The sequence below is a fragment of the Spirochaetota bacterium genome, assembly GCA_035477215.1.
In the GTDB taxonomy this organism is placed as follows: domain Bacteria; phylum Spirochaetota; class UBA4802; order UBA4802; family UBA5368; genus MVZN01.
In genome coordinates this window covers 1-49,515 of sequence record DATIKU010000040.1, presented here as the reverse complement: position 1 = coordinate 49,515, position 49,515 = coordinate 1, and the positions used below count along the sequence as shown (strand labels likewise).

The following is a 49,515-nucleotide window of genomic DNA, read 5'->3' as shown; positions in this document are numbered from 1 at the left end:
CTCAACCGATATTTCCCTTCTCTTGTAGCGCTCTATTACCGCAGATTCGAAGGGCAGCTTCCTCAACTTAGGAACCTTTAGATTCACTTCTCCCGCCACCGTATGTAATTTTCGCCCATAATGGCCCGCCCTGGTGTCCTGTCGGCCGCCCTTTTCGCACAGACCGAAACGGGATCGACAAAAGAAGAAAGCCTCGCCTCGCTGCCCGATTTCCAATTGATGATCGGTGGTAACGTGGGCTATGTTACCGGCAATTCAGACATCGAGAATGCTCTTAAAGACAGCGCGCGGTGGTTTGCCGATGAGTATAACGCTGATGCCGGTTATCCGCTTCAGGGGTTTAGGGTCGACAAAACCAGCACACCATCTATCGCTTACGGTTTCGAACTGGGAATAAGAAAGTATTTCGGCGAATGGGGTTTCGGTATAGACGGAGGAATGAACGGGATAACCTACGAATCGGAAATTACGAGCCCGAATTATCCGGATAAATTCGAGTACTCGCTGAGTCTTATCTCGCTCCAGGGCCTGCTGACGGTCTATTACCGGAAGAAAGCGACTGAAAAGAGCTTTTTCGCCCTCGGCGTTGGTGCGGGGCTTTATTATTCGCAGGTAAACGATACATTCGAATCGAACATGCCACTCCCGTCTTCACTGGAGTATATGGAGGAGGAGACATGGGAAGACCTCGCCATAGGCTATCATATAAAAGCGGACTACACCTACGTCCTCGGTCCCGTCGGGCTGACGGCGGGGGTGATGGCTCGCTACGTGGTGTTCGACAGCTATAACGATTTCGATTACGACAGCATTAAAACGGATGACGAAGCGAGCTTCACGGGCGTGTTCCTCTACCTCGCCGCGGGGCTGGCGCTGTAGAGTTTATTCTTTGTCATTTCTCTTTTTCCGCGTCCGGTTTCCCGGCGTACCCAAGGGCCGGATCGAACTCCACCTTCACCTTCTTCCCGAGGAACTCCACCGGGTAGCGGTGCCCCACAAATTTTCCGGCGAGCTTTTTTCGGTATGGGCTGTCCGGATAGAAGTAGTACAACCGCGCGTATAGGTACCAGGCCTGGGAGCGCTCCCCGATGAGTTCGCAGGCGCGCGCGAGCTTCCATAAAAGCGCGTCGGCCGCCGGGTCGGTGGTCCCCATGGAGAGGGCCGCGCGGAGCATGAGCACTCCCTCGCGCGCCGTCCAATGCGACGAGATGAGGCGCGTACCCTCCTTCACAAGCCGCGCGTAATCGCCCTTTTCGACGAGCACGTTAAACGATGCCAGAAACACGGGGCTTCTCTGCGCGCGCGCGTTTTCGAAGAAAAAGCGCAGGGCGTGACTTCCTGGGTGGAGGCTCGGGCCGTACTCGACACGGAAGATATTCTTCGTAATGGGGACGATTTTTACCGGCAGGCCGTCGAGCGTCGCGCGGAATGACTTCGCGTCGACGTCCACGCCGTAAGCCCCGCTGTCGGCGAAAACGTAGATGCCGGGCGAACGGTCGACGATCAGGTTTTGCTGATATCCTGAATTGTCGACCTTCGAGGATATCTTCACCGTCGCGGAGGGAAGTCCGCGTTTGAAGTATTCGGCCACGGCGAGGAAGTATGCTTCGGCCTCCTCGCGGTTGTAGAGCCGCTCCGAAAGGTGCCGCGCGTGCGCCTCGTCCGAGAAGAATCCGGCCTCGCCGATGACGCCCGGGCATAGGTAGCGCGTCTCGCGGAGGATGTGCGCTCCGGTTTCGGGAAACACCGCGAAATCGGAAAGCACCGCGCCTCTTCCATCCATGATGCCGTGCAGGCGCTCGAGGAGCATCCGCGCGAAGTCGAAGCTCGCGGGGTTCACCTCGTCGCTTCCCCAGGCGAGCACGCACGGATAGTTCACGCCGTCGCTCCGCCGTACCGAGCCATTATGATGAATGGAGATCAACAAATCGGGCCCGAAATCTTCGGCCATCTCCACGCGCTTTTTGAGCGGAATGTCGGCGTCGCGTGTGCGGGCGAGTTTGATCTCGACGCCCGCATCGCGGAGCATGGAGGCGAGGATGAGCGCGACGCGGAGGTTGACCTCCTCCTCGGTGATGCCGCCGGGCCCGATGCGGAAGAGGTCTTTTTTGCCAAGGCCGCCGTGGCCGGGGTCGATGAAAATGCGTTTGCCGGCGAGCCACGGGTACTCTATAAGCCTGAGGTCTCCGTCGTATTTTTTACTCATGATGCCGCAGCCAAACGTCCACGGCCCGGCCTGCGCGATACGCGCCGCTATGCCATGCACGAATTCCCTGACGCCAGCATGCGTTTTTTCTACGGCCGGGACGCCGCAGCCCGCGGCGAGCCCGCACACGCACAGAAACGGAATAATGACGCTACGTAACCCGTGGTCCATTGGCCCTCCCTTCGATGAACTGCGTTATAAACGGGTCCTCCGCGGCCCTGAGCTCGTCCACGGTGCCCAAAAAGGCGATGCGCCCGTCGAGGAGCATGGCGATACGGTCGGCGATGTGCCAGGCTGATTTCATATCGTGAGTCACGACGACGCTGGTAACGCCGAGGGTGTCGCGCATTTTAAGGATGAGGCGGTCGACGGCCCCGGCGGTGATGGGGTCCACGCCGGTTGTGGGCTCGTCGTAGAGCACGATCTGCGGTTTGAGCGCAACGGCCCGGGCAAGGCCCACGCGCTTCTGCATCCCCCCAGAAATTTCCGAGGGCATGCGCTCGTTGATGCCGCGAAGCCCAACGAGCGAGAGCATCTCGGGCACTGTTCGGGAAATCTCATCCTCGGGTATGCCGCGCCTGCGAAGGCCGAAGGCGACGTTGTCGAATATGTTCATGGAATCGAAGAGCGCCGCCCACTGAAAGAGCACGCCGATTTTCGCAAGGGCCGCATGTCGCTCGCGTTCGTTTGCGCCGGTGAACTCGAGGCCGTCGATATGGATGGTGCCCGAGTCGGGCGCGAGCAGGCCGATGAGGTGCTTGAGGATGACCGACTTTCCCGAGCCGCTGCGGCCGATAACGCACAGTACCTCGCCTTCGCGCACGGAGAGGTCGACCCCCGCGAGCACGACCTTATCGGCGAAGCTTTTCCGGAGATCCTCGATCTGTATTTTTTCTCTCACGGGGCGAACCTATACCGGCGGCATGGATTGTACTGTACGCGCGTTTCGGCGCAGGGAATTGTCGCATCCGCCGTCCGGCATTTCAACAAGAAAATGTGGTGATGCTTCCCGCTTCCGTGCGAGGGCGGCGAGGGAGGATCGTTGAATTGCCGGCGAGGATGTGCGCTGGATTACCGGTTGAGGAGGTGATGGGTATGAGGGGAAAGTGTACTGCCGGTTATTCATGGTTGACAAAAACTAATGTGATAGTATACTCAATAATCATGAAACGAATCGTTCATATCGCTAAAAGCTTTAAGGAAGCTTCAACGTGGGAAGTCGAGCAGGAAATTTCCATGAGCGTTGAGGAGCGGCAAAAAGCCGCGCGCGCCTTGAAACGGAAATATTTCGGGGAGAAATGTCCTGATGTCAGGTCAGCCTCTCCCAAAAAATGAAATCATCCCATTTCTCTCCGGACACGCTGGAGTTCATGCATCTTCTGCATGAATTCAAGGTGCGGTACCTGATAGTCGGCGGCGAAGCGTCATTTACCATGGACACGCGCGGCTGACGGGGGATGTGGATTTTTTTTATGAGCGGGAAGAGGCAAACGTCGGGAACATGTACAAGGCAATCAATGCGTTCTGGGATGGTGCGATACCGGGAGATATAAAGATATGGTAGATAAGACAGCTATACCCCCTTCACAACGCCGACTCGATCCAGCCGCCACCGAGGACATCGCCTGATTCATCGTAGAAGACAGCGGCCTGCCCTGGTGTGATGCCAGCCTGCGGCCCCGTAAAGCGGGCTTCGATACCGTCGCCACGGGCGGAAAGTGCGGCCGCGAACGGCTGCTGTGTGGAGCGCGTCTTGACGAAGGCGCGAACTTTGTCGAGCGATTCGCTTTTCATAAGCGTGATTTCGCGCGCGTAGAGGCCGTGTTTGAAGAGGTCCTCGCGAAAGCCCGCGACGACGACGTTTCGCGCCGCGTCAATCTCCACGACATACAGCGGCCGCTCGGCGGCGATGCCCAGGCCCCGGCGCTGGCCGATCGTGTATCGGTGTATGCCCCTGTGCCGCCCGAGAATCTTCCCGTCAGTGGAGACGATCTCGCCCGGCGGCGGGATGCAACCGGTGCGCCGCTCGATGTAGCGCGGGTAGTCGTTGTCCTGGACGAAGCATATCTCCTGGCTTTCGGGCCGGTCCGCCACCGCGAGGCCGAGGTCGGAGGCCATCACGCGAATCTCCTCTTTTCGCCGATCGCCCAGGGGGAAGATGGTGCTGCGCAGGATGTCCTGGCCCAGCATGAAAAGGAAGTAGGACTGGTCCTTGTCGCCGTCGACGCCCGCGGAAACGTAATGACGGCCCGATTCCGTGACGCCGAGGCGGGCGTAGTGCCCGGTGGCGAGTTTTTCGCAGCCGATGGAGGCGGCGAATTCGATAAGTTTCCTGAACTTGACCCGCGCGTTGCAGTGGATACAGGGGCTGGGGGTGCGCCCGGCCAGGTACTCGCGGCAGAAGGGGTCTATGATCTCGCGCGAGAAGTCCTCCTCGACGTCGACGAGCACGTGGGGGAACGAGAACGAGCGGGCGATCTCGCGCGCGGCGTTCATGGACTCGGGCGAACAGCAGACATCGTAGCGCCTTTCGCATCCGTCCATGTCGGCGCACAGGAGGATCTTGGCCGTGATCCCCACCACATCGTGGCCCATGTTCTTTAAAAAGATGGCGGCGACGGATGAATCCACCCCGCCGCTCATTGCGACCGCGATTTTCACGCTCTCATCTCCAACGGATTTTTCACGATGTTCCGATGGGTGAGAATTAAATGTCGGGGAATGGTCTGTCATTGCGAGCCCCGGCCTTATCGGGGCGTGGCAATCTCTTTTAATGCCAGGCTATTTAGATACACTTCCCGCCTTTTTTAGATCGCCGCGTCTCCGCACTCCCCGCGATGACATCCCCCCGAAACTCGATTCTCCCCCATTTCCGCTTCCATTAAAATAATAATTGTAAATTTAACAATAAGTATTTTCATATCCTCTGAATCGGCGTTTAATCGGAAAGGGAGTGCCGGGCGATTTGTGATCGTCCCCTTGCGGAATGAGGAACATGCCATGCTGAAAGAGTATTCCATAAGCACCTCCAGGGTCGCTCCCTGTGAACCGGGGCAAGGGTCGGTTCTTGTATACGTCAATCCCACCGAGGACGAAAAACGCTTTCTCGTGAGCGACCTTCTCCTCGACGAACACACCCTGAACTCCGCGCTCGACCCCGACGAGCTCTCGCGGCTGGAGTTCGAGCCGGAGCATCTGGCCGTCATTTTCAAGAAGCCGAAAAACTATTCGACCGAGGACGAGTTCCTGTTCAAGGTGAACTCCATGGGGCTCTTCCTTTTCAAGGAGCGCCTGGTTATCGTGATTCCGGACGACATCCAGCTTTTCAGCGGGAAGGTGTTCAACAATGTGAGATCGCTCCACGACGTGTTGCTCAAGATCCTGTACCGCACGATCTTCCATTACCTGGACCACCTCAAGGCGATCAACATGGTTTCCGAGTCGCTCGAGCAGAAAATCAACGCCTCGCTCGAGAACAAGTACCTCCTCAACCTCTTCAGCCTCGAAAAGAGCCTTGTGTACTATCTTAATGCCATCAACTCGAACGCGGTCGTCATCGACCGCATACGCAATCACGCGGAAAAGCTCACACTCAGCACCGAAAACCGCGAACTCCTCGACGACATCGGCATCGAGAACACCCAGTGCTACCGGCAGGCGGAGATATACTCCAATATTCTCGCCAGCATGATGGACGCGCGCGTTTCGATCGTGAGCAACAACCTCAACGTGCTCATGAATACCCTGAACATCATCACCATAGCCATCATGGTGCCGACTTTCGTGGTGAGCGCGTTCTCCATGAACGTGCGCATACCCATGTCGGGCCTTCATGACGCCTTTTATCTGGTGATAGGACTTGCGCTCCTCTCGATGATCGTGGTCTATTCTTTCTGGAAGTGGAAGAAATGGTGATGACGGTCGAAAAAACCGAAACGCTTGCCGCTGAAATACGCAGGCTCGCCGGCGAGAAAAACGCGCTCATCCTCGCGCACAACTACCAGCGCGCGGAGGTGCAGGCGGTGGCGGACCACACCGGCGATTCGCTGGAGCTCGCGCGCATCGCGGCCGACAACGCGGCGGAGATAATCGTGTTCTGCGGCGTGCACTTCATGGCCGAGTCCGCGGCGATACTCTCTCCCGAAAAGAAGGTGCTGATCCCCGACCCGACCGCGGGCTGCCCCATGGCCGACATGGCTGGCCCGGAAGACCTCGTCGCCATGCGCGAGCGCCACCCGGACGCGATGGTGGTGACCTACATCAACTCTTCCGCCGAGGTAAAGGCCCTCTCGGACGTCTGCTGCACGTCGGCGAACGCGGTGAAGATCGTACAGCGCGTCGACGCACGGCGCGTCATCTTCGTTCCCGACCGCAACCTGGGCCGATGGGTGCAGCGCTTCACCGACAAGGAGATAATCCAGTGGAATGGTTTCTGTCCCATCCACGAGCGATTCAGCGCCGAAGACCTCGCCGAAGCGAAGCGCGCGCACCCCGACGCGCTCGTCATGGTGCACCCGGAGTGCAGGCCGGAAGTGATCGACATGGCCGACGAGGTGTTCTCCACGGGTCAGATGGTGAAGTTCGTGAGGGAAACCGACCGCGCGAAGATCATCGTCGGCACCGAGGAGGGGATGATCCACAAGCTGCGAAGCGTCGCGCCGGAGAGGGAATACATACTCGCCTCGGAGGCGCTTGTCTGCCCCAACATGAAAAAGACCACGCTGGAGAAGGTCCGCGCGGCCCTCGCGAACGAGAGCCCGGTGGTGACCGTGAGTGCCGATGTGCGCGAAAAGTCGCTCGGATGCCTGCGGCGCATGTTCGAGCTTTCGCGATAGGAACGAAAAAGCCGCGACCGGGCGCGGCCTTACGCTATTTTTTTACGGTAGCCTTGAGGGCGAGTTCCTTGTAGCCCTTGCCGAACGTGAATTTGGGAACCTTCGTCGCCTTCTTCGCGGCGATCCTGATCTCCTCGCCCGTGATGGGGTTCCTTCCCATTCGCGACTTGGTGGCCGGACGGACCTTTACGTACATTTTCCCGATCTTCCCGACCGGTACCCGCTCTCCCTTCATCACGCCGGCGTTGATAACGTCGAATACGTCCTCGACGACCTCTTTCGCGCGCGCGCGGGGGATGTCGTGCTTTTCCGATATGTAGTTTACGATTGCCTGCGCGGTGTACTTCTCGGGGTATTTAACCTTTGCCTTGATCGCGTCCTTCTTCACCGTCTTGCTGCCGTTTTCCCTTGCCATACTCTCTCCCTTTTATTGCATGGTGTGTTGGTGATGCCAATCGGGGATCGCGCGTTTACAGCACGGATGCGACGGCAGGAGCTTTCAGGCTCTACCGGCATTAAAGCGACGAAATCCCATGTGATTGAATATCTCGGTAATTCTACGAATTATGTATCAACAAAATCGATTGTGGCGCCGCGTCAAGCATTTTACCGTTAATCGGTCGCGGATCAAAGGGATGCGTGCGAATTAAATAAAAATAATGCTCGACGATGCACCCGCACCATGCGAGAGCGGGCGATGGATGTACGGATCGAAGATCTGTATGGTGAGCTTGCCGGAGGGGTGACCCGCGAGCTGCTGAAAGAGCTCAGCGTGGACATCATCGACAGATACAAGCGTAAAGACCTGGACGGGTTGCGCAGGTATGCCGCGCTCATCAATATCGGGGATGGAGGTCTGGATGCCGGAAGGCTTTTTGCCGCCGTGATTCAGCGGTATCATCCAGACAAGATCGCCATGGTGCGGCGCGAGATGGAATCGCTGCGCGCCGCGGGGAATCTCGACGGACTTGTCCTGATGCGTGAGATTTACCTGTCGGAAGTCCGTCCGGCACGTATCGATCGTTTCGACGATTTCGAGTACGAGGAGGAGTTTTCCTTCGAGAGCGACGACTTCGGGTATACCGAGAAGTCGGAATGCGACGAGGATGCGCCGGCCGGTTACGAGTACGAGGAAGAACTCGATGAGGCGGAGAACTCCGAGGGCTACGGTTTCATCGACGCGGTGAACGGGCTTTTGTTCGGGAACCTCGACTTCAGGGTGGACGGCAACGACCTCGCCGGACTCGAGGGCGAACTCGACCTCTCCGATTTCGAGATAGCCGACCTCGCCGGTATCGAATACTGCGTGAATATCAGCGTGCTGAATCTCTCGGGAAACAACCTGCGGGGAATCGGACCGCTCGCGCTCCTTCGCCGCCTCTCGTCCCTCTTCCTCTCCGACAATGAGATCGAGAATATCGAGTGCCTGGCCGAGCTCGCGAACCTGCGCGAGCTCGATATCTCCTTCAACCGGATCGAGGACATCTCCGTCCTCGAGAAGATGGAGGGACTGGTTTACGTTAACGTTCTGGGGAATCCCCTTGCCGACATGCGCACGGTGGAGAACCTCATGAAAAGGGGCGTAATCGTCATCTATTGACCGCGCGCCATTGCCGGCATCCCGGGCCTGTTGGCGGCGGGTGGATACGCTCCCGTCGGCAATTTTACCGAATTGCTCCAAGCGCCGCGACGAATTCCGCTCGCACCGGTCCGTCCTCCGCCGGGTGCAGACGTTCGAGCGCGGCGCGCGCTTCGCCGCCGCCGATTCTGCCGAGCGCCCAGGCGATCATTCCCCGCACGCGCAAGTCGCCGGTTTCGCCGAAGGCCCGCGCCAGTTCCGTCGTGTAGCGCGTGTCGCCGCTGTTTCCCATGACGCGCGCGACGTTCATCTTCCACCGCCAGAGATCGTCGGCGGACATGTAAAACATGTGCGGCCATATCCGCCGTTCGAAGTGCGCGCGGTCCATGTGCAGCAGCGCGACGAGGTCGAAGTCCTTCGATTTCGCCGCCACGCGCGGGTTGGGCGGAAGCTCCTGTGCGGACCAGGCGGCATTCCGCGGGCAGACGTTCTGACAGCGGTCGCAGCCGTAGATGTACATCCCCATGGGTTCCCGAAGTTCGACGGGCGTGATGCCGTCCCCGAAGTAGCTGAGGTAGGAGATACAGCGTCGCGGGTCGATGGTGCCGTCGCCCTTGAGCGCGCGGGTGGGACAGGCGGCGATGCACGCGTTCCTGCACCAGGAGGGGCAGTCGATGCCGACAGTGGGCCTGTCAGGGGAGAACTCGCGATCGACCAGGAAGGCAAGCGGGAGTATCCACGAACTTCCGCGCACGGCTTTGTTCGAGTAGAGCAGGCAGTTTTTTCCGAACGTGCCGGTCCCCGCGCGCGCGGCGGCCATGCGGTGCGGTATATCGAAGGGCGCTTTGGAGGCCACGCCGTTCTCTTTCAGAAACGAGCGAAAGGCCTTCATGCGCACGGTGAGGCCGTCCCTGGTGACGCGGTCGTCGTCGAGATAACAGCGTCCGAAATGGCCCTCGAGCGAGGATGGAAACGACTCGCGATAATAGGCCTCAATGAGAACAATAATGCTTTTCGCCTCCGGCATTCCCGTGCGCGGATCGGTGCCTTTGAAAAGATCCAGTCCGAGCTTCGGCGCCCATTCGTAGGCCTCGCGGTTTTTCTCGAGGCATTCGAGATGGCTGTCGAAGGGTTCGGCGGTCGTAAATCCGATGTCGACGAATCCGAGGCGATGCGCTTCTTCAATGATGTGTTCTCTGGTCAACATATGCACCCTCATTAGGATACAAGATTCTTCGCTCGGATATTCTCGAACTCTTCGGCCATTCTGTCGTCGAGGCCTTCCCCGCCGGCGTCGATCATCCTGAATAGCCGGATTGCGATATTGAACGCGGCGTCGAGCGGTACGGTGAGCGCGTCGCCTTTATTGGATTTTACACCGGATGAAAATACGGCGCGAACGTACTTGTTGAGCCGGATAAAGATGTCGTCGGGCTCAACGCGTTTCTGCCCTATGGCGCGTTCGAACTCGCCAAGGGTCGCCTCGAGATCGCGCAGTGACTGGAACATGGCGGACGGTCCTCCTGTTTGTGGGTTCGTTCAATCGGCCCGGCCCTTCATGCGCAGGTACTGCGGCACCAGCACTTTGATCGGAGGCGCGAGCCTGTACGTGCGACAGATGGAATACATCATCGGTCTGTTCGACTCGGCATTATTTCTTCGCGGCCTTAACTTCGCGCTCGTACTGCTCTTCCATCTCCTCCAGGCGCGTGTAGTAGTCGGGTATTTCCTCGAGGTGGTCGGTCGCGATCTCGAGCGCCTTAAGCTTCTCCGAGGTGTGTTCCATCTCGATTTTTATGCCCAGGAGGAGCTGGTCGAGATCGTACTTCGTGATGTCCTGCCCGTCGGCGAGCCCGCCGGGAAGCTGGTCCCTGAAGTTATCGATATCGACGGCATGCTTCTCGAGTATGGCCGTACGATATGCGCCCCACTTTTCGCCTTTCGGCGGTGCGGGCTTCCCGCCGCAGGCTGCGACGGCAATTGTGAAAAAGCACAGGAAGATAACAGGCAATGTTCTCATGTTGATCCCTCCCTCGAGATACTGTCGGTGATGGTGACAGGGCGCACGAGGCGTACGCCGGTGCCGGGAATAAATATCAGGGGGCGGAGTGGAAGAATCAATCAGGAATTGATTTAACGATACCACACGTGTTCAATGACCGGGGGGTAATCCCGGCCGTGCCGTTACTGCCGGTCTCGAACGCCGCTACAGCCGCAACTGTCGTTTCCTCCACAGCAGATACACCGCCGGATAGACGAGCAGTTCAAGCAGAAACGACGTGGCGAGTCCCCCCACCATCGGCGCGGCGATGCGCTTCATCACGTCGGAGCCGGTGCCCATGGACCACATGATCGGCATGAGGCCCACCATGGCCGAGCCGACAGTCATGATCTTCGGGCGGATGCGCTTGACCGCGCCGTGGATGATCGCCTCCTCGAGTTCGGCGCGCGTGCGAAGCCTCCCGGCCTGTTTCGCGTCTTTGTACGAGAGATCCAGGAAAAGCAGCATGAAGACGCCGGTCTCGGCGTCGAGCCCCATGAGCGCGATAATGCCCACCCATGCGGCGATGGAGATATTATAGCCGAGAAAGTACATCAGCCACACGGCACCGATTACAGAAAACGGGACGGCGAGCATGACGAGGCCGGTCTTCACCATCGAGCGCGTGTTGAGGTAGAGGAGCAGTAATATGAGAAAGAGCGTGATGGGGATGATGACCATAAGCCGTTCGCGAACCCGCTGCATGTTTTCGTACTGCCCGCTCCACGCCAGCGAGTAGCCGGTGGGAAGTTTCACCGAGTCTGATACGATTTTCCTGGCCTCGTCCACGTACGAGCCGATATCGCGCCCGGCCACGTCCACGTACACGTAACCGGCGAGCATGCCGTTTTCGTTGCGTATCATCGACGGGCCGTAGCTCAGCCTGAGCTCGGCGAGCTCCCGAAGCGGCACGTGCACGCCCCCTTTCGTCGTTACGAGAACGCGGCCCATGCCCTCGAGGTCGCTCCTGAGCTCGCGCGGGTAGCGCAGGTTGATGGAATAGCGCTCGCGCCCCTCGATCGCGACCGAAATGGTGTCGCCGCCGATTCCGTTCATCACCACGTCCTGAACGTCGGCGATTGAGAGGCCGTAGCGCGCGAGCGCCTCGCGTTTCGGTTCGATGTCGAGGTAATAGCCGCCTCCCACACGCTCGGCAAAGACGCTGCGTGTGCCGCGCAGGTTGAGCAGTCGGTTCTCGATCGCCTCGCCGATCCGCTGGATTTCGTTGAGATCGGGCCCGAACACCTTTACGCCGATGGGCGTGCGAACGCCCGTGGTGAGCATGTCGATGCGTCCCTTGATGGGCATGGTCCAGGCGTTGGAGACTCCCGGTATGCGGAGCGTCGTGTCCATCTCGGCGATGAGCTCCTCGTACGAGATGCGGTCGTGCCAGACCGGCCTGAGCAGGGCCTTGAGCGGCGCGGGCGCCCACGACGAATACCAGCGTTTTTTCTCGCGCCACTGGTCCCGCGGCTTCAGCACCACGGTCGTCTCCATCATCGAGAAGGGTGCCGGGTCGGTCGAGGTCTCGGCGCGTCCGGCCTTGCCGTATACGCTTTGCACCTCGGGGAAGGCGGCCAGCAGCCGGTCCTGCGTTACGAGCAGGCGGTAGGTCTCGGTGACCGAGATGCCGGGAAGCGTGGTGGGCATGTAAAGGATCGTGCCCTCGTTGAGCGGGGGCATGAACTCCGATCCGAGTTTAAAATAGACCGGAATGGAAACGGCCAGCATCAGGAAGGCCGCGCCGATGGTCTTCAGCGGATGTGCGAGCACCCAGCGGCAGGGCCCTTCGTAGAGGCGGAAAAGTATTTTGCTGACGGGATGTTTTTCTTCGGGATAATAGGTCCCGACGAATACGGCGTTCACCGCCCCGGAGAGGCGGCGCGAGCGGAATTTGAACGGGTCAACGCGCGAGAAGAGCATGCGCACCGCCGGGTCGAGCGTCACCACCAGGAGCGCCGCGAGCGCTATGGTAAGCGTCTTGGTCCAGGCGAGCGGCGTGAAGAGCCTTCCCTCCTGGTCGACCAGGGTGAATATGGGAAGAAACGAAACCGCTATCACCAGGAGCGAGAAAAACACCGAGGGCCCGACCTCCATGAGCGCCTCGAGGCGCACTTCGTGGAAGTCGCCTTTCCGCCCGTTTTCGATCCACAGCTCGATCTTCTTGTACGCGTTCTCGACCTCGATGATCGCGCCGTCGACGAGCACCCCGATGGAGATGGCGATGCCCGAGAGGCTCATGATGTTCGAAGTGATGTTCGCGTGATACATGGGAATGAAGGCGAGCACCACCGCCACGGGTATCGTGATGATGGGCACCAGCGCCGACGGTATGTGCCAGAGAAAAAGGAGGATGGCCAGCGACACGATGATCATCATCAGAATGAGTTCATGTTTGAGCGTGTCGATCGAGCGCAGGATTAGCTCCGAACGGTCGTACACGGTGACAAGCTCCAAGCCTTCGGGGAAGGAGGGTTTCGTCTCCTCGATCTTTTTTTTGACGCGCTCGATGACGTTGAGCGCGTTTTCTTTATGGCGGATAACGACGATGCCGCCGACAGTGTCGCCCATGCCGTTGAAGTCGGCCACCCCGCGACGCAGCTGCGGCCCGGTCGTCACCGTGGCCACGCTACCCAGAAGCACCGGAGTGGCGCCAGGCCCCGTCTTCACGGCGACGCGCGAGAGCTCGTCCGTACTCTTTATGTAGCCCCGGGCGCGCACCATGAACTCGCGCCCGCTGAACTCGACGAGCCGCCCGCCCGCCTCGTTGTTGTTGTTCCTGATGGCCTCCATCACGTCCATGAGCGAGACGCCGAAGCTCTGCAGCCGGTTGGGGTCGACGATCACCTGGTACTGCTTCTCGAAGCCGCCGATCGTGGCGACCTCGGCGACGCCCTGCACGCTCTGCAGCGCCGGGCGCAGGTACCAGTCCTGATAGGCGCGGATCTTCGAGAGGTCGTGGGCGCCGGTTTTATCCACAAGCGCGTACTGGTACACCCACCCGACTCCGGTGGCGTCGGGGCCCATCTCGGTCTTTACGCCCGGCGGGAGCGAACCCTGTATCTTCGAGAGGTACTCGATGACGCGGCTTCGCGCCCAGTAGAGGTCGGTGCCGTCCTCGAAGATGACGTAGACGTACGAGAAGCCGAAGTCCGAAAAGCCGCGGATGGTCTTGACCTCCGGCGCACCCAGGAGCGAGGAGATGATTGGGTAGGTCACCTGGTCTTCGATGATGTCGGGGCTGCGGTCCCAGCGCGAGTAGATGATCACCTGCGTGTCGCTGAGGTCCGGGATGGCGTCGAGCGGAATGTTCTTCATGGCGTAGACCGAATAGACGATCGCCGCGGCAACGACGAAGATGACGAGCAGCCGGTTGTGCGCCGAGAAATGTATGAGCTTTTTGATCAATGTGCGTGCTCACCGGGAAGCTTGTCTTTTGGGCCGCCCTTATCCTGCACTGACTGGAAGGCCGCCCGCAGCGACGACTCCGAATCGACCAGGAAGTTCGCCGAGGTCACCACGCGCTCACCGCCCGAAAGCCCCCGTACAATTTCGTAATAGCCGTCACTGCCGTGAATGCCGAGCGACACCTCGCGCGGGACGATCCGGTCGTTGCCGGCGTCGACGAAAACGTAATCGCGCACGCCGGTGCGCATCACCGCGCCCCCGGGCACGGCAAGTCGCCTGCCGGGGCTGTAGAGCATGCGCGCGTCGGCGTACATGCCGGTTTTGAGCACCAGGCCGGGGTTGGCGATGTCCATGCGCACCTTCAGCGTGCGCGTCTCCTCGGAGAGCGACGGATAGATGAAGCCGACGCGGCCGCGAAAGACCTTGCCCGGCCAGTACGGGAGCCCGATCTCGACCGGCATCCCCATCTTTATATAAGGCAGGTCGGACTCGAATACCTCGGCCTCGCCCCACACCGTGGTGAGATCGGCGATGGTCATGAGCGGTTCGTTCATCATGATTTTCTGTCCCGGAAGCACCGCTTTGTCGACTACGAAGCCGGTGGCGGGAGAGTGGAGAACGATGGTGCGCTCGTATTTTCGCTCATTCTCGAGACGGGATATCTGCGCTTCGGTGAAATCGAGCAGGCGCAAGCGATCGCGTGAGGAGTTTTTGACCTCCTCGATGCTCGATTTGAAGTTTTCATTCTCCATCGACCGGCTCCGCTCGACGGCCCGCAGGGTGGAAAGGTACTCCTGCTGGGCGGCGAGGATCTCCGGGCTGTAAATTGAAAGCAGCGGATCGCCGCGCCGCACAAACTGGCCCGTCTGGTTGACGTTGAGCTTCTCGACCCAGCCGCTCACCTTGACGGTCACCCGGTGGAGGCGCGTTTCGTCGGGGACAATGCGCGCCGAGGCGCGGATTTCCCTGCGTATGGCGCGGCGCTCGGCCTTGCCGAACGTGAGCCCCAGCGTTTCGCGTGACGCTGAAGAAAGCGTGATGGGCGCAAGGCCGGGGACGTCGCCGGTATCGTGTCCGGCGTGAGCGCCCTTTTCCGGCGTGGCGGTTTTATCCTCTTTCTTCAGGGGCACCAGCTTCATGCCGCAGATGGGACAGTCGCCGGGCCGGTCGCTGACGATCTGCGGGTGCATGGGGCAGGTGTACTGTGTCGGGTCCGCCGGAGCATGGTTGTGGAAGAGGTGCGTGCCGAAATACAGGTAACCGAAGACGCCCGCGGCGATGAGGACCGTCGTGAGTATGAGTATGCGCGACCGTTTCATTGGGCGACCTCCTCTCCGGTGAGCGCTTTGAGCTCGGCGAGCTCGGTGAGGTATTCCTTCTTGGCCATAAACGCCTCCCTGCGGTAGCGAAGCAGCATGCGTAGGGTGTCGACCAGGGGCATGAACTCCACCGCGCCGGTGCGGTAGCGCGCAAGCGCCGCCTCGAAGGCCAGGGCGCTCTGCGGTATGATCTGCGTGGTGTAGAGCCGATGAAGCGCTTCCCATCGTGCGAGCGAGTCGACGAGGGTGAGCGCCTTCGACGTCGTTTCGTTTCGCCGGTCATCGTACAGGCGCTGAACGGTCTCACGGCGGAGCTTTGCTTCGTCGATCATCGGGACGTTCTTCGATGCGAAATACAGGGGCAGGTTGAACGAAGCCATGCCGGAAACCATGTCGTCGCGCTTTCCCATTGGCCCGCTGTCGCGCTGCATATACGAGAGGCCGAGCTCCAGGTCGGGAACAAGTCCCCGTTCGCTAAGGCGCACCTCGTCGGTAGCCCTGGCATGCTCGAGGCGCAGGATTGCCAGATCGTGGTTCGACGCGAGAATTTCCGCTTCCACCGCCTCACGATCCAGGCGCGCAAAGCCTTCCGACAGCAATCCTGTGGTGTCGGGCAGCACCTTGCCGCCGGCGAGGTAGCGGATTGTATGCACGATTTCCGCCTCTTTTTGTGCGAGCGTAATGATATCCTCCTCGATCATCGAGTGTTCGAGGTTCGCCTTTATGACGCCGGTGAGGCTTCCGGTGCCCGCCTTGCTCGCGGCGATTTCGCCGTCGATGACCAGCCTGATCTGCGTTTTAATGTCGTTCGCGATCGCGACCGATTCCCGGACGAAGGCGAGCTCGTACGAGGCCGCCCGGATGGCGGTGATAAGCCCGATCTTTTCCCCGCGAAGCCGTTCGCGCGCCTGTCGGTATTCGCTCAGGGCGATGGCCTCGCGCGCGGAAAGCTTTCCTCCGAGCTGAACCATCTGCGATACGCCGATCTCTTTTGTTGTCATGTCCGAGTCGCGGAAATTCGGGTCCGAGGCCGGAAGGTTGTTCGCGCCGAATTTCAGGCGCGGGTCGTCAAACGCGCCGGAGGGCTTAAGACGCTTCTGCGCCATGGCGACCTCGCCCTCCATGGCCTTTATGCGCGGGCTGTTTGCGATCGCGAAGGCTTCAAGCGCGGCGAGGCTCATGGCGCGGGTGGTGTGCGCTGAAAAAAGAGTGACCGCCAGCGCGACCATGCCCCCCGCAATCGGAACGAAGCGCCCGCTTATTGGATGTCCCGTATCTCCGCTCATCGGATTCAGTGTGCGCCACGGGCTCTAATGGTTATGCCCTCTGTGGTCCTGCCGCTTCGGCGCTTTCGCGCCGCCGGGGGAGTTCCCCGGGACGACACCCTCCTTCCTCATCTTGTTCATATACTTCTCGGGATTCTTGTTGAACTCTTCGACGCAGCTTGTGCAGCAGAAATAGACGCGTTTGCCCTTGTAGTCGACGAAAACGTTTTTATCGACCTCGCCGCCCATTACCGGGCACATCGTCTGCTGTTTCTCGGCTGATTTGCCTTTGGGCGCCCCCTTCTGGGCATAGAGCGATCCTGCCAGTGCGACGCTCATGATGAGTATCGATGCGGTGATGGTTTTCTTCATGGGGTTCCTCCCGTGTTGGAATATAATGTGCATTAAGTTGGGTACCCGGTTTCGCCTGACGGGACCGATCAGAAAATATTCGGAAATGCCAGGTTTAGGACGCGGGGGCCCCGATTCGGCAGCCTCAATTGCCTTCGGCGACGTTTTTATAGAATACACTGCATTCATGATTTAATCAACTTTATTCACGGGTTATGGTCTATGTCCTACTCCTGCTGTTCGAAGGAATACCGGCGACATCCGACACAACCAGTCCCGCAAGCGTGAATCCGAACACCGCCGTAACCTGAACGAGCGAGCCGTTGATTCGCTTCCTTCGTCCTGCGTCGTTCTCGCAGAGGGTGGCTTTTTTATCCGGGTGCTGCGCCTCCGCCACTGGTTCGTCGCTGTAGACGCAGATGAAGTCCGCAAAGACGCCGGCATGTTTGAGCCGACGCCTGACCGTGCGCGCAAGCGGGCATCCGTGCGTTTTGCCGAGCCTTGCCGTACGTACGCGCGTGGGATCGGTCCGCGCGGCGGCTCCCATCGACGAGAAGATGGTTTTCCGCGCGCCGATGGCCGTTTCGATGAGCACGATCTTGTCATCGACGCTGTCGATGGCGTCGATGATGTAATCGTATGAGCCGATGCCGAATTCGCCGGCGCTCTCCGCGGTGAATCGTTCCGCCCGCGCGTTGACGCGCGCATGCGGGTTGATTTCGGCCAGACGCGCGCCGAGCGCCCCGGCCTTTGGTTTTCCGATCGTGCGCGAGGTCGCCTGCGCCTGGCGGTTGATGTTGCCCGCGCAGATGACATCGTGGTCGACGATCGTCAGGTGGCCGATACCGGTGCGCACCAGCGCCTCGGCGCACCAGCTTCCGACCCCGCCCAGCCCGAAGACGATGACACTCGTTTCCCCGAAGCGCCTGACGGCGTCGCCGCCCAAGACGAGCGCCGTACGGTCGGTCATCGCGGCGCGGTACTCCCGTGGATCGTCAGCAGGCATCGCACGCCTTTACGAGCGCCTGGTTGAGGTCGTCGAGTATGTCGTCGATGGTCTCGATCCCGATTGAAAGACGGATGAGATCGGGCGTGATGCCCCCCTTCAGCCGGTCGTCCTCGGAGAGCTGGCTGTGCGTGGTCGTCGCCGAGTGGATCGCCAGGCTCTTCGCGTCGCCGACGTTGGCGAGGTGAGAAAACAGCCCGAGGTTCTCGATGAAGCGCTGCCCCTCCGGCTTGCCGCCCCGGATGCCGAAGACCACCATCCCGCCAAATCCGTTTTTAAGATAGTTGGCCGCGACCGCATGCGTGGGATCGTCGGGAAGCCCGGGGTAGCGCACCCAGGTTACCTTGGGGTGCTGTTTCAGGTATTCGGCGACCGCCATGGCGTTCTGCGAGTGGCGTTCCATGCGCAGGGCGAGTGTCTCCAGCCCCTGTATGAACATCCAGGCGTTGTCGGGCGAGATGGCGGCGCCGAGGTTCCTGAGCGGCACCGTGCGCAGGCGAAGCGCGAAGGCCACCGGGTTGAGCGGCCCGAGGTCGTGCGCGTAGCGGAGGCCGTGGTAGCTCGCCTCGGGCTCGTTGAAGAGCCTGAATTTGGGGTCGGTCCAGTCGAACCCGCCGGAATCGACCACGATGCCGCCGATAGCCGTGCCGTGGCCGCCGATCCACTTGGTGAGCGAATGCACCACGATATCGACACCGTGCTCGATCGGCCGGAGCATCGACGGCGGCGTGAAGGTGGAGTCGACGATGAGCGGCAGGTGGTGCTTTCGAGCGACGGCGGCGATCCCGCCGATGTCGGCGAAGTCCAGTGCGGGATTGCCGATGGTCTCGACAAAAAGGGCCCTGGTCTTTTTGGTGATGGCCTTTTCGAAATTCTTCGGCTCGCGCGGATCGACGAAGTTCACGTTTATTTTAAACTGCGGGAGGATGTCGTGGAACATGGTGAAGGTTCCGCCGTAGAGATTGTTGGCCGAGACGATCTCGTCGCCGGTCTCGGCGATGTTGATGATGGAGTAGTAAATGGCCGCCGTTCCCGAGGCGACGGCCACGGCCGCGGCGCCGCCCTCCAGAGAGGCCATGCGCTTCTCGAGCACGTCGTGCGTGGGGTTCATGAGGCGCGTATAGATGTTTCCCAGCTCCTTAAGCCCGAAGAGGTTGGCGGCGTGCTCGGTGCTTTTAAACAGGTACGAGCTCGTCCGGTGTATGGGGACCGCGCGCGACATCGTTTCGTCGACGATCTGGCCGGCGTGCAGGGCCCTGGTTTCGAATCCGGCGTTTTTAAGAGTTGTTTCGTTCATCGTTTTCTCCTTTCGGATGGTTTTTCAAAATTGCATCGCGGCGGCGCGCCGGCGGACGTCAGATCGCGTATGAAGGGGCGCCGGACTCCTTCTCGCGCCATTCCTGCATGTCGGCCAGTGTGATGCCCGAGAGGGTTTCGGTGATCCGATCGTTCAGCATCGACCAGACGCGCCGCGTACTGCACTCGTCGGCGCGGTCGCACTGTCTCGATTCCACGCATTCCACCGGGCAGAGTGAACCCTCGAGCACCGTGAGAGCGTCCATCACGGTGATCTGCGACGGGTGCCGCGTGAGAAAGTAACCTCCCCGCGCCCCCCGGACCGAACCCACCAGTCCCGATGAGCGGATATGGATGATGATCTGCCCCAGGTATTTCTCGGAGATGTCCTCCCTCTCGGAGATATCCGAAAGCTGGACGGGGCCCCGGCCGTAGCGCAGAGCGAGCTGGAAAAGGAGCCTGAGGCCGTATCGAGAGCGGGTGGAGAGCTTCATGGTTCGAGCACCTCGTTAAGACTTCCCATGCGGTAGCCCTGTATGTCGAGCGCGACGTATCTGAAACCTATCTCCCTGAATCTCGACGCGATCAGCCCGGCCGCTCTTTCCTCGAGTACGAGCGGCATTTCCTCCCTGAGCGTCTCGATTCGCGCGATCTCCCCGTGGTAGCGGACGCGGAACTGCGAAAGGCCCATCCCGGCAAGCACCCGCTCGGCGCGCCCCACCAGTTCAAGGCGCTCTGCCGTTATGCGCGTCCCATATGGGAAGCGCGAGGCAAGGCAGGCCTGGGCGGGCTTGTCCCAGTTGGAAAGCCCCATCGCGCGCGCGAGTTCGCGAATCTCGGCCTTGGTAAGTCCGGCTTCGCGTAGCGGGCTTCGCACGCCGAGCTCGCGGACGGCACGCTCACCCGGCCGGTAGTCGCCTTTGTCATCGAGGTTCGATCCCTCGATGACAAAGGCGAGCCCGCGTTCGGCCGCCAGCGCGATCAGCCTTTTTAAAAGCGCGCGCTTGCACCAGTAGCAGCGCTCGGGCGGATTCGCCGCGTAGCGCTCGTCTTCGAGCTCGTCGGTGTCGACGACCAGATGTTCCACGCCGAGCGATCCGGCGATCGACCGGGCTTCTTCCAGTTCCCGTGCCGGGTAGGTCTTCGAACGGGCGGTGACGGCCAGAATTCGCGGATGGAGCGCGTCGTGCGCTACTTTCAGGAGGAACGCGCTGTCCGTACCGCCCGAGTAGGCGACGAGAGCGCTTTCCATCTCTTCCAGTATCGCCCGCAGGTGTCTCAGTTTTTCATTCATGACGAATGGACATCTCCTGTGAATCCGGATGGAATTCGGCTAACTGCGTGGCCTGTGCCGGCCGGTTGAATGCGTCGGTATGTGCCGTCATCACTGGCTTTCCTGAAAGAGCCAGGTTGAAAGGTAGCGCTCGCCTGTATCGCATCCGATGGTGACGATCAGCTTCCCCGCGTTTTCGGTCCTCTTGGCCACCTGTATCGCCGCCCACACGTTCGCACCGGCGGATATGCCGACGAGGATTCCCTCTTCGCGGGCCAGCCTGCGCGCCGTTTCGCCGGCGTCCTCTTCCGTGACCGTCATGATCTCGTCGATAATCTCCCGGTTCAGCACGCCCGGGATGAATCCCGCACCGATGCCCTGGATTTTATGCGGACCCGGCTTGCCGCCCGAGATGACCGGTGATTTCTCCGGTTCGACGGCGATCGCTTTCAATCCGGGTTTCTTTTTCTTCAGGGCTTCGGATACTCCGGTGATGGTTCCGCCGGTCCCGACGGCCGCGACCACAATATCCACGGCGCCGTCGGTGTCGCGCCATATCTCCTCGGCGGTCGTTGTGCGGTGTATTTCCGGGTTGGCCGGATTGTTGAACTGCTGGGGCATGAAGGAGCCCGCTGTCGCGGCCAGGAGCTCCTCGGCCTTCCTGATGGCGCCCTTCATGCCCTCCGGCCCGGGCGTGAGAACAAGCTCCGCGCCGAGGATCTTCAATAGCTGTCTGCGTTCAACGCTCATGGTCTCCGGCATTGTGAGGATGAGCCGGTATCCCTTCGCGGCGGCGACAAACGCCAGCGCGATGCCGGTGTTGCCGCTGGTCGGCTCGATGATGGTGGCATCCTTTTTCAGCAAGCCCCGCTTTTCGGCATCCTCTATCATCGCCGCGCCGATGCGGTCCTTTACGCTGGAGAGGGGGTTGAATGATTCCAGCTTGATGGCAACCGTCGCCGGTGCTCCGTCGATTACCCTGTTAAGGACGACGAGCGGAGTATTGCCGATGGTTTCGGTGATGTTGTTGAGCAGCCGGGCCATGATGGTCCTCCTCGATGAAGTATGGAACGCCCGCACGATGACGAGCGAAGCAGAGTGAAACGCCTATATACTACTATAGTTATAGTAATAGTAGCATATTGCCGTGAGGGCTATTCTGTCAACATAAAATCGGTTTTTTTCAAAAAATCCGGTTTGTCTGGCTGTATATGCGTTTCCCCTGGCAAAAAGCCGATCGAGCACGCGGCTTTTTCGCGGGAGGATTCCCGCTTGGTGAATGGTGTATAAGGCCGTGGAAACTGCGCCGGCCTATGCCAGCACCTTGTATACCGCCCTGGTCCAGTTTTCCATGTCGCTCATATACCAGCGCGAGAAACGCCGGTCGGAGCTTCCTCCGGCGATGTTCGTATGCAGCGCCTTCTCGGCGAGGTCGGCGATCATGCGATACGACGGACTGAAGGTGGTGACTCGTCCGGAGCTTTTGAATATCTGCCCCTGGGACACGGTCGCCCTCCCGCCGGGAAGCGATATGGGGCCGTAATCGAAGCCGAGAAAGCGCGGAAGCTTGCCGCCGAAGAGGAGGTGCGAAAGCGTCACCATGCGCGTTTTTCCATATTGCTTCGGTGTGACCGACAGGCCTTCTTTAATGGCTTTCTTGAAAAGCTCCTCGCGCGGCCGGCCGTCGAACCACGCCGAGCGCGGGTCCATGAGTATTTCGTCGAAATTGCCGTAATAATCGTTGAAAAGGCCCGTTTCGCTCATGGCGTAGTCGACGATTTCGCGCCCCATGCCGTTGTCGCCGAACACGGTCCGAAGCAGGGAGCGGTACACCGACTCGAACAACGTCGCGCCGCGCGAGTCGGCGCTGTAGGTGCACTCCCATTCGCGGAGTATGCGCCCGTTGTCGGAATCCGGGAGCAGGGGCCGCAGTACCTTCAGGAAACGCTCGGCCTGGAGCGAATAGAGGTCGAAGTGAATGCGCTTCATGTCCTCGACCGTAAGCTTTTTTTTCTTTTTTAAAAGCTGCGTAATGCGGTCGGCGCGATAGGAGGCCATGGGGAGGTTGATGGGCTTCGCCTTTCCGAGGCGGTTGAGGTCCTGGTTGGCGGTGACGATGATTCCCTCGGGCGGGTTATATGCGGCGGGAAGCAGGGATGCGCTCACGAAACCGCGCGGGGTGTACTTCTTCTCCCAGCCCGGAAGCGGGACGAGGCCGCTCACTCCCTTGGGCCGCCTGTACAGCCGACCGCTCATCTGGTAGGCGATGTTTCCGAGCGAGTCGGCCATTACCCAGTTAAACGACAGCGCCTCGAGCTTTCTGAAGCAGGCCATCGCCTCGCGCGCGTTTTTGGCATGAGGGAGCGTCAAAAGTCCGTTGAACTCGCCGGCGCCGCATCCGCGGGCGGCCGACCAGCACAGTACAAGGTAATGTCCTTCGATGAACGGATCGCCCTCCAAAACGCCGAGCTCGTTTTCGTAGACTTTTTCGATGACGGGCTCGCCCTTTTTCACCGCGATGAGCTCTTCCCGCACCTTAAACGGCTTCCACTGTTTTCCGCGCCGGTAGCGCCCGCCCCGGCATTCCTCGATACGGTAATCGACCATGTCCATGAAGGAGTAGGTCGCCCCCCATGCGAGGTTCCTGGTCCGGCCTATGGCGATGCCGGGTACGCCCGGCAGGCTCGCCCCCATGATGACGTCGTCCGGCAGCCGCAGCACGATCTCCTGCCATATGGCGGGGATGCGGTTAACCTCCAGGTGTGGATCGCTGCAATAGATGGGCTTGCCCGAGGCCGTCAGCTTGCCGGACACGGCCCAGTTGTTGCTCGCCGTCATCTTCGGGAGTTTCGACAGCCACTTGAGCGCCGCCGGAATGAGCGGCGGTGCAAGGCTGAGCTTCTTCATCATATCGTAGTCGATCTTTTCGGTGAGATAGGGAAACAACTCCCGGAGCTTTCTCTCGCCGAGGTCATGCCGGATCATCTGGGTCAGGAATTTTTCCATGGCGCCCTGCGCGTCGGCGAGGCCCAGGAAGGCCATGATCTTCCCGAGGATGAGCGAGTCCTTTATCTCCCAGGGCTCCGGCCTGTATCCCAGAAGGCGGAACTCGAACACGGCGCCGTGCGTTTGGAGGTAGTGGTTGAAACCCTGCGCGTAAAACTCGAGGTAGCGGCGGACAGCGGGTTCCAGCTTTTTAATCTCACTCTCCGGATCGGGGAGAAACTGCATGCGACGCATGTAACGGTCTATTTCGATGAGAGCGGGCTCCCCGGCGAGCTTTTCGGCCGCGCGCCCCTGCAGAAGGAGCCGCGTGAGCAGGGCCTGAAGCTGGCGGTCGTGGGCGTGCACCCAACCCATGCCGTAGTAAACGTCCTCATGTCTTCTGCCGCTTATTTCGGGAACTCCGTGATCGTTTCTGATTATTGAAACTTTTCCGCCTCTGGTTTCAAGGATGATTGGGCTGCCTGTCAGTTTCATGGCGCATCTCCGTGGAGTGAATTGATCATTGATCAATTGCATAAAAAGATGAAAATGTCAATCTTAAATGCGGTCGGTGTCGTATTTCAACACGGGGATACATGATGTAACCCCCTGGGAAAGGAGCGGGTAAGCGCAACCCCTTATTCCTTTATGGGATTCGTCGAGGAACGGGAGTTCCGTATATTTTAATTGACACGAGTGTCGAATACGTACGCTTATGGAATGGCGGAGCGCGGTCCCGCGATCGATGAACACGTGAAAAATGCGATACTGAAAGACCATTTTCTCCACCCCCGCCGCATGGGGGAGGTCGATGAACCGACGGGAAGGGCGCTGGTGAAGAGCGATACCTGCAGCGACCTGGTGCGCATGACTGTGCGTATCGACGGCGGCGGTATCGTGACAGACATCAAGACCCGGGTCTACGGCTGCGGCTATGCGATCGCCGGAGCATCGTACTTCAACGAGTTTGCGCACGGGAAGCGCGCTTCGGAGGTGGCGGGGACGACGATCGATGCCCTCGTCGAATCGCTCGGAGAGGTTCCCCCGGGGAGCCGGGGATGCGTGGCCCTCGCGCCTGCCGCTTTTAAAAAGATATTCCGCGCCGTGGATGGAGGCGCATGATATGGCGCTACCGCAGTACGTCACGGTAGGGGCCTACCGGTGCACGGGGTCGGCTATCGCGCCGATAGACATTCCGGTGAGCGCCGAGTACGCGTTTACGCTTTCCGTAAACGGCAATCCTTTCGTCTCCATCGTATGCTCGGGAAGCGACCTCGATAAGCTGGCGCTGGGGCATCTCGCCGCCGAGGGCGTCATCCGATCGGCGGACGAGGTGCACTCAGTCGAGATCGACGAACAGGCCTTCACCATAAACATCGATACCGCGGAGAACGACGATCTGCTCGAGCGCCTGTTCCGCATCCGCTCGATCGCTTCCGGCTGTGGGCAGTCCGGCTCCCAGCCCGCGGACGCGATCCCGCGGACGCGAGGGGAGGTCCCCCGTGTCAGGGCGTCGGTCGTTACGGCCGGCATGAGAGAATTTCTGCATGCCTCCGAGATCCACAAACTAACGCACGGCGTGCACAGCGCCGCGCTCTACTCGGTAGAGGGGCGGCGGCAGTGCTTCTTCGACGAGATTGGGCGGCACAATGCCATCGACAAAATACTGGGGTATGCGCTGAAAAGCGGCCTGTCGCTCGAGCGCTCGATGATCCTCTCCACCGGGAGGCTCGCGAGCGAGATCGTAATGAAGGCAATAGCCGTCTCGGCGCCGGTGCTCGTCTCGCGCGCCGCGCCGACCGCGCGCAGCATCGAGCTCGCCCGGCAAGCGGGCATGCTCATGATCGGCGGCGTGCGCCCTTCGGGATTCTATATTTTCAGCGGGGAAGGCTTTGTCGAATGCTGATTTTACAGGAGAGGAGGCTCTCGGAGGAGGGAGAGTGCCCCTATCTCCCCGGGCGCACCTCGAGGTTTGAGTATTTCTTCGCGCACGACCTCGACGGCAACGATCTCGAGAGGCTTCTTTCGACGGGATGGAGAAAGTTCGGATGGTATTTTTTCAGGCCCGACTGCCCCGGATGTAAAAGCTGCGTTCCCCTCAGGGTCCCCGTGGCCGGTTTCAGGCCGTCGAAGAGCCAGCGTCGAGTAATCAATAAAAACATGAAGACCGAGGTGCGTTTCGGGGCGCTCCATCACTCCCACGAGATCTTTTCCATATACGAAGAACACAGCAGGGATCGTTTCGGCCGGGATCCGGCGTTCGAGGATTTTCTCTTCAACTTTTATCAGGTGTCCTGCCCGGGTGTGCAGTCGGAATACTATCGGGACGAAAGGCTCCTGGCGGTCGGCTTTCTCGACCGGTCGAGCAGGGGGCTCTCGAGCGTCTATTTCATCTTTCGATCGGAATTCGCGCACCACAGCCCCGGTATCTATAGCGTCCTTAAAGAAATTGAGCTTGCCGGAAGCCTGGCTCTTGCGTATTATTATCTCGGGTATCATGTAAAGGGCTGCCCTCGCATGGAGTACAAGTCCGGTTTTAATCCGCACCAGCGGTACTCGTGGGATGAATCCCGCTGGGTGGATGCGGAACGGTGAATTACGCCCCGGACGCCCGTTCCAGTTACGTGATGTGTAGGTAACAGGCTTGTTGCGAAACTGATAAAATTGTAATCGCGAGGAGCGCAGCGACGTGGCGATCCCAAAAGGCGGGAAGCAGCCGGTATAAAAAGGGATTGCCGCGCCCCGATAAGGCCGGGGCCCGCAATGACACCGGGTTAAGCAACAAGCCTGATAATTTTCTGATAATCAAGGACGAAGCCGTATGCCGAATAATCCCGACAGGGACGGCGTCTTCGACGGCGGCCTGAAAGTCGACCGCGAGACGGAGGTCCGGGAGCCGAAGATGTACCGGGTCATCCTTCACAACGACCACTACACCACGATGGATTTCGTGGTTGAGGTGCTTGTTTCGGTATTTCGCAAGCCGGCCGCCGAGGCGACGAAAATCATGATGGATGTGCACCGCCGGGGCAGGGGGATGTGCGGGGTGTTTACCTATGACATCGCCGCGACGAAGGTGACGCAGGTGCACTCCATGGCGCGGGCGCGGGAGTTCCCGCTTAAATGCAGCATGGAAGACGCGTGAGGACAGAGCGATGCAGATAAACGACGAACTGAACCAGATCATCATGGCGGCGTTCAACGAGGCGAAGACCCGCCGGCACGAATACTTCACGCCGGAACATCTGCTCTACGCCGCGCTCTTCTTCAACGAGGGGCGCGAGATCGTGGAGGGCTGCGGCGGCGACGTGGAGCGGTTGAAGAACAGCCTGAAATCCCATCTGGAGGAGAAGGTCCCCGGTATCGAGCCGGGCGTCGACGGCGCCGAGCCCATGCAGTCGCTGGGTTTTCAGAACGTTTTGGAGCGGGCCATCTGGCACACCGCCTCGGCGCAGAAGGAAGTGCTGGATCTCGGCGACGTGCTGGTGTCGCTCTTCGACGAAAAGGAATCCTTCGCCGCGTTTTACCTGGGCAGGGAGGGGGTGACGCGCTACGACCTGGTCAATTATATATCGCACGGCGGGTACCGCGATCCCGGCGAAAAGGACGATGGCGAAGCGCCCGGCGAAGAGGCCGATGCCGATGCCGATACGAAGACGAAAGAAAAGGACAAAGACAAGGTCTTGCGCGCCTTCACCGTCGAGCTCACCGAGCGCGCGAGGAAGGGGGAGCTCGAGCCGCTCATCGGGCGCGAGGACATCCTCGAGCGCACCGTGCAGGTACTCTGCCGGCGCTTCAAAAACAATCCCATTCACGTGGGCGACCCCGGCGTGGGGAAGACGGCGATTACCGAGGGGCTTGCCCAGCTCATTGCGGAAGGCAAGGTGCCCAAGGCGCTCCGCGAGGCCCGCATCTACTCCCTCGACATGGGAGCGATCCTGGCGGGCACCCGTTACCGGGGCGATTTCGAGGAGCGCATGAAACGCGTGCTCGCCGAGCTCGAAAAGCGGAAGAACGTCATACTCTTTATCGACGAGATCCACACCATCGTCGGGGCCGGGGCCGTGTCCGGCGGGTCCATGGACGCGTCGAACATACTGAAGCCGGCGCTCGCCACGGGGAAACTTCGCTGTGTCGGCTCGACCACGTACGATGAATACCGCAAATATTTCGAAAAGGACGGGGCGCTCTCGCGGCGCTTCCAGAAGATAGAGGTGAGCGAACCGACCGTCGAGGACACTGTGCTCATCATCAAAGGGCTCAAGTCGCGGTATGAGGAATACCACGGGGTCGAGTATTCCGAGGAGGCGCTTTGCGCGGCCGCCGAGCTCTCGGCGAAATACATCAACGACCGCCACCTTCCCGACAAGGCGATCGATGTCATCGACGAGGCGGGGGCCTTCGCGCGCATGAAAGTCTCCGACGACGCGTCGATCCTCATCGGGACCGCCGATGTCGAGCGCGTCGTGGCGAAGATGGCGAAGGTCCCCGAGAAGAACGTGTCCTCGACCGAGGTCGAGAAGCTGCACAACCTCGAGACCGAACTCAGGGCGCGGATTTTCGGGCAGGACGAGGCAATAGCGATGATCGTGGAGGCGATCAAGCGCGCGCGTGCGGGCTTTCGCGAGCCGAACAAGCCGGTGGCCTCCTTCCTTTTCGTGGGGCCCACGGGCGTCGGCAAGACCGAGCTCTCGCGCCAGCTTGCCTCGGTGATGGGCGTTTCGCTTCACCGCTTCGATATGAGCGAGTACCAGGAGAAGCATACGGTCGCCCGGCTTATCGGCGCGCCCCCCGGGTATGTCGGGTACGAGGAGGGAGGGCTCCTCACCGGGGCCATCCGCAAGAACCCCTACGCGGTGCTGCTCCTGGACGAGATCGAGAAGGCGCACCCCGATATTTTCAACACGCTTTTACAGATGATGGATTACGCCACGCTCACCGACAACAGCGGGCGCAAGGCCGATTTCCGGAACGTCGTCATCATCATGACCTCGAACGCCGGCGCGCGCGAGCTGGCGAAATCAAAGATCGGCTTCGGGGACGAGACGGGCAACCCCGGCGCGGTGCAGAGCGCGGTCGAGCGCATCTTCGCCCCTGAGTTTCGCAACCGCCTGGACGCCGTCATCACCTTCTCCGGCCTCACCGAGGAGATCGTGCAGAGCATCGTGAAGAAGACGGTCGATGAATTCGCCCTTCAGCTTGCGGAAAAGAGCGTCGAGCTCGCCATTACCGACGAATGCGTGCGCTGGCTCGCGCACAGTGGCTATTCGCCCGAGTTCGGCGCGCGCGAGATCGCGCGGCTGGTGCAGGACAAAATCAAGCGCTTCTTCGTCGACGAGGTGCTTTTCGGTCGGCTTGCCGGCGGCGGAAAGGCCGAGGCGATGATCGAAAACGACGAGGTGGTGATACGCGTCGTCGAGGGCAAAGCTCCCGCAGCCTGAGAGGGCCACCATGCCGGTCTACCGCCTGTGCGAGGACATCGTCTTTCCCCCGCCCGAGCTCGCCGCCGAGGGCGGGGTCCTCGCGGTCGGCGGTGACCTTTCTCCCCGACGCCTCGTGGAAGCCTATCGTAACGGCATCTTCCCCTGGTATTCGGACGACGACCCGATCATCTGGTGGTCGCCCGACCCGCGATACGTCCTGTTTCCCGATGAGCTGAAAGTCTCGCGCAGCATGCGCCGGATCATGAAACGCAGTATTTTCACCATCACCTTCGACCGCGACTTCCGCGGCGTAATCGAGGCCTGCCGCTCCCGGCGGCGCCGTCACGAGAAGGGCACCTGGATCACCGACGACATGCTCGAGGCCTATACCGAACTGCACCAACTGGGCCTGGCCCACTCGGCCGAGGCATGGAGGGACGATGATCTCGCCGGCGGGCTCTACGGTGTTTCGCTGGGAGGCTGCTTTTTCGGCGAGTCGATGTTCGCGGCGGTGTCCAACGCGTCGAAGGCGGCGTTCATCGCGCTTGTGGAGGAGCTTCACTCCCGGGGATTTACGCTGATCGACTGCCAGGTGCATACGGCGCACCTGGAGAGCCTGGGGGCGCGCGGGATACCGCGCTCGGAATTCATGGGGCTTCTGTCCGAGGCGCTGAAGATGCCGACACTCCGAGGACACTGGGGCGCGATCATGAGCGAGCCTTAGCCGCCGCCCCGAAAAGGCCGGCCGTCAGCGCGCCATGGATTCGAAGACGGCGTCGAGATGGGGCTTGAACGCCGTGTAGCGGTCGCGCGGCGCGGTGCCCGACACCACAAGCGCGCCCTCGCCCTCGCCCAGCACATAGACCTCCATAACGTTCCTCCCGGGGCTTCGGGCCAGCGTCCAGAAGTAGTCGAGATTCTCCTTTTTCCCCCATCGCTGTCTGACGATTCCGGCGCCGCGTTCCTTCGCCCAGCGCGCGCTGATCTCGCTGAGCATTCTGCCACCGGCCTGGACTCGCGCGATGGTGATGCTCGCCGATTTGTCGGCGCTGGTGTAACGCCTGATGATCCCATCGCCCGCCTCGTCCGCGGCCGGTTCGCTTGCGAACCATCCCGCGGGGATGAGCGGCGAGAGGAGGTGCCCGTCGGTTGAGGCGGTCGGCGGCGCGCCGGCGACATCGGTTTCGGGCGGCCGCTTCGTCCGCCAGATAAGACGGTGGTACATCCCGGTGAGCCGGTGCGCCGCCTTGCGGTCGACCTCCTCAAAGTTAAGGCCGTTCATCGTCCACGACGCGACCGTGACGGACGGGGACACGTCAAGCGCCTTGCGGCGCTCGGCGAGTTGTTCGGCCGAGGGCCCGCGGTGTATTTCAATCTTCCGTTGACGGTAGTAATTGACCAGTGTGGCGAGGCGTGAAATCTCCGTGGCTATTTCCCCGCGCAGGTATCCGGCCGTCGCCCGTTCGGCACGGATGGCGACGGTATCGAAATGCTCGACCATACCCAGCAGGGATTTTTTGGAAATGACCTCGTCGAGCCGGACGGGTTTTTCACCGCGGGAAAGCCGGGCTTCCATTTCGCCGTACAGCTTCGCGTAGCGGCCGAGCGCCCTGCCCGTGTAGTCCAGCCGGGCGTACAGCGCCGAGTATTCGTCGAGCCTCTTAAGCATCTGTTCCATTTCAAAATCCGCCGTCGCGCCCTGGAAGGCTTCGGCGAGTCCCGCTTCCTTTTTCGCCGATGCGGCGACGTTTTTCGAAAAAGCGGCAAGGCGCGCCGCGTTTGCCATCCGGGCCGCTTTAAGCTCGTCGCTGAAAACCGAGCGCAGGGAGCGAACCTCGGCCTGCTGCGCGGCGCTCTGAAAACGCGCGGCATTCTTATCCAGGCTCATGGAATTTCCCGCGGCGCGGTAAAGGCCCTCGATATTTCGCGCGGCGAGCGCGTAGCGCCGGTGCAGGACGGGGTGCCGGAGCATGGCGATCGCTTCCCCTTCGACCGCGAGCCTTTCCGCGAATGACAGGTATTCCCTGTTCGCGGCGGCGCGCGTCCTGAGCGATGCGACGATCACCTCGCCGTCGAGCTTTCGCCCCGCGGATAGCCATTTGAGATAGCGCATGGACCTGAAAACGTACCCCTGAACGAGCGCCATCCTGTCGACGAAAACGGCCTTCGCCTGCATAAATTCCTTTTCGTTCGCGATCCCGCCGACCGGGTCGTCGTTCTTTATTCTCCGCAGGCGCTCCTCCCCGGCGAAAAAACCCGTGCGTGTCTCGGCGGTGTACCTGTCGACAATGGACGCGAAATTCTTTTCGGTTGCGGTGAAAAGCTCCGGGGCATCCCCGCCGCGTATCGAGGACACCGCGGCGCGGCGCGCTTCGTCAAGGTCGCGAAAGACCATGGTGCCGTCCGGATTTTTCGGTATCCGGATAAACGTCCCGGTCCCCGACGGTTCCCCGCCCGCGGCCGTGTCAATGTTGCGGCGGTCGAAGTAGCGCAGGGCGGCCCTGGAGAAGACAAGGCGCTCGGTGTCGGGCGCCTTGTCGAGCAGTTCCCGGAGCTTTACCGGGGCGATAAATTCGCCGCCGGTATCGGCCATCTCCCTGAGCTCTTTCATGAGCGAAAGACGATGGCCGATCCTCGAGCGCACCGACTGCCAGGAGGGCGCAGAGGCCAGGTCGTCAGGTGTAATGGCGATGGTCGAGGGATTCATGAGCGCGGCGCATTCGGCGAGCGACTTTTCCACAACGAGCCTGCGCACCTCGGCGGGCGACAGGGCCGACTCCCCGGGCGCAACGCTTTCGCCGGCGGATGAGATGACGCGCGTGCGAAGGTCTCCGCTCGCGCGTTTCGCCGCGGAAAGGAACGCCTCAAGCGCGCAGTACTGCCATTCCACCTTCGAAACGTCCCCGGAGACGATCGTGTCGAGAAGCTCGTCGTCGGCCGCGCCAAGGGAGGTTTTCATCATCCGGCGGACCTCATTTCCGGCGGCGTCCTTCACCGCCCGGTAATTATCTCGATGCCCGGCCGAGGTCGTGATGTATTCGAGAAGGCAGATTGAAAATACGGGAGCGGCGATCTGTCCGGCGAGCGCCAGTATCGCGTCGGTCGACCATGTTTTGTTTTCATGGCCAATCGCCTCGCCGCCGCGCTCCCGTTCGAATGCCCGTATGACCGTTCCGGCCCGTTCGATATCGTTTCTAACCAGCTCCCGTACCGCCGGATCGATCAGGACGTTCTTTTCGAGGGACGCGCTTTCTACGCGCAGGTTTCGGAGCCTGATCTTCCACCATTCGTGGCGCCGGCCGGTGTAGGCCCCGAGTTCGGGAACCATGAAAAAAATGATCAACACGAGAGGAATAAGGTGCCTGCTCATTGCGTGCGCTCCGGTACGGACGGATTTTCAGCCTTCAGGTAATTATCGTGAAAAATCGCGAATTAGATTAGGACGGTCGTGGTGTGAGGGAGGGATCGAGGAGTGAACGGCGGCGCGCCGCGATAAAAACGGCGCGCCGCGGCCGGGCCTCACTCGCCGGTGAAGACCGGAGGCCGCTTCTGCATGAAGGCGGTCAGCCCCTCGGCGGTGTCCTTCGAGCCGAAGAGCTTCGCGAGCGACTCGCGCTCTACTTTAAGGTGCTGCTCGGGCGGGATGCCGGGGCTCGCCGAGAGGAGCTTCAGGACGGCGCTAACGGCAAGCGGCGGGCGCGCGGCGAGCTTTTTGGCGAATTCAATCGCCTCGGCAAGCACTTTGTCCCTGGGGAATACGTAGTTCACCAGTCCGACGGCCAACGCCTCGGCCGCGTCGATCTGCTTGGCGAAGCAGATGTACTCGAGCGCCTTCGCCCTGCCCACCAGGCGCGGCATCCGCAGCGAGCCGCCGTAGCCGGGCATGATGCCGATATTGGTCTCGGTGAGGCCGATACGCCCCTCCTCGCTCAGGAAACGGAAATGACAGGCCATGGCGATCTCGCAGCCGCCGCCGAAGGCGTGGCCGTTGAGCGCGGCGATGACCGGCCGCGGGAAGTCCTCGATCTTGTTGCAGAGGTCCTGGCCGCGCTTCAGAAAGTCCACTGGGCCGTAATCGCCGAAGCCGGCCGAGAGGTCCGCGCCCGCGCTGAATATCTTGTCGCCCGAACCGGTCACGACGATCGCGCGCAGTCCGCTGTCGGCCTCGCAGGCGTCGAGCGCCTTGCGGAACTCCTCGAATACCTCGCCCGAAAGCTGGTTGGCCTTGGGCCTGTTGATGGTGATGATGCCGATGTTCTCCCTTTTCTCGTACAGAATGACGTCTGACATGATGAACGCTCCTTTGAAAGATGATTGAACAAATGATTGAAGTTCGCGAAAAAAGCCGATTCCCCGCAGTACACCGCCAAGTCAAAATACACAATTACTTTTTATCGTCGCATTTCGCGGATTTGGACCATGGCGCCCGTTTTTCCGGGCGTGATGTGAAGGCCCGCCGCGGGCCCGTTCTCAAACCTTCATGGACTTTTCGCGCGATTCGATAAGGAGCGGAATGAAGCGCGTGAGGTCCTCGACGACCCCGATGTGCGCCACGTTGAAGATGGGCGCGCCGGGGTCGGTGTTGATGGCCACGATGGTCTGCGCGTTCTTCATGCCCGCCGTGTGCTGGGCCGTGCCGGAGATGCCGCAGGCGACGTAGAGGCGCGGTGAAACGGTCTTTCCGGTAACGCCGACCTGCCGCGCGTACTCCAGCCAGCCCGCGTCGCATACGGCGCGCGAGCCGGCGAGGGCCGAGCGGGGGAAGAGCGCGGCGAGCGCGCGGATTAGCTCCAGGTTCTCCTTTTTGCCAATGCCTCTTCCGGCGGCGACGATCACCTCGGCTTCATTCAGCGACGCCGTTTCGGCTTCGGAGGCCGTGCGCCCCAGCGCGCGGGAGCGCGCGTCGCGCGCTTCGTCTGGCCGGATGGTGACCGTGCCCGGCGCGGCGGCGAAGGCCGGTTCGACCGGAAAAGAGCCCGGCTGCACGGTGAGTACGGTGCGTCCTGCCGGCGGAGCGATGTCCATGAGCGCCTTCCCGCCGAACGCGGAGCGGGTGAGCACGATCGCGCCGTCGTCCTTCCGCAGGGCCTCGACCGCGGTGACGCAGCCGGCGCCCAGGCGTACGGCGAGGCCCGGCGCGAAGTCGTAGCCGCGCGCCGTGTGCGGCACCACGACGAAGCGCGCCTCGAGCGGCGCGACCGCCGCGGCGAGCGACTCCTTCCAGAGCCCGGCGGTGTAGTCGTCCGCGTGTTCGTTTTCGAGCGCGATAACGTCGATGCCGGTCCTCGCGGCAAGATTGCCGGCAATTTCGCGTACCGCGTGACCGAGCGTGACGATCGTGAGATGTCCGGGTTCGAGCCGCGCAAGGGCGCGCGCGAAGGCGACGGCCTCGAGGCTCGCAGGATGGACCGAGCCGCTGTCGAGTTCGGCGATGATGACGATCGGTCTCATGCGGCGTCCTATATTAGCGATTTCGCGGAGAGGATCGCGAGGAGTTTTTCGGACTTTTCCGCGGGGCTTCCCTCGAGCATTTCGCAGGCGCCCGATCGTTCGGGGACGTAAAGACGTGCAAGGCGCTCGGGCATTAGTGCGCGGGCCGCGGCGTTCGGTTCTTCCGCCGGTACCGGCTGGTTCTTAGCGCGGAGCACGTTCGAGAGCGAGGGGTAGCGGGGACGATTGATGCCGGGTTGTACGGAGACGAGCGCGGGAAGCGAGAGCTCGATCGCCTCTCGCACGCCGCCCTCGATCTCGCGCTCGACCCTGATCGCGGATGCGTCCCCTGAGACGGTTGCCGCGATCACCGATGTCGAAGACGGAAGATTGAGCATCTCGGCCACAAGCGGCCCAACCTGCGCCTGCATGTCGTCCTCGGCCATGGCGCCGCAGAGTATGAGGTCGTAGCCTTCCTCGCGCGCATGCGCGGCGATGAGGGCGGCGACGGTCATGGGGCTTGTGTAGCCGCGCGTTTCCAGCGCAACGCGAACGCCGCGGTCCGCTCCCATCTCCATGGCGCGCCGCACGGTGCTTTCGGCGCGCTCCGGCCCCGCGGAGATCGCCGTCACCGCCGAGCCGGGGAATGCGTCGCGTATGACGAGCGATTCCTCGACGGCGTACTCGTCGAAGCGGTTCATTCGGAAGACGAGTCCCTCCTCCTCGATCCACGAGCCGGAGGGATCGATCGTGATCACCGACTCCGAGTCGGCGACCTGCTTCACGCAGACCAGTATCTTCATGGCGCGAAGGGCCGGAGCATTCGGGCCGCGGCGGGGTTACCCATCACCCCTTTATTTTAAAGATGCTTCGCACCGAGTCGATGAGGTCGGCCGGAAGAATGACCATCTTGCTGTTCTGCGACTCCCCGAGCCTCACCAGGCCCTTTACATATTCCTGCCCGAGAAGATATATAAGCGGATCGCCGCCGGTGGACTTCAGCGCCCCCGCCACGGAGGTGATGGCGTTCGCCTCGGCCTGGGCCAGCCGTTCGCGCGCCTCGGCGTCGCGGAGCGCGGACTCCTTCCTCGCCTCGGCCTCGAGTATCTGGGCGCGCTTGAACCCTTCCGCCTTCTTTTCCTGGGCCTCCTTCTGCGCCTCGGCTTCGAGCACGGTGGCGCGGCGTTCGCGCTCGGCCTTCATCTGCAGGGTCATGGCCTGCTGGAGGTCCTGGGGGGGCATGATGTCCTTGATCTCGACCCGCGTGATCTTGGTGCCCCACGAGTCGGTCGCCTCGTCAAGGATTTTGAGGAGCTCGGCGTTGATCTTTTCGCGAAGCGAAAGAGAGGCGTCGAGCGTCATGCGGCCCATTATGGAGCGCAGCGAGGTGAGCGCCAGGTTGGATATGGCGAACTCGAGGTGCTCGATGCCGTAAAAGGCCTTGTACGGGTCGAGAATCTTATAGAAGAGCACGCCGTCGACCTTCACCGCGGCGTTGTCCTCGGTGATGATGCCCTGCGGCTGAAGGTCGAGCACCTGTTCGCGAATGTCGATCTTCGCGGACACGCGCGAGAATACGGGATTGATGAGGTTGAGCCCGGGCGAGAGCGTGGCGGCGTATTTGCCGAAGCGCTCGACCAGCCAGTTCTGGGCCTGGGGCACGATGCGGACGCCCTTGAAGGTGAGAAACAATGCGAGTACGGCCACGGCGATAATGAGTCCGGTCATGATGGTTCCTCCTTTTATCGTACTTTGGAAACGACGAGCTTGATGCCCTTTGCGTCGTTTACGGTCACCTCATCTCCGTTCTCGATCGTTTCCGGTGATTCTGCCCGCCATATCCGCAGTCCGTGGAAACTCTCGAAGAGCTCGACCTCCCCGGGGACCGCCGGCGTGATGCGGCGCGTACATCTTCCGCGCAGGCCCGTGATGGTCGGGTCGCGCAGGCCCGTGGATTCATCCGGACGGAAACGTTTTTTCAGCACCCCGAACCAGAGTCCCACCAGCGAGACCGATGACACAAAGAAGAAGAGCCACTGCGCCTCGGCGGATTCCAGGATTCCCAGTCGGACCAGCAGTGCGGTAAGAACGCTCCCGATGCCGAACCAGAAGACGACGAAACCGGGCGCCAGCATCTCGAGCGCCGCGAGTATGAGGCCGATTGAAAGCCACGTGAGCGGGGAAAGCTCCATGTCGATGCTCCTATCGCACAATGAACGTCCGTGCGATGCTACACGGGGACGACGACGGAGTCAATACAAATCGGCGGCGAGCGCGGGGCCGCCCTTTCTCCGGCGCGAGCCGCGGTGAGCGACGAGTGGCGTTACGTCTTCATTCCGCACCGCGCGTGAACAGGAGCGACCCGTGGCCCCCTCCCCGATATTCGAAAAGCCCTCCGTCCGAAACCACCTCCACGATGCGGCGCTTGCGCATGAAGTACGACGCGACGGAAAGCGTTCCGCCCGGCGCGAGCGCGCGGTGCATCTCGCAAAGCACCGTTTCCGGGCGCTCGAGGAGGTGGATGGTGTCGTAGAAGAGAATCACGTCCACGCTTTTTTCTTCCAGGCCGGTTGCGCCGTCCGAAACGATCGTGTTGATGTTCGAGAGTCCTTCGCGCGCGGCGACCTCCTCCACGCGCCGCGCGGCGAGCGGATGGATGTCGAGCGCGTACACCCGCCCGGCCGGCCCGGCAACGCGCGCGGCCTCGATGGAGTAGGTGCCGGGGCCGCAGCCGAAATCGAGTACTCGCGAGCCCTCCCGCACCCCGGCCGCGACGAGGCGCCGGCGCGGGCTGATGAAGAGGTCGCGTAGCGCGAGCATGAATTCCATGAAGCGGAACATCCAGGCGGGCATGGGGCCCTTCATCGTCACCTCCCGGTTTATGGCGCGGAATATCATGCGAGCGTGCGCCGGTGTATCGTATGTCCGCCGGCCGTTCAAGAATAAAACGGTGCCGTCGATGAACGCAAAAACGAAATGCCGATTCCCTGAACGGCCGTGAATCGGCATTTCGTCACCGGCGCGGGACGTTGAATATGCCGCAGCCTAAAGGTTCACCACGCCTCTGGCCGCGGGGTAGGTGTCGACCATGTAGTAGACGCGAAGCTTACCCTTGACCGATCCGCCCGGGAAACGCACGCCGATCTTCCTGACGACTCCCCTGTCATCCGATTCGACCGTCGTATGCTTCGTGTAATAAAGCGCGAGCGGGTTCCCCGTCGCGTCATCGACGAGCATGAGACTGAACACGTGCTCGTCTTTTTTAAGCGTGCCGCCCTTTATATCCGCCTGGACCGTGTTCCCGTTCACGCCGAACGCCACCATCCCCACCCCCGCGGGCATGGCCGCGTAGCCGCGGCCGTGCAGGCCCAGGTTCATGCCGCCGAACACCGCCATATGGCCGGTGTCGAACTCGGACATGCCCATGAGCTTGAGGAACCTTCCATAATACTCGATCTCGTCGCAGAGCGCGATGGCGCTGAAGGCGCCCGTGTCGCGAAGCGCGCCCGTGGCCGGGTCGGCCTTCGAGGAGACGCGGTACGAGCCGAAGGGCATGTCCCACGAGCCCACGAAGTTGATCTTGAAGCCGTCGTAATTGCGGAAGGTGAGAAGGCCCCCGTCGTACTCGAGCACCAGCGGAAAGCGCGCCTCGAGCGCCGGGTTCACCAACGTTTTCCCGTTGTGGAGCTTTCCTCCCACCGTCCAGACGAGCATGCGTTTTCCGTCGCCTTCCACCACGCCGCAGAGATAGTGCAGTGAATCGAAGCCGATCTGGTTCCACGAGGGGAGCATGGTCGGATTGGGCGCGGCGAGGCGGCTGAGTTCGAACACGGTGGAGGCATCGCCCGGTCGTTTCGGCACGCGGTAGGGCGAGCCGGCAGTGCCGCGCGGCGCGACATGGAACACGTGGCGGTACTCGAATTTTCCGCCCCCCGAGCCGCCGAAGAACTTCAGTCCGAAACGGCGAAGGCCCGTGAGATACGAGCCCTTTATGCCGACGGTGAGTTCGCCCCCGGCCGGCGCGGTCCAGGTTTCGCGCGGGGTGACGACCAGGAACTGCCGGTTGGCCGAAACGTCAACGCGCATCGGCGGGCTCCCACTCACCTCCACTACGACGCTGTCGCGGTCGATGGCCGACTTCAGCGTGTCGCCCTTATCGCGCACCAAAAGCGTATAGGCGAGCGGCTGGTTGGCGTCGATGCGCTCCGGCGTTTCGGTGCGGAGCTTCCCGAAGTGCGTGGTGAAGACGAGGTGGCTGCCCTCCGCCGGGAGGTCCTCGCCAGGGCCGCGCGCGCAGCGCGCGTCGCGCATGCCGGCGGGCGAGAGCGGGTAGTCGTACGGGACAAAGAAAACGCCGCCGTTCTCTCCGCCTATGTACACGCCCGTACGGCCCAGGCCCGGCGAGCCGTTGAGGTCGTTGCGGTCCTCGTCGATGCAGCGGTACGCCCAGCGCAGCGTGCCGTCGGGATTGATGCAGAAGAGGCGTCCCTCTCCGGAACCCACATATATCCTGTCATGCGCGTCGACCGCGGGCGAGGAGCGTATGGGTTCGAGCGTGTCGAAAGACCACCGGATATCCCCGGTTGACGGTTCGAGCGCGTAGACGGTCCCGTCGGCCGAGGGCTGGATGATGGCGCCGTCGGAGAGCTGCGCGGGGCTTGCGTAGATGTGGTCGCGAAGCCCCCGTTTCCAGAGCTGTTTGCCGCTGTCCTGCGCGTAGGCGCGCACGTAGCCGTCGAAGCCGCCGAGCACCACCGCGCCGTTATGCGCGTCCGAGGTGAGCACCGGCGAGGCGGCGTTCGAGCCCAGGCCGCCGTTCGCCCAGCGCTTTTTTCCCGTGGCGGTGTCGTAACAGTATACGTTCTCGAGCGCCATGTACTGGGAGCCGAAGAAGATGCGCCCGGTCTTCGCGTTCACCGCCGGGAGCGACCACATGAGCTCGTTGCCGACATACTGGGTCTTTCGCGCGCCGGTGTCGCGGTCGATGGCGTACACCAGGTAGTTGTCGTTCGGCGCGATGAGTGTGCCGTCGGCGAGCATGCCGATGTTACCCTCGAACCAGTCAAGGTTGTAGGTCTTGAGGCCGAATTCCTTTTCGACTTCCCGTACGGTATGGGCCTTCATTTTCCAGACGGGCCTTCCGTCAGACCGCTCAAGGCAATAGACATGTGCGTCCCCCGAACCGACGTAGACGCGCCCGCGGTCGTCGAGCAGCGCCGAGGAATCGATAATCTCTCCGGTTTTAAATTTCCATTTAAGGCTGCCGTCGGCGCCGAGGGCGTAAAACCAGTGGTCGGCCGAGCCGATATAGGCCGTTCCCTCGGCGTCGATTACCGGAGAGCTGAAGATTCCCTTGCCGGTTTTATACATCCAGGGACGCAGTGACGGATCGGTGACAGGGACTACGCGCCCCCGGCCGCTCTGCAACGCGTCCGCGCGGAACTTGGGCCACGGGCTTTCGGGATCGAGCGGCACGGCGTGCTTTTCGCCGGGTACGGGGGTATACGCGTATGTCCCGAATGGAATCGACGTGAAAATGAAATAAATGATGAGGATAAGAACGAACGCCGGAGCGACATGCCATTTCCTGAAGCGATACGTGCTCAAAAAGCTCATTGGAAACCTCCATGACGGGATTTTTAAACCCAATGGCCGCCTCCCCGGCCGGAGCGGGTTTCTCTGTTTGCCCCGGGGAATGCCCCGAATCCGTCCCGGAAGTGCAGCCTGGGATAAATAAATGAGTGTTTAATTATATGTCAATTTAATATTTGCAAAAAATTCGCGATTGATGGGTTGTGAAGCGATGAACAAGCTGAGGGCACGATCGGAAGGCGAAAAGGCCGAGCGGCGCGTGCGGCTGCTCGAGTCGGCGAAAGGTCATTTCTCCATGCACGGTTACCAGGCCACGACAATCAGGATGATCACCGGCGACGCCGACCTCACGCCGGGATCGTTTTACCAGTATTTCGACAGCAAACTCGAGATATACCGGACGCTGAGCCTCATGGGCATGGACATCCTCGAGGGGATGATCGCCCGAACGCTTGAAGGTGTTTTCACAACGGCATCCGACCGGATACGGGCGCTGGCCGGCGCCTATTACCGGTTTTTCGCCACCGAGCGCGAGTATTACGACATCATAGCCGTCAACCACCTGGGCGTGCGGGAGTTCTTCTCGGATCTCAAGATGGTGCCGCTCATAGAGAAGCGTACGAAAGCCCTGCTTTCGCTCATAGCCTCGATTATCGACGAAGGCGTGCGATCCGGGGAGTTCCGCTCGGTCGACTCTTGGAAGACCGCGGTGACGCTGTGGGGGGTCATCGACGGCGTGCTTATCCTGGAAGTGAAGAAGAGCACGGGCTTTGTCGGCGTGCCGCTTGCCGACCTGGTGGCGCACGCTGTTGATATGGCCCTCGCCGGAATGGAAAGCGGTCGCCGGAAGGAACGGTAGGGGATGGATGCCCTGATCAGGACCGCGCGCCCGGACGAGCTCGTCGACATCATCGAGCTGTATCGCCATTTGAGCCCGGAGGAGGACCGCTCCGATATCCGGCGGCTCGAACGCTCGTGGGAGCTCTTTCACTCGTCCGGGGATATCTGCCGCTGTATGATCGTGGAGTCCGAGGGCCGTGTCGTGTGCTCCTGCTGTCTCTACCTGCTTCCCAACCTCACTCGCGGGGGGAGGCCGATCGCCTTTGTCGAAAACGTAATCACGCATCCGGAGCACCGCCGCCGGGGACTGGCGTTCGCGCTGCTGCGCGAGGCGATCGATACAGCCTGGCGGGCCGGATGCTACAAGGTCGTTCTTCAAAGCAACCGGAAGCGCGCGGAGGCCCACGGCCTCTACGAGCGCCTCGGGTTCGCGAAAGACGGCAAGTACGCGTACGAGATCCGCCGCGCGTGATGCTTGTGCGGTTATGCGATGTACTCTTGAAATGACGATTTTCCCTGTTCAGAAATTTTTTTCATAAAAACCCTTGACTCATCCGCGCATCGATTGAAAAATGGATATGATGATTCTTTCAATCGGCGAAATACTCTTCGACATCTTTCCATCGTACAGACGTCCCGGCGGTGCCCCCTTCAACGTGGCGTTCCATCTGCGCTCCCTGGGTTTCAATGCCGCCCTCGCGTCGCGAGTGGGAACGGACGAGCTGGGAAGCGAGATGCTCGCCTATCTTCGCTCGGTGGGTTTTCCCTCCGACCTGGTGCAGCGCGACGACGTTCACCCGACCGGGCAGGTGAGCATCGAGCTCGATCGATCGGGCAACGCGACATTCAGCATTCTCCCCGACGCCGCCTTCGATTATCTCGAGCTTTCAAAAGGCGTCGAGAAAACGCTTGCGTCGGCGCGGCTCGTATATTTCGGCTCGCTGGCTCAGCGCACGGCGCACGGCCAGGATTTCGTACGCGCGCTTGTCGCGAAGAAGCCGCCCGAGGCCCTCTGCTTTTACGACGTCAATCTCCGCCCCGGGTGCGAGACGCCCGATATCGTGCTGACTTCGCTCGAATACGCCGACATCGTGAAGATGAACGACGACGAGCTCGGACGGCTAAAGACGATGCTCGGCTTCGCGGGCGACGAACAGGCCTTCGCGGAGTATCTGATGGCAACATACGGCATCCGGATCCTGGCGCTCACCAGGGGCGCGAGGGGGAGCGAGCTGTATGTTTCGGGAGAACGGGTGCGCGCCGCGGAAAACGGAGATGTTACCGTGGTCGACACCGTCGGCGCCGGCGACGGATACAGCGCGATGCTCATCGCCGGGCTTTTAAGCGGATGGCCGCCCGACAGGCTGATCCGGGCATCGGGCGCCTTCGCGCGGAGCATCTGCGCGATCGAGGGGGCCATACCGGTCGACAATACTTTTTATCGACCGTACGCCGGGCTGTTCAGGGCCGGAAACGCGTAAGCAGAGCGGATGGATACCCCGGTGCGGCCCCGCGGGGCGCAGAACCCCGCCCCCCCGGGGGACCCGTGGGGGCGGGAATATACCGCGGACTATTTCTTTTTTCCTTTTTCCTTCTCGGCGTCTTTCTCGCAATCCTTCTCGCACTTCTTGTACGCCTGGTCACAGGCCATCTCCTTCATCCTGCTGCCCGACGCTTCGCTAACGCACTTGTCCCTGCTCTTCATGCACGCCGCCTTGCAGGCGGCTTCCTTCACTTCGCCCGCGTACAGCGACGAGGCGGCGAAAACCGCCATAAAGACAAAAGCAAAAATTTTAGACATGATCGACCCTCCATGGAAGTGGTTTAAAAGGCCTTGCCCCCGCGGCCGGGACCGTTTGATCCCTTTGAGGCATTGTCGTTTCCCTGAAATCGGATTGTCCATCCGGTCCAGTTTGAGCGTGAAAGCATAAGCTCGCCGCCGACCTGTTCGGCGAGCGTCCGCACCAGCACCAGGCCAAATCCCTTTCCCGAATCGAGATTCACCGAGTCCGGAATCCCGGCGCCGTCGTCATGCACCGTCAATTCGATTCGGCGTTTATCGTCGCGATTAAGGCCGATCGTAATCAGCCCGGCCCTCCCGTCGGGGAAGGCGTTCCGGAGTGCGTTTGTAAGCAGTTCGTTGACGATCATCCCGACCGGGAAGAGTACGCGCGAATCGAGCGGTATTTCTTCGATCGATTTCTCGATGCGGATGGCGCTTCCCGGCGAATAGGCGAGCCGTATGCCGTCGATGAGCCTGTCAAGGTAATCTTTCACCCCGACCGACCGGTAATCGGGCGAGCGGTAGAGCCTGTCGTAGATTTCCATCAGGATGAGGTCGGGAGGATCGGCGAGCGCCGCCTCAACCGCCGTCGCTCCGGTCGAAACTATCCCCGAGGGCTCGTAGCCCAGGTTTTGCAATATCCCTGAAAGATCGAGAGCGATGATGCTCTCGTCCTCCGCGATCAGTATGCGCGCATTCATGACGGTTTCGCCCGGCAGTCCGAATACTACCATCCGGCATGGTGGAGGGCAAGGAAATTCCGGGCGCGCATAAAAAGCATTTAACGGTTCGGATATTGTGGGACGAAAAGCCGCGCGGAGATGGTCCCCGGGCGTCCTGATTTCCTATGCCTCCAGCGTCACCAGCGCGTCGACGGCGACCGGCCGGGCGCCGCTTATGAGAATCGGATTGATGTCGATCTCGCGCACCTCCGGGTGATTGAGCGCGACGGCGCCCAGGGCCAGCAGGAGCTTCGAGAGAGCGTCGATATCGGCGGCGGGCATGCCGCGGAATTCGCCGAGGATCCTGCTTCCCTTTATCTCGTGCATCATCTCCCGCGCGTCGGCGGCGGTGAGCGGCGCGACGCGGAAGGCGATGTCGCGAAGCAGCTCGGTGTAGACTCCGCCAAGGCCGAACATCACGCATGGACCGATCCCGGCGTGCCTCGTCATGCCGGCAACAAGCTCGCGACTGCCCTCCACCATACGGTAGACGATCGCCGGCACCGCGGCGCCCGCGGCCTTTTGCATATCGTCGAAGGCCGCGGCAACGGCCGCCGCGGAGATGAGGTTCAGCCGCACCAGGCCCTTCTCGGTCTTATGTAAAATCTCGGGCGAGCAGGCCTTGAGCACGGCCGGGTAGCCGAGCGTTTCGGCCGCCGCCGCCGCGTCTTTGGCCGTGGTGACCAGCCGCTCATCGGTGACCGGCGCGCCGTAGGCCGCGAGGACGAGTTTGGCCTCGTGCTCGTCGAGCGCGCTCCGGCCCGCCCTTCGCGCCTTTTCGATAATAGCGGCGGCACTGTCCGAACGGGGGACTGCCGCCGCCGCGGCATGCGCCTCGCGCTGTCTCACCAACCGGTAGCGGTTGAGCGTTACCATCGCGCGCGCTGTCTTTTCGGGCGAGTCGAAGACGGGGATGTCGTTGTCTTCGTAGAACTCGGTGAAGCTGTCGTCGCGGTCGAAGAATGACGAGAGGAGCATCGGGATGCCGTATTTTTGAGGCAGTCCCACCGACTGTGTGAGATCGGCGCTCAGGCTCTTTACCACGTCGTCGATCGTCTTGCCTCCGAGCATGTCCGCGATATGCGGGTACATCGCCTTCACGAAGCCGGAGCTCATGGCGCCGTGCAGCACGATGCCGTCGACCTCACCGCTCTCCATGGCAAGACGCGGGATCTCCGTGGTGAGCGAGTTCGTGTCGAGCGAAAAGGTGATGTCGACCGGGTTGCCGCAGGGGGCGTGCGGCGGCACCATTGGCCGTATGGATTGCCGGAGCTTCTCCGAGAACACCGGTATTTCCATGCCGCCGCCCTCGCAGACGTGGGACATGGCGGTGCCGGGGCCGCCCGAGTTGGTGACGACGCCGACGCGGTTGCCCCGCAGGATGGGCTGCGTGGCGAGCGCCCAGCCGTGGCCGTAGAGGTCCTCGACCGAGTCGACGCGTATGACGCCCGCCTGGCGGAAGATTCCGTCGTAGATATGGTCCGGGCCAGCCATCGCGCCGGTGTGGCTCTTCCCGGAGCGCGCCCCGGCCTTCGAGCCCCCGACGTACTGTGCGACGACGGGCTTTTTCGGCGTTATGCGGCGCGCCACATCGATGAAGCGCGGCACGTCGCGGATGCCTTCGATATAGAGTGCGATCGCCTTCGTCTGCTCGTCCTCGCCGAGGTATTCGAGCGCGTCGATGATCGAGATATCGGCCTCGTTGCCGACGCTGAGCGCCTTGCTGAAGCGTATGCCGCGCTTCCCAAGGTATTTGAGTGACTGTGTTATGTAGGTGCCGCTCTGCGAGGCGAAGCCGAGGAGCCCGGGTTTGTCGCGAAGCTCCACCACGGTGGTATTGAGCGAGATTGCGGTGTTTACGATCCCCATGCAGTTGGGACCGACGAAGCGCATGCCGTGCCTGTGCGCGGTCTCGACGAGCTCGCGCTCCATGTTTCCTCCTTTTTCTCCGGTCTCCTTGAAGCCGGCGGTGATGATGATGGCGTGCCTGGTGCCGAGTTTCCCGAGCGAATCGATGATTGGTATAACGTGCTTGGAGGGGATGACGATGAGCGCGAGATCCGGCGCCTCGGGAAGCTCCTCTACGGAGCGGTATGCTTTATGACCGAGCACCGTTTCGTCCCTGGGATGCACGGGATAGAACTTCCCTAAGTAGCCGTCCTTGATGATGCTGAGGGCGTGCATGGTGCCCATCTTCATAAAACTGTTGCCCGCGCCGATGATTACGATCGAGGCCGGGTTCATGAGCTTGTGCAGAGGATTGGTGGTCATCGTAGCGCTCCGATTGTTCGTTTTCCGGCGCGGCCGCGCCCAGGGACACCATGATTTAAAACTATTTGAATATTCGCAACAAAAAAACCGAACGATCGTTCCATTTTTTTGTTTGACATTATTTCGAATGCGCACGGATGCTGTTTCCAGGGGAACACGCGATGAGCATAATGTATATGGTGCGGCACGGCCAGGCCTCGTTCGGCAGGGAGAACTACGACAGGCTCTCGAAACGGGGCGTCGAGCAGGCGGTGCTTCTTGCGGAGTATTTCCTGAGGCTGGGCCTCCGCTTCGACGCGGTGTATTCCGGAGCGATCGAGCGGCAGAAGCGCACGGCGCTCGAGATCATAGGGCTTTACCGCGAGCGCGGCGTGCAGGTGCCGGAACTCAAGGTCATGCCCGAGTTCAACGAGTATGATTCGAAGGCCATCATCAAGTCACAGCTTGCGGAACTCCTTGAGGAGGATTCGTCGCTGTCGCGGGAGCTCGAGAACATCTATACCGACAAAAAATCCTTCCAGCGCATCTTCGAGAAGGTGATGGTTCGCTGGGTCACCGGCAGGTTCGACAGGCCGGGAGTGGAGAACTGGAAGAGCGTGAAGGCCCGCGTGGCGAAGGGGCTTTCGGCGGTCATGGCCGAGAACGGCCGCAATAAAACGGTGCTGGTGGTGGCCTCGGGCGGCACCATCTCGGCGTCGGTGCAGTACGCCGTCGACACGCCCGACATCACGACCATGCACATCTGCTGGCAGATCGTCAACACCTCGATAACGAAGTTCGTGTACGACGGCGACCGCATAACGCTCTCGTCATTAAACGCGGTTCCGCACCTCGAGGAGAAAAACGAAAAGGAAATCATCACGTATCGGTAATAGCAGCGGCGCTTTCGGCAGGCAGGTGCGGTCGGGCGCACATCACCACATCAGGAGGAAGACTATGGATTTTGAAATAAGCGAAAAGATGCAGGCAATACGCGGCATGATCCGCGAGTTCGTGGATAAGGAACTTGTCCCGCTCGAGCCGGAGTTCACCTCGAAGGACTTCCGGGAGATGCTCCCGGTCCTCGAGGAAAAGAGACGGATGGTGAAAAAGATGGAGCTCTGGGCGCCGAACCATCCAGTGGAGTTCGGCGGCATGGGGCTCGATCTTATGGAGCACGCCCTGGTGTCGGAGGAGCTGGGTCGCAGTCCCCTGGGGCACTTCATTTTCGGATGCCAGGCGCCCGACGCCGGGAACATTGAAATCCTGCATAAATACGGCACCGGGGAGCAGAAGAAGAAATATCTGATCCCGCTTGTAGAGGGGAATATCCGCAGCTGCTTCTCGATGACCGAGGTCGAGATGCCGGGTTCGAACCCGGTCATGATGGATACGACCGCGGTGAAGGACGGCGGTGATTACGTCATCAACGGCCAGAAGTGGTACACCACGGCGGCCGACGGCGCCGAGTTCGCGATCGTCATGGCGATCACCAATCCCGAGGCCGCGCCCTATATGCGCGCCAGCATGATCATCGTGCCCTGCGACACAAAGGGTTTCAACCTGGTGCGGAACATCCCCGTGATGGGCCACTCGGGAAGCGACTACTTCAGCCACGGCGAGATCCTGTATCAAAACTGCCGCGTGCCGCGGGAGAACCTGCTGGGCCCCGAGGGGCACGGCTTCGTGATTGCGCAGGAGCGCCTGGGTCCGGGGCGCATCCACCACTGCATGCGCTGGATCGGCATCTGTAACCGTTCGTTCGACCTCATGTGCTCGCGCGCGGCAAAGCGCGTCATCTCGCCCGAAGGCAAGACCCTCGCCTCGCGCCAGATCATCCAGCAGTGGGTGGCCGAGAGCGCGGCCGAGATACAGGCGGCGCGGCTCATGACGCTCCACGCCGCGTGGAAGATCGAGCGCTTCGGCGCCAAGGAGGCGCGCGACGACATAGGGCTCATCAAGTTCGTGGTGGCCAATACCATGCAGCGCGTCATCGACCGCGCGCTCCAGGTGCACGGCGGCCTGGGCATGACCGACGACACCATACTCGCCTTCTTCTTTCGTCATGAGCGCGCGGCGCGCATCTACGACGGCGCCGACGAGGTGCACAAGTCCTCGTTCGCGGGAAGGCTGCTGCGCACTTACGAAAAGCGGACGGTGCGCTGAGGCGGGGACGTAAAGCGGGATGAGATACGCCGACTTCAAAAAGCGTGTTGGCCTTTCGCGCGAGGCCATCTGCGCCGCGATATACGCCGAGAACCGGGCATCGATCAAGATCAAGAAGCAGGCGGTCGCGGTGCGGAACCTGGTAACCATCTTCGACGCGACGCTCGCGCTGGCTAACGCGCGCGGCTTCCACGCGATGAGCCTGCGCGACCTGGGCCGCGAGACGGGCCTCTCGATGGGGGCGCTGTACTCGTACTTCTCCGGGAAGGAGGGCCTCCTCGACATGATCCAGGAGCAGGGCGCGCGCATCGTCGTGCGCGTGCTCTCCGAGCACATCGACGCGACCGCGCCGCCGGCGGAACGCCTGCGCCAGGCGGTGCGCGCGCACCTGTACCTCAGCGAATCGCTGCAGCCGTGGTTCTATTTTTCGTACATGGAGGCGCGCTACCTCGACCGCGCGCGCAGGAACAGGGCAATCGAGGGCGAGCTCTTCACCGAGGCGCTCTTCGCCGGGATCATCGAGAGCGGCGTGGCGGCGGGGAGTTTCGCCCCGACGGACGCCGTACTGGCCGCGGCCTCGGTGAAGGCCCTGCTTCAAGACTGGTATCTCAAGCGCTGGAAGTACACCTCGCGCGGGGTTTCGGTGGAGGACTACTTGGCGTTCATCATCGAATTCATCGAGGCCTATCTGGCCCGGGGCGCGGCGGGGCCGGGGTTGAAGAAAAGAGACGGAGGGAAACGCAATGGACCTGACAGACAGCGCGGTATCCGTGCGCGAGGGTGAACAGCTCGACCTGGCGCGCGTTGAGGAATTTCTTAAAGACAGCATCCCGGGCCTTTCGGGTAAGCTTGAAATCGGACAGTTCCCCAGCGGATTCTCGAACCTCACCTATCTCATCTCGGTGGGCGATCGCGAAATGGTGCTGCGCCGGCCTCCCTTCGGCAAGAAGGCGAAGACCGCGCACGACATGGGGCGCGAGTACCGCATTCTGAAAGCGCTGCGTCCGGTCTATCCGTACTGCCCTGAACCGCTCGTCTACACCGAGGACGAATCGGTAATGGGATGCCCCTTCTACGTGATGGAGCGCATCAAGGGCATTATTTTACGAAAGAACCCGCCGAAGGGGATGCCGCTTTCTCCCGCGGACGCGCGCGCCCTCTGCGAGCGCCTCATCGACGTGCACTGCGAGCTGCATTCGATCGATTACAGGGCCGTTGGCCTGGGCGATTTCGGAAAGCCCGAGGGCTACGTGAAACGGCAGGTGGAGGGATGGAGCGGCCGTTACCGAGACGCGCGCACCCCCGACGCGCCCGATTTCGAGGCGGTGATGGGATGGCTCGCCGCCAAGATGCCTCCCGACTCGCCGCACCACTCCATCGTGCACAACGACTACAAGTTCGACAACGTGGTGCTGGACGCCGCAAACCCGCTGAAGATCATCGGCGTGCTCGACTGGGAGATGGCGGCGCTCGGAGACCCGCTCATGGATCTGGGAAGCTCGCTCGCCTACTGGGTGGAGAAAAACGACCCCGAGAACCTCCAAGCCATCCGCCTCATGCCGACGAATATAGAGGGGGCGCTCACGCGCGACGAGCTCGTGGCGCGCTACGCGGAGAAGTCCGGCGTACCCGTGGGCGGTTTCGACTACTATTACTGCTTCGGCCTCTTCCGCCTTGCGGCCATCGCCCAGCAGATCTATTACCGCTATTATCACAAGCAGACGAAGGACGAGCGCTTCGCGATG

General features: G+C 61.3%; 45 protein-coding genes and 1 pseudogene. 17 read left to right on the top strand and 29 right to left on the bottom strand.

All coding sequences use genetic code 11. The features are described 5' to 3' along the window. Nucleotides 1-144: pseudogene (locus VLM75_09325) on the bottom strand (transposase). Between the two features lie 75 nt (nucleotides 145-219). Between VLM75_09325 and VLM75_09320 the strand changes: the two are divergent. After that, on the top strand, nucleotides 220-879 hold the full coding sequence (locus VLM75_09320; protein HSV97121.1) for a hypothetical protein: 660 nt from the start codon (nucleotides 220-222) through the stop codon (nucleotides 877-879). Nucleotides 880-892: 13 nt separating this feature from the next. Here the strand turns inward: VLM75_09320 and VLM75_09315 are convergent, their stop codons facing one another. From VLM75_09315 to mnmA, 3 genes are all read right to left on the bottom strand, one after another. Continuing rightward, the gene (locus VLM75_09315) at nucleotides 893-2,377 is read right to left on the bottom strand and encodes an N-acetylmuramoyl-L-alanine amidase (GenBank protein HSV97120.1); all 1,485 of its coding nucleotides are present in this window, start codon (nucleotides 2,375-2,377) and stop codon (nucleotides 893-895) included. Continuing rightward, nucleotides 2,358-3,107 (bottom strand): ABC transporter ATP-binding protein, encoded by a 750-nt coding sequence (locus tag VLM75_09310; protein HSV97119.1) that lies wholly within the window; start codon nucleotides 3,105-3,107, stop codon nucleotides 2,358-2,360. Before VLM75_09310 ends, VLM75_09315 begins: the two co-directional genes overlap by 20 nt. A 683-nt stretch (nucleotides 3,108-3,790) precedes the next feature. Continuing rightward, nucleotides 3,791-4,867, bottom strand: a complete 1,077-nt coding sequence (gene mnmA, locus VLM75_09305; GenBank protein ID HSV97118.1) for a tRNA 2-thiouridine(34) synthase MnmA — start codon at nucleotides 4,865-4,867, stop codon at nucleotides 3,791-3,793. Nucleotides 4,868-5,206: 339 nt separating this feature from the next. Here mnmA and VLM75_09300 point away from each other — a divergent pair, with 339 nt between their 5' ends. Together VLM75_09300 and nadA are read left to right on the top strand one after the other, a co-directional pair. Then, the gene (locus tag VLM75_09300) at nucleotides 5,207-6,121 is read left to right on the top strand and encodes a magnesium transporter CorA family protein (protein HSV97117.1); all 915 of its coding nucleotides are present in this window, start codon (nucleotides 5,207-5,209) and stop codon (nucleotides 6,119-6,121) included. Then, complete coding sequence (gene nadA, locus VLM75_09295; protein HSV97116.1) at nucleotides 6,121-7,041, top strand: quinolinate synthase NadA; 921 nt, start codon at nucleotides 6,121-6,123, stop codon at nucleotides 7,039-7,041. Before VLM75_09300 ends, nadA begins: the two co-directional genes overlap by 1 nt. A 34-nt stretch (nucleotides 7,042-7,075) precedes the next feature. On the opposite strand, the gene VLM75_09290 is transcribed toward nadA, so the two are convergent. Next, complete coding sequence (locus tag VLM75_09290; GenBank protein ID HSV97115.1) at nucleotides 7,076-7,456, bottom strand: HU family DNA-binding protein; 381 nt, start codon at nucleotides 7,454-7,456, stop codon at nucleotides 7,076-7,078. 282 nt (nucleotides 7,457-7,738) lie between these two features. Here VLM75_09290 and VLM75_09285 point away from each other — a divergent pair, with 282 nt between their 5' ends. Next, on the top strand, nucleotides 7,739-8,641 hold the full coding sequence (locus VLM75_09285; protein ID HSV97114.1) for a leucine-rich repeat domain-containing protein: 903 nt from the start codon (nucleotides 7,739-7,741) through the stop codon (nucleotides 8,639-8,641). Between the two features lie 64 nt (nucleotides 8,642-8,705). On the opposite strand, the gene VLM75_09280 is transcribed toward VLM75_09285, so the two are convergent. From VLM75_09280 to VLM75_09220, 13 genes are all read right to left on the bottom strand, one after another. Beyond that, entirely contained in the window at nucleotides 8,706-9,827 is a 1,122-nt protein-coding gene (locus VLM75_09280) for a 4Fe-4S double cluster binding domain-containing protein (protein HSV97113.1), read from the bottom strand. Between the two features lie 11 nt (nucleotides 9,828-9,838). Then, entirely contained in the window at nucleotides 9,839-10,129 is a 291-nt protein-coding gene (locus VLM75_09275) for a hypothetical protein (GenBank protein HSV97112.1), read from the bottom strand. Nucleotides 10,130-10,271: 142 nt separating this feature from the next. After that, nucleotides 10,272-10,640 carry a DUF5661 family protein gene (locus tag VLM75_09270; protein HSV97111.1) on the bottom strand — a complete coding sequence of 123 codons (369 nt, stop codon included), beginning with the start codon at nucleotides 10,638-10,640 and terminating at the stop codon, nucleotides 10,272-10,274. 186 nt (nucleotides 10,641-10,826) lie between these two features. Beyond that, nucleotides 10,827-14,069 (bottom strand): CusA/CzcA family heavy metal efflux RND transporter, encoded by a 3,243-nt coding sequence (locus VLM75_09265; protein HSV97110.1) that lies wholly within the window; start codon nucleotides 14,067-14,069, stop codon nucleotides 10,827-10,829. Beyond that, on the bottom strand, nucleotides 14,066-15,388 hold the full coding sequence (locus VLM75_09260) for an efflux RND transporter periplasmic adaptor subunit (protein HSV97109.1): 1,323 nt from the start codon (nucleotides 15,386-15,388) through the stop codon (nucleotides 14,066-14,068). The genes VLM75_09265 and VLM75_09260 overlap by 4 nt, the downstream gene beginning before the upstream one ends. After that, on the bottom strand, nucleotides 15,385-16,674 hold the full coding sequence (locus VLM75_09255; protein ID HSV97108.1) for a TolC family protein: 1,290 nt from the start codon (nucleotides 16,672-16,674) through the stop codon (nucleotides 15,385-15,387). The genes VLM75_09260 and VLM75_09255 overlap by 4 nt, the downstream gene beginning before the upstream one ends. A 24-nt stretch (nucleotides 16,675-16,698) precedes the next feature. After that, the gene (locus tag VLM75_09250; protein HSV97107.1) at nucleotides 16,699-17,025 is read right to left on the bottom strand and encodes a YHS domain-containing protein; all 327 of its coding nucleotides are present in this window, start codon (nucleotides 17,023-17,025) and stop codon (nucleotides 16,699-16,701) included. A 199-nt stretch (nucleotides 17,026-17,224) separates the two neighbouring features. Continuing rightward, nucleotides 17,225-18,010 (bottom strand): tRNA threonylcarbamoyladenosine dehydratase, encoded by a 786-nt coding sequence (locus VLM75_09245; protein HSV97106.1) that lies wholly within the window; start codon nucleotides 18,008-18,010, stop codon nucleotides 17,225-17,227. Next, entirely contained in the window at nucleotides 18,000-19,307 is a 1,308-nt protein-coding gene (locus VLM75_09240) for an O-acetylhomoserine aminocarboxypropyltransferase/cysteine synthase family protein (protein HSV97105.1), read from the bottom strand. Before VLM75_09240 ends, VLM75_09245 begins: the two co-directional genes overlap by 11 nt. A gap of 58 nt (nucleotides 19,308-19,365) precedes the next feature. After that, entirely contained in the window at nucleotides 19,366-19,800 is a 435-nt protein-coding gene (locus VLM75_09235) for an RrF2 family transcriptional regulator (protein ID HSV97104.1), read from the bottom strand. Further along, entirely contained in the window at nucleotides 19,797-20,600 is an 804-nt protein-coding gene (gene larE, locus VLM75_09230) for an ATP-dependent sacrificial sulfur transferase LarE (protein HSV97103.1), read from the bottom strand. The genes VLM75_09235 and larE overlap by 4 nt, the downstream gene beginning before the upstream one ends. A 90-nt stretch (nucleotides 20,601-20,690) precedes the next feature. Next, complete coding sequence (gene cysK / locus VLM75_09225; protein ID HSV97102.1) at nucleotides 20,691-21,623, bottom strand: cysteine synthase A; 933 nt, start codon at nucleotides 21,621-21,623, stop codon at nucleotides 20,691-20,693. 267 nt (nucleotides 21,624-21,890) lie between these two features. Next, entirely contained in the window at nucleotides 21,891-24,059 is a 2,169-nt protein-coding gene (locus VLM75_09220) for a penicillin acylase family protein (protein ID HSV97101.1), read from the bottom strand. 258 nt (nucleotides 24,060-24,317) lie between these two features. Between VLM75_09220 and VLM75_09215 the strand changes: the two genes are divergently transcribed. The 6 genes from VLM75_09215 to aat all read left to right on the top strand — a co-directional run bounded on the left by VLM75_09215 (nucleotide 24,318) and on the right by aat (nucleotide 29,711). Next, the gene (locus VLM75_09215) at nucleotides 24,318-24,686 is read left to right on the top strand and encodes an iron-sulfur cluster assembly scaffold protein (GenBank protein HSV97100.1); all 369 of its coding nucleotides are present in this window, start codon (nucleotides 24,318-24,320) and stop codon (nucleotides 24,684-24,686) included. A 1-nt stretch (nucleotide 24,687) separates the two neighbouring features. Next, on the top strand, nucleotides 24,688-25,470 hold the full coding sequence (gene fdhD / locus VLM75_09210) for a formate dehydrogenase accessory sulfurtransferase FdhD (GenBank protein ID HSV97099.1): 783 nt from the start codon (nucleotides 24,688-24,690) through the stop codon (nucleotides 25,468-25,470). Further along, nucleotides 25,464-26,159, top strand: coding sequence for an arginyltransferase (locus VLM75_09205; protein ID HSV97098.1), 696 nt, complete (start codon nucleotides 25,464-25,466; stop codon nucleotides 26,157-26,159). The genes fdhD and VLM75_09205 overlap by 7 nt, the downstream gene beginning before the upstream one ends. Before the next feature lie 226 nt (nucleotides 26,160-26,385). Further along, on the top strand, nucleotides 26,386-26,709 hold the full coding sequence (gene clpS / locus VLM75_09200) for an ATP-dependent Clp protease adapter ClpS (protein ID HSV97097.1): 324 nt from the start codon (nucleotides 26,386-26,388) through the stop codon (nucleotides 26,707-26,709). Between the two features lie 10 nt (nucleotides 26,710-26,719). Continuing rightward, nucleotides 26,720-29,005, top strand: coding sequence for an ATP-dependent Clp protease ATP-binding subunit ClpA (gene clpA / locus VLM75_09195; GenBank protein ID HSV97096.1), 2,286 nt, complete (start codon nucleotides 26,720-26,722; stop codon nucleotides 29,003-29,005). A gap of 10 nt (nucleotides 29,006-29,015) precedes the next feature. Then, nucleotides 29,016-29,711, top strand: coding sequence for a leucyl/phenylalanyl-tRNA--protein transferase (gene aat, locus VLM75_09190; GenBank protein ID HSV97095.1), 696 nt, complete (start codon nucleotides 29,016-29,018; stop codon nucleotides 29,709-29,711). Between the two features lie 24 nt (nucleotides 29,712-29,735). On the opposite strand, the gene VLM75_09185 is transcribed toward aat, so the two are convergent. The 8 genes from VLM75_09185 to VLM75_09150 all read right to left on the bottom strand — a co-directional run bounded on the left by VLM75_09185 (nucleotide 29,736) and on the right by VLM75_09150 (nucleotide 40,033). Then, nucleotides 29,736-32,357 carry a hypothetical protein gene (locus VLM75_09185; protein HSV97094.1) on the bottom strand — a complete coding sequence of 874 codons (2,622 nt, stop codon included), beginning with the start codon at nucleotides 32,355-32,357 and terminating at the stop codon, nucleotides 29,736-29,738. A gap of 149 nt (nucleotides 32,358-32,506) precedes the next feature. Continuing rightward, nucleotides 32,507-33,277: an enoyl-CoA hydratase-related protein gene (locus VLM75_09180; GenBank protein HSV97093.1), complete on the bottom strand. Its 771-nt coding sequence runs from the start codon at nucleotides 33,275-33,277 to the stop codon at nucleotides 32,507-32,509. A 180-nt stretch (nucleotides 33,278-33,457) separates the two neighbouring features. Next, nucleotides 33,458-34,438 (bottom strand): electron transfer flavoprotein subunit alpha/FixB family protein, encoded by a 981-nt coding sequence (locus VLM75_09175; protein HSV97092.1) that lies wholly within the window; start codon nucleotides 34,436-34,438, stop codon nucleotides 33,458-33,460. An 8-nt stretch (nucleotides 34,439-34,446) separates the two neighbouring features. Further along, nucleotides 34,447-35,220, bottom strand: a complete 774-nt coding sequence (locus VLM75_09170; protein HSV97091.1) for an electron transfer flavoprotein subunit beta/FixA family protein — start codon at nucleotides 35,218-35,220, stop codon at nucleotides 34,447-34,449. A 43-nt stretch (nucleotides 35,221-35,263) separates the two neighbouring features. Beyond that, entirely contained in the window at nucleotides 35,264-36,145 is an 882-nt protein-coding gene (locus tag VLM75_09165; GenBank protein HSV97090.1) for an SPFH domain-containing protein, read from the bottom strand. A gap of 14 nt (nucleotides 36,146-36,159) precedes the next feature. Then, entirely contained in the window at nucleotides 36,160-36,609 is a 450-nt protein-coding gene (locus VLM75_09160; GenBank protein ID HSV97089.1) for an NfeD family protein, read from the bottom strand. Between the two features lie 139 nt (nucleotides 36,610-36,748). Further along, the gene (locus VLM75_09155; GenBank protein ID HSV97088.1) at nucleotides 36,749-37,282 is read right to left on the bottom strand and encodes a class I SAM-dependent methyltransferase; all 534 of its coding nucleotides are present in this window, start codon (nucleotides 37,280-37,282) and stop codon (nucleotides 36,749-36,751) included. A gap of 180 nt (nucleotides 37,283-37,462) precedes the next feature. Beyond that, nucleotides 37,463-40,033: a PQQ-binding-like beta-propeller repeat protein gene (locus VLM75_09150; protein HSV97087.1), complete on the bottom strand. Its 2,571-nt coding sequence runs from the start codon at nucleotides 40,031-40,033 to the stop codon at nucleotides 37,463-37,465. Nucleotides 40,034-40,220: 187 nt separating this feature from the next. Between VLM75_09150 and VLM75_09145 the strand changes: the two genes are divergently transcribed. The 3 genes from VLM75_09145 (at nucleotide 40,221) to VLM75_09135 (ending at nucleotide 42,330) form a co-directional block, all read left to right on the top strand. Next, nucleotides 40,221-40,868, top strand: a complete 648-nt coding sequence (locus VLM75_09145) for a TetR/AcrR family transcriptional regulator (protein HSV97086.1) — start codon at nucleotides 40,221-40,223, stop codon at nucleotides 40,866-40,868. A 3-nt stretch (nucleotides 40,869-40,871) separates the two neighbouring features. Beyond that, entirely contained in the window at nucleotides 40,872-41,321 is a 450-nt protein-coding gene (locus VLM75_09140; GenBank protein ID HSV97085.1) for a GNAT family N-acetyltransferase, read from the top strand. A 100-nt stretch (nucleotides 41,322-41,421) separates the two neighbouring features. Next, on the top strand, nucleotides 41,422-42,330 hold the full coding sequence (locus tag VLM75_09135; GenBank protein ID HSV97084.1) for a carbohydrate kinase: 909 nt from the start codon (nucleotides 41,422-41,424) through the stop codon (nucleotides 42,328-42,330). Between the two features lie 89 nt (nucleotides 42,331-42,419). Here the strand turns inward: VLM75_09135 and VLM75_09130 are convergent, their stop codons facing one another. From VLM75_09130 to VLM75_09120, 3 genes are all read right to left on the bottom strand, one after another. Beyond that, nucleotides 42,420-42,650 (bottom strand): hypothetical protein, encoded by a 231-nt coding sequence (locus VLM75_09130; GenBank protein ID HSV97083.1) that lies wholly within the window; start codon nucleotides 42,648-42,650, stop codon nucleotides 42,420-42,422. 23 nt (nucleotides 42,651-42,673) lie between these two features. Next, complete coding sequence (locus VLM75_09125) at nucleotides 42,674-43,333, bottom strand: ATP-binding protein (protein HSV97082.1); 660 nt, start codon at nucleotides 43,331-43,333, stop codon at nucleotides 42,674-42,676. A gap of 144 nt (nucleotides 43,334-43,477) precedes the next feature. Beyond that, the gene (locus tag VLM75_09120; GenBank protein HSV97081.1) at nucleotides 43,478-45,625 is read right to left on the bottom strand and encodes an acetate--CoA ligase family protein; all 2,148 of its coding nucleotides are present in this window, start codon (nucleotides 45,623-45,625) and stop codon (nucleotides 43,478-43,480) included. 161 nt (nucleotides 45,626-45,786) lie between these two features. Here VLM75_09120 and VLM75_09115 point away from each other — a divergent pair, with 161 nt between their 5' ends. The 4 genes from VLM75_09115 to VLM75_09100 form a co-directional block, all read left to right on the top strand. Next, the gene (locus tag VLM75_09115) at nucleotides 45,787-46,497 is read left to right on the top strand and encodes a histidine phosphatase family protein (GenBank protein HSV97080.1); all 711 of its coding nucleotides are present in this window, start codon (nucleotides 45,787-45,789) and stop codon (nucleotides 46,495-46,497) included. A 64-nt stretch (nucleotides 46,498-46,561) separates the two neighbouring features. Continuing rightward, nucleotides 46,562-47,770, top strand: coding sequence for an acyl-CoA dehydrogenase family protein (locus VLM75_09110; GenBank protein HSV97079.1), 1,209 nt, complete (start codon nucleotides 46,562-46,564; stop codon nucleotides 47,768-47,770). Between the two features lie 19 nt (nucleotides 47,771-47,789). After that, entirely contained in the window at nucleotides 47,790-48,554 is a 765-nt protein-coding gene (locus VLM75_09105) for a TetR/AcrR family transcriptional regulator (GenBank protein ID HSV97078.1), read from the top strand. Then, nucleotides 48,514-49,515, top strand: a 1,002-nt coding sequence (locus VLM75_09100; protein HSV97077.1) for a phosphotransferase family protein, incomplete at its 3' end; no start/stop codon positions are given. The genes VLM75_09105 and VLM75_09100, both read left to right, overlap by 41 nt.

Excerpts from the sequence above, each read along its gene's own strand:
- aat (HSV97095.1), top strand. The coding sequence starts at position 29,016 with ATGCCGGTCTACCGCCTGTGCGAGGACATCGTCTTTCCCCCGCCCGAG.
- VLM75_09185 (HSV97094.1), bottom strand. The coding sequence starts at position 32,357 with ATGAGCAGGCACCTTATTCCTCTCGTGTTGATCATTTTTTTCATGGTT.
- VLM75_09260 (HSV97109.1), bottom strand. The coding sequence starts at position 15,388 with ATGAAACGGTCGCGCATACTCATACTCACGACGGTCCTCATCGCCGCG.
- VLM75_09320 (HSV97121.1), top strand. The coding sequence starts at position 220 with ATGATCGGTGGTAACGTGGGCTATGTTACCGGCAATTCAGACATCGAG.
- VLM75_09280 (HSV97113.1), bottom strand. The coding sequence starts at position 9,827 with ATGTTGACCAGAGAACACATCATTGAAGAAGCGCATCGCCTCGGATTC.
- clpA (HSV97096.1), top strand. The coding sequence starts at position 26,720 with ATGCAGATAAACGACGAACTGAACCAGATCATCATGGCGGCGTTCAAC.
- VLM75_09140 (HSV97085.1), top strand. The coding sequence starts at position 40,872 with ATGGATGCCCTGATCAGGACCGCGCGCCCGGACGAGCTCGTCGACATC.
- VLM75_09170 (HSV97091.1), bottom strand. The coding sequence starts at position 35,220 with ATGAAGATACTGGTCTGCGTGAAGCAGGTCGCCGACTCGGAGTCGGTG.
- VLM75_09125 (HSV97082.1), bottom strand. The coding sequence starts at position 43,333 with ATGAATGCGCGCATACTGATCGCGGAGGACGAGAGCATCATCGCTCTC.
- VLM75_09235 (HSV97104.1), bottom strand. The coding sequence starts at position 19,800 with ATGAAGCTCTCCACCCGCTCTCGATACGGCCTCAGGCTCCTTTTCCAG.
- VLM75_09285 (HSV97114.1), top strand. The coding sequence starts at position 7,739 with ATGGATGTACGGATCGAAGATCTGTATGGTGAGCTTGCCGGAGGGGTG.
- VLM75_09300 (HSV97117.1), top strand. The coding sequence starts at position 5,207 with ATGCTGAAAGAGTATTCCATAAGCACCTCCAGGGTCGCTCCCTGTGAA.
- VLM75_09250 (HSV97107.1), bottom strand. The coding sequence starts at position 17,025 with ATGAAGAAAACCATCACCGCATCGATACTCATCATGAGCGTCGCACTG.
- VLM75_09130 (HSV97083.1), bottom strand. The coding sequence starts at position 42,650 with ATGTCTAAAATTTTTGCTTTTGTCTTTATGGCGGTTTTCGCCGCCTCG.
- VLM75_09270 (HSV97111.1), bottom strand. The coding sequence starts at position 10,640 with ATGAGAACATTGCCTGTTATCTTCCTGTGCTTTTTCACAATTGCCGTC.
- VLM75_09150 (HSV97087.1), bottom strand. The coding sequence starts at position 40,033 with ATGAGCTTTTTGAGCACGTATCGCTTCAGGAAATGGCATGTCGCTCCG.
- VLM75_09315 (HSV97120.1), bottom strand. The coding sequence starts at position 2,377 with ATGGACCACGGGTTACGTAGCGTCATTATTCCGTTTCTGTGCGTGTGC.
- VLM75_09180 (HSV97093.1), bottom strand. The coding sequence starts at position 33,277 with ATGTCAGACGTCATTCTGTACGAGAAAAGGGAGAACATCGGCATCATC.
- VLM75_09290 (HSV97115.1), bottom strand. The coding sequence starts at position 7,456 with ATGGCAAGGGAAAACGGCAGCAAGACGGTGAAGAAGGACGCGATCAAG.
- VLM75_09155 (HSV97088.1), bottom strand. The coding sequence starts at position 37,282 with ATGAAGGGCCCCATGCCCGCCTGGATGTTCCGCTTCATGGAATTCATG.
- VLM75_09105 (HSV97078.1), top strand. The coding sequence starts at position 47,790 with ATGAGATACGCCGACTTCAAAAAGCGTGTTGGCCTTTCGCGCGAGGCC.
- VLM75_09245 (HSV97106.1), bottom strand. The coding sequence starts at position 18,010 with ATGCCTGCTGACGATCCACGGGAGTACCGCGCCGCGATGACCGACCGT.
- VLM75_09255 (HSV97108.1), bottom strand. The coding sequence starts at position 16,674 with ATGAGCGGAGATACGGGACATCCAATAAGCGGGCGCTTCGTTCCGATT.
- VLM75_09175 (HSV97092.1), bottom strand. The coding sequence starts at position 34,438 with ATGAGACCGATCGTCATCATCGCCGAACTCGACAGCGGCTCGGTCCAT.
- VLM75_09135 (HSV97084.1), top strand. The coding sequence starts at position 41,422 with ATGGATATGATGATTCTTTCAATCGGCGAAATACTCTTCGACATCTTT.
- cysK (HSV97102.1), bottom strand. The coding sequence starts at position 21,623 with ATGGCCCGGCTGCTCAACAACATCACCGAAACCATCGGCAATACTCCG.
- clpS (HSV97097.1), top strand. The coding sequence starts at position 26,386 with ATGCCGAATAATCCCGACAGGGACGGCGTCTTCGACGGCGGCCTGAAA.
- VLM75_09115 (HSV97080.1), top strand. The coding sequence starts at position 45,787 with ATGAGCATAATGTATATGGTGCGGCACGGCCAGGCCTCGTTCGGCAGG.
- VLM75_09110 (HSV97079.1), top strand. The coding sequence starts at position 46,562 with ATGGATTTTGAAATAAGCGAAAAGATGCAGGCAATACGCGGCATGATC.
- VLM75_09165 (HSV97090.1), bottom strand. The coding sequence starts at position 36,145 with ATGACCGGACTCATTATCGCCGTGGCCGTACTCGCATTGTTTCTCACC.
- VLM75_09220 (HSV97101.1), bottom strand. The coding sequence starts at position 24,059 with ATGAAACTGACAGGCAGCCCAATCATCCTTGAAACCAGAGGCGGAAAA.
- larE (HSV97103.1), bottom strand. The coding sequence starts at position 20,600 with ATGAATGAAAAACTGAGACACCTGCGGGCGATACTGGAAGAGATGGAA.
- fdhD (HSV97099.1), top strand. The coding sequence starts at position 24,688 with ATGGCGCTACCGCAGTACGTCACGGTAGGGGCCTACCGGTGCACGGGG.
- VLM75_09240 (HSV97105.1), bottom strand. The coding sequence starts at position 19,307 with ATGAACGAAACAACTCTTAAAAACGCCGGATTCGAAACCAGGGCCCTG.
- VLM75_09160 (HSV97089.1), bottom strand. The coding sequence starts at position 36,609 with ATGGAGCTTTCCCCGCTCACGTGGCTTTCAATCGGCCTCATACTCGCG.
- VLM75_09275 (HSV97112.1), bottom strand. The coding sequence starts at position 10,129 with ATGTTCCAGTCACTGCGCGATCTCGAGGCGACCCTTGGCGAGTTCGAA.
- nadA (HSV97116.1), top strand. The coding sequence starts at position 6,121 with ATGACGGTCGAAAAAACCGAAACGCTTGCCGCTGAAATACGCAGGCTC.
- VLM75_09120 (HSV97081.1), bottom strand. The coding sequence starts at position 45,625 with ATGACCACCAATCCTCTGCACAAGCTCATGAACCCGGCCTCGATCGTA.
- VLM75_09205 (HSV97098.1), top strand. The coding sequence starts at position 25,464 with ATGCTGATTTTACAGGAGAGGAGGCTCTCGGAGGAGGGAGAGTGCCCC.
- VLM75_09145 (HSV97086.1), top strand. The coding sequence starts at position 40,221 with ATGAACAAGCTGAGGGCACGATCGGAAGGCGAAAAGGCCGAGCGGCGC.